The following is a 57,671-nucleotide window of genomic DNA, read 5'->3' as shown; positions in this document are numbered from 1 at the left end:
TTTGGTTGGAACCCACATAGATAGCTACGTGGTAGATTCCGCCCCGTCCTTGCCAGAACACCAAGTCGCCTGGCTGACGAGAAGCAAACCTAACTTTTTGCAATTTAGGATGGGCATAGAGCTGCTTAGAACTGCGGTAAGTCGGAGCCGCGTGAGCAATGACGTTGATAGGTTGCGGATCGATACCGGCAACATACAAAGCTTGCAGAGCGAGCCCGGAGCAATCATATCCATCACGATGGCCTCCGGCACCGCCCCAAGTGTAGGGCGTGCCGATTTGACGGCGAGCGAAAGAAATCATGGCATTAACCCGCTGAGTGCGGTTTGCACTCAGGCTGACTGGACGCATTTGAAAATTATCCATAGTCCAGGAACGCCGGGTCAGTTTTTGCCAAGTCCGGCGATCAGCAACACCGGTAGCTCTAACCCTAGCTCGACTCTGAAAACGCTTAACCGCATTTTCAGTGCGTCCGTCAAAAGTCATTCCGGAATTTAGAGGTACCCCCACGCCTAAGCGAGCACGAACTTCCCTAACCTTGGTGCCATTCCAACCACGACGCGGGACTACAGTATTTCCGGGCGCACGGACTTTGCTAACCGCTTGCAGATAGTGACCCGGCGCACGCCAACCACGTTTAGATGCGGGAGCGGGGAGTTTCACCGTGTAATAGAGAAGTGCTCCCTTGCTGTCCACTGCCATTATTCCCCCACCTAGTGACACATCGATAGGTAGAATTTGAGAGATTCCATTCCACCCGTGACCCACCTGAGCTGGCGTGAAGGCATTCCCGGCCGAGTTGGCACGATAAAGATACAAATAGCCTGACCTATCAGTTGCTAAGAAATCTGACTTCCCGTTACGGTCTGCATCGCCAATGCGCATTACTCTGGTGAATTTACTCCAGCCGTATCCTAGTTTCACCGAGCTAGCAAAATTTCCGCCGCGGTTGGCGAAGGGGTAAATATGCATACGTCCATTGGAATCCACTGCTAGAACCCCCGCTTTGTTCCCAATGGTACGAGGCATAAAGGTCAATGAACGCATACCGGTCCAGCCGTGACCGACTTTTACCCCTCGCTTAAAGTAGTACGATCTCTTGCGAGCTTCGTAATAAAATAAATCGCCGTTAGCTTTCCTGCCCAAAAGGTCAGTTTTCCCATCTCGGTTTATGTCTCCAGCCATCACTAAATCGAAGTCATTCCAGCCATGGCCGATGTCGCCCACAGTGTAGACTCTGCCACCTGGGGCTCCCCCGTAGAGACGAATAAAAACGTCATTTCCTCGTTTATCAAAAAATAGTAGGTCTGGGTATTTGCTCCCGAGATACTTGTTCAGCATTAATACCCCATCTGAACGCCACCCGTGACCAATCTGCTTTGAGTAAGCCACTCTAAATCCCGGGTATGAGGACTTAGTCAGGGGATCTCCACTAGTTGGGGGTAATGATCCCGGTGAAACCGTTGATCCGGTGTAGGGAACTTGAACAGATTCCCCCGCAGTTTGAGGAGTGGAGGTTTCTGGACCAGACTCTCGGATTTCCAAGGAATCATTAGCGCTACTCTCAGCCTCTTCATCTGAGCTGTCGGCGGCAGGTAAGGATGAATCCTGAGGTTCTTCACTAGCAGGAATAACATTTTCCGCTGTTGTGGGAGATTGTGGCGCATCCGGACTTGGAACTTCAGCTCCGTATGCCGGTACCGTGGCCAGCACTAAACTGGCAGCTGCCGTAAAACAGGTTACCGTCCTAATTACTTTCTTCTTGACAGCCATAACTAAACCCTCAAACCATTCATGGTGACACCGTAATCTTGCAAGGTTCAATATACATTAAACAGTTAACATTTAATGTTATCAGAAAACACTATTTCTACCCTCGGCTAACCATCCCAGCTGAGTCCAAACCGCAGAAAAATACGGCGCAGACCCGGGCGCCATTAACCAGAGATACAAAATAAACTCAGAATCCTAAATGCCGAGTAGACTGGAACCAGGATCTATTGAGTCTTTAGTAATATCAAAGGAGCTTTGATGCGCGTAGCAGTTGTGGCAATGGGAAAAATCGGCTTGCCCTTGGCGGTACAGTTTGCCTCCAGCGGACAGGATGTGATTGGGGTCGATGTTAACGAGAAGACCGTTGAGCTTATTAACCAAGGCAAAGAACCTTTCCCGGGGGAAGCTCACCTGCAAGAAAAACTTTCTGAGCTAGTACCTGCAGGAAAACTACGCGCCACCACCAACTACGCAGACGCTATTCCTAATGCAGATGCCATCGTGCTGGTAGTTCCGTTATTTGTTAATGACGAAACCTGGCAGCCAGATTTCGGGTGGATGGATCAAGCTACTCGTTCCCTTGCCGAACACCTGACCCCGGGAACTTTGATCTCCTACGAAACTACTTTGCCAGTGGGCACTACCCGGAACCGCTGGAAGCCGCTGATTGAGGAAATCTCGGGATTGAAAGAGGGCGAAGATTTTCATTTAGTATTCTCCCCCGAGCGGGTACTAACCGGGCGGGTATTCCAGGATTTGCGCCGCTATCCCAAGCTGGTAGGCGGGCTATCTGAGACGGGCACCCAGGCAGCAATCAAGTTCTATGAAAGCGTGCTGCAATTTGATGAGCGCCCCGACCTGCCTCGTGAAAACGGGGTTTGGGACATGGGTAACGCTGAGGCTGCCGAGATGGCCAAGCTGGCAGAAACCACCTACCGGGACGTTAATATCGGGCTCGCCAACCAGTTCGCCGTATACGCGGACAAAGTCGGTATTGACGTGCAAAAAGTAATCGATGCCTGTAACTCTCAACCCTATTCCCATATTCACCGCCCCGGGATTGCGGTTGGCGGACACTGTATTCCGGTATACCCGCGGCTGTACCTATCTACCGACCCCGATGCCTCCGTGGTTCGCACCGCGCGTACCTACAATGCCGGAATGCCCGAATATGTAGTTTCCCGCGTAGAGGAAGTGCTAGGCGATTTGAAAGACGTCAAGGTGGCGGTACTGGGAGCTTCCTACCGGGGGGCAGTTAAAGAAACCGCGTTCTCCGGCGTGTTCGCAACCGTTGACTCCTTACGCAAGCGAGGGGCAAAGGTGCTGGTTCATGACCCCATGTTTAGCGATGAGGAACTAGCAGGTTTCGGTTGGGACGCCTACCACCTAGGCGAGGAGGTAACCGCCGCCATCGTGCAGGCTGACCACGCCGAATACCAAACCATTAGCGCGAAGGATTTACCCGGCATCAAGCTGTTGTTTGATGGCCGCCGGGTAACCGATCCGCAGCTGTGGAAGGGTACCCCCCGCATGGTTATCGGGGATCAAGCTTCCCGCTAGGGAGTTGTCCAAGACATCCGCGGTACTTTAACAGGTGTGCCTGCCCAACTGATTTCACCGGAGTTAGTAGGGACGTATTTGTAGAATCGAATGACGGGTACTTCTTTTGAATGCCTGTCTTTCCCTCCGCTCCTGAATAGTGGTTGCGGAAGTTTAATACGTATATGTTCTTAGTAGCCAGGAAAGAACACACCTGTTTTCTTTGCTCAGCTTGGTATAGTTGGTTAGCTAAGAACGCCCTATCCGGCATAGGGTCGCTAGCAGCTTGTAAGGTTGGGAAAATCGCACGACGTTGACCCAATGACCAAGCAAAGGCAGCTCCTTCCCAGGGGTTTCCTAAAACTACACTGTCGGGGGGCGTGAGACGAGGAAGTTCCAGCAGTAATTCGAGCTCATCCTCGTCCACTAAACCGAGGGTTTTATCTGCGGGGGTGCGAATAGAAAAAACATCGCCAATCCATTCCCACGACTTCTTCAAATGAGTCGGGTCGGCAGCTACTCCCACCGGTGCTACCAGACAGACAGTTAAAATAATAGTTTTAGTTTTCCGAGTTACCTTTGGAGAAATCCACTTATTAAATTGGCAAATCAACCATCCCAAACCCCCGGCGGCAATAGGAATAGAAAACATTACGACTGACACAAACAGTCGTGGCGAATCTGCATACCAGACCCCTACCAAATACTGACGTAGCTGCAAATCTTGCATCGAGTGCCCCACGAGAGCAAGACCGGAAAAAACTAGCCAGCATAGAAGCAACCAGGTTTTTTTGCGTCTAAAGATCAGCACCACCAAACCGATGATTAATAAAACAGATAGCGGCAACATATTTAACCGCTGATAAACCATAAAACCAGCGTCTGGTCTCCCCCCAGTCAAAGCAAGAATCTCCTTGATTCCTGACCAGTAAGATCCCTGCGGCAACCAGTCGGGGGTTTTCGTACGGAATCCTCTGATCAGCGAAATTTGGTAAGTTCCCCATTCCCACAGGCAGTAGACGGCTAGACATAGCGCAGTCCAACCCGCCACTACTACACTTGTTATCCCTTTGCGACCTCGATATCTTCCGGAATACCGGATCATCCGGGTTACCCCAAACCACCAGATGACAATCATGGCGACAATGACGAAGGTAAATACATTATTAGGTTGGCTGGCTCCCACACTGACCAGCCCCCAAGCTGTGGCAAATAATCCTGGGATGAGAGCACGGCAATTGCCCGAAAGCCACTTAACAAACAGGGCGATAACCACCGGTAACAGCGATGAACTTAACAAATTCGGGTAGAGAGGCCCCCAGCTGAAGAGAGCGAATGGGAATTGAGGCAACGCTAAGGAGAACGCTAGGGAGATCACCTGAATCACACGTGAATTAAAAATTGCGGAAGCTAAACAGAAGATTCCCAGAGGCCAAACAATGAAAGCGACTACCAGTGCCACAGCGTTGGTAGCAGTAGTTACAGCTCCTGAACAGGTACTGGCTACCAGGGAAACTACCTGGTGCCAGGCCGCCGGATAGAACCCGGCTCTTCCCGGATTCCAGAGATCAACCTTGAAAGGTGATGCCTCTCCGCTCTGGAGAAACATCATAACTAGATTAGAGTGAAAAAGATTGTCCCAGATTTGAGCAAATGCTCCGGGGCGTTTCACCGCTGTAGCGAACCGAACTGTCTCATATGAAAACATGACGATCAGCAGTATCGGTGGTAAATATGCCCACTTCTTATCGCCCCTACTTAGCTTTGGAACATCACTATTTGCCGTATCGATAGTTTTTGACTTATAGAAATGGATATGGAGAAAAGAAATCAGCCAGCAAATAAAAGTTGCGCCGATACAGAAGATTAGTAAAACTGGAAATCCCCAGGTAATCCCTAACTTGGAAGCTATTACCGCCGCTAGAAACACTATCCCCACTGAACCGGCAGGCGCCCATCCCCAAAGCCAGCGGCCGCGTAAACCCAAGGCATATCCAGATGCCAGACCAGGTAGGAACAGCACCGCTAAAGAAACAGCCAAAGGAACCGAGAATAGCAGCCAGGAGTTAAAGAAATCGGCGTTTGAGGCTACTCCCACGACATCCATTTAACTCTCCTATTTGAGCGCTGGAACTCTGATTCATATCTACTTAGTAACGCAAACATCCTCAAGACTACCCGCAGCTGGCACATTCATAACTGCAAATTATAGCCCTGAGCAAACTGCACCATAGGTATCCAAATCGGTTACTGCCTGAACAATGACCACTCGGCAATTAGACGATTATAGGACTGCGCATCTTCCACCGCGGCGGCTGTAGTGTAGCCTACCCCTGCAATCCACCAATATTGCATTAAACTGCTAGCCGGAAAAATTCGTCTATAAATGGCTGAAAGTATTCGCAGCGGGGTTAGTTTTCCGAGTTTTTCCAGAGCCATCTGGGAACTAAGTACGGGATCTTGCATACCTTCGAGTACCATCACCACAAGGTTACGGGGGTACCTGAGAGGATTTTCAGGATGCTCCAAATTGCGCAATGCTAAAGCGGTGGCAGTGTCAAGATCACCGTCATGAGGATTCCCAAAATAATTGAATATCAATTTTCGTACGCTGTGAAGTGCCTCTTCAGAGCTATCTGTATGGAAAGCATCGTAAGAAATAAAATCAAGAAACCAATACAGCAGCCCCGCCCTATACTGTTCAAATAAGCCTGCCGCTTTCCAACGTGAAAATACTCGGTCAGCCAAGTTTAAGTGCTGTTTTACCCGCTTGTCATCATCTTTATGCTGACTAGACATTGCGGATCCGAGACGATTGGCTCGATAGAAATAAAGGGGTTTAGGAGAAGTTACTATTAGATTTGCCCTAACATAGGCTTCTAAGTAAAACAGTTGATCTTCGCCAACTGCGAGCCCCTCTTCAAAGCGCACAGCGTTGGTTTCCAGGAAAACACGAGAAAAAGCCGATAACCAGATATAGGGTCTTTCTTTCGCTTTTTTAAAGAGGTCCCCACCTAGACCTCGAATAACCTCTTTCTTGGGAGAAAGAGCATTTAGTAACCAGGGTGACGGCTTCCCATAGGAAATAGCCTTGCCTCCGAAGGTAAAAATATCTGGTTTATCTTTTGCGAAAGCTTCTGCTACTGTCTTGCATGCTCCCGGAGCTAAGAAGTCGTCACCGTCGACAAACATTATTATTTCTCCGGAAGCAACGCCCAGACCCCGGTTGCGTGCGGCAGAAACCCCGCGGTTATCTTGGTTGATCACTAGAATGCGCGGATCAAGTTCAGAGGCAATGGTTAGCAATCTGGGGGAAGTATCAGTAGAACCATCATTAATGCAGATGATTTCTAGATCTGAAAAATCTTGTTTGCGAATCGATTCCAGGCAATGAGCTAAATATTTCTCAACATTGTAAACGGGTACGATTACAGATATCGTCGGCACGATTTAACCAGACCTTTCCCTTTATTTACCGCCTTTACGGCACCGGCGCGAGCAAACCCACTAAAGCCACGCTCTTGGATTACTCTACCAACGCGCTGGTTTAATGACTCTCCTTGACTTCGATCGTGATGATATTTTTCCGGTGAGAGCATGATTGTCCTCATGTCCAAGAGTTTCCAAGGCTCGAATAACCGGATGTCCACGTTCCCCCGAGCAAAATCATCCAGGAACATTGCGCGTCCCTTACGCAACACCTCCACCTTGTGCTCCGCGGCGACTCTTTCGTAGTTCCAGATCAACGCATCGTAAAGCATTTTTACTTTTACGGGTGAAAACGTCTTTTGCTTTTCGGGATTGGCTGCCAACCAACGGCTAATCTCTCGGTACTCATTAAACAAAGCATCTACTTTTCCAGGAGAGTTTACCGAAGAATTTTCGTTATCTTGCCGGTAATGCACAAATGCATCATGCAAATAATAGACCTTATGGGTGGAAGCCCAAACCTTAAAAGTGAAGCTGGTGTCTTGGAAAGAAGCACCTGGAGTTTCCAAAAAAGAAATTTTTTCTTTATCGAGGAAAGACTTTCGATAGATCGCAGACCAAATCGAAGGCTTGGCATAAAAGATGAATGGATCGCTGGCGGGATCAGCTATTTTTTCGCTTTTTCTCCCCGGTATTGCCTCAAAAAAGTCGTTACGCTTTGTGGGAATAGACCAGTACATCCAGAAGTTAGCTTTAACCACATCTGCTCCGGTGCTGCTAATGGCATGGTGTAGTTTGCTAAGCGTATCTGCTTCCATGAAATCGTCTGATTCTAAAATCGCTACATAATCGCCCTGCGCTGCTTCCAGACCCCGGTTCATGGAGGCTCCGTATCCAGAGTTTTCCTTGTCAATGAGCTTAAAACGTGAATCTTTCTTCAAGAAATACTCGATTATGTCACGCGAGCCATCTGTTGATCCATCATTAATACAGATAAACTCAGCCTGTTTGAAGTCCTGCGCCGCCAAACTTCTCAAACATTCCTGCAAATATTTCTCTACGTTGTAGATAGGAATCAATACTGATACCAGCGGATTCATTGATAGCTCTCTCCTATGTTTCTCATCTGGCTTCCACTCGGCTGACCGTTACATCAACAATTATTCCATTATCGTCGCCATTTTATTTAGACTAAAATAATCGCCCTTGCGTTAACCTGCGCAATCTCACTATTAACAGGCTATACATTTTCAAGAAGTTTTGGAGGCAGACTAGCGCAGAAAGCGATTTTCTTGGATAGCTTTCAGAGGTAGAAGAGCCGACTAATAAGCTATGCATATCGTCCTCCCGCCCCACCTTTAGGAATCTAGTATCATGTCAATTGACAGTACAATTACTTTTGGAGGAGATAATGTACCAGGTTAAGGGAACTGAACTTTCCGTTTTCGAACTGGCTTTAGGTGCAAATACTTTCGGCTGGACCAGTAATCAGGATGATTCCTTTGCGGTAATTGATGCTTACCGGGAAGCAGGCGGGAACTTCATTGATACTGCCGATGTTTATTCTGCCTGGGGCGAAGGGTTAAAAGGCGGAGAATCTGAGACCGTAATTGGCGCATGGCTGCGCGAGCGCAAAGCACGTGACCAGGTAGTTATCGCTACTAAAGTCAGCCAACACCCCGATTTTCCCGGACTGTCCCCCGCAAATATTCAAGCTGCCTGCGAGGCTTCCCTCAAGCGGTTACAAACCGACTATATCGATCTGTATTACGCGCATTTCGATGACAATAAGACCCCTATTGCCGAGATGGCAAGAGCCTTCGATGCGCTAGTAAAAGCGGGCAAGATCCGTTACGTGGCCATGTCAAACTTTTCCCCTCCCCGGATGCGCGAATGGTTCCAGGTTGCTAAAGAGGAGAATCTGTCAGCACCGGTCGCGATCCAAAATCAATACAACCTGCTCTACCGTAAAGAGTTTGAAGAAAACTACCAGCCTATTTGCAGCGAGTTCGGGGTTGCCGAGTTCAGCTACTTCTCGCTGGCTTCCGGGTTCCTAACTGGAAAATACCGTAAAGCAGAAGACCTGGCCGGTAAAGACCGCAGCGATTTCTTATCGGAATACAATCGTCCCGAATCTTTTGCACTGGTAGATGCCCTGGTGAAGGTGGCTGCAGAACTCGGTTCTACCCCCACTGCAGTATCTCTCGCCTGGCTACGCGCCAAGGGCGTGGCCGCCCCGATTGCCTCCGCACGTAATCCCCAACAGCTACAGGATCTGGTGGCTTCCACCAGCCTGAGCCTACCGGCAGAAGCGATTGCGACCCTAGACGAAAAATCACAGCCTTTCGCCTAAATATTATAAAAATAAATAAACTACCGGCTTGGGTGAGGATGCGCCTCACCCAAGCCGTTTTATGTGACAGTAGATTGCATATATTTATCGTGCTGCCATAGCATCCTTAGGAAGCTAACTCTACCGAAAGAACACCGCAATGAGCTCCCCAACAGTCCCCACTACCTCAAAAAAGCGGCGCTTCCGCCCCGAAATTCAAGGATTGCGCGCCCTCTGCGCCTTGCAAATAATAGTGTTCCACGCCTGGCAGGTAGGCTCCCCCATCGGGGTGGATGTATTCATTATGGTCTCTGCTTTCCTTTTAGCAGATTCCTTTATCCGCGGATCCGATGCTGGCAAGAGCTACTCTATAATCAAACGCTGGATTCAAACTTTCCGCCGCCTGCTTCCTCCCTTGGTGGTCACCATCCTCTTAGCGATTGCGTTAACCATCAAATATCTGCCAAAGACTAGATGGACCGAGATTATCAACCAGTCCTGGCCATCCTTGTTTTACTACCAAAACTGGTATTTACAGTCAGAGTTAGTCGACTATTTTGCTGCCGACCATTCCCTGTCTTCTCCGCTAATGCATATGTGGTGCATAGCAGTCCAAGGACAAATTTTCTTAATCTTCCCGGTAGTTTTCGCGGTAACTGCACTGCTTTGTCGCAAATTAAAACTCTCCGTCCGCAAAGGGATTTTCACTGTTTTTTCCCTCGCCGCCCTGATCTCATTTGCCTGGTTACTAGTAAAGTTTTTCGACGGCACCGCTTCGCAATACTATTTCGACACTCGCATCCGATTTTGGGAGTTCGCGATCGGAGTTTTAGCGGCTCTTGCTATGAACAGGGTTAAAGCGGGATCCAAATGGCACGATGCCCTGGGATGGATTTCCATAGCAATCATCGTGGTTTTCGGTCTGCTCTCCGTGGGCACCTATCCTGGCCCCATCTGTGTCCTGCCCATTGTGGCAGCATGCCTAGTAATGCTATTTGTGCGCAGTGATTCGAAGTCCACTTCGGCACGGCTATTGTCTTGCCGTCCTTTGGTATATATCGGGGATAATTCCTATGCGCTTTACCTGGTGCACTGGCCAATCTTCGCGGTTTATATGGGAACACGTCAGCAGGCTAACCTTTCGCTTTTCGAGGGCGGATTCCTCTTCTTAGTTTCCTTAGGGCTAGCTGTTCTACTTACCGAACTGGTTGATAACCCGGTACGTTCGCTCAAACTATTCAACAAAAATTGGGGGCGCAAAGCGGCCGTGATTATCTTGGCGTTAGCAGTAGGATCTAACGGAATCGCTACCGCCTCTTGGCAGATAAACAAGCGAATCTCTCCCGCCAAGCACGTCACCGCGTCTAGTCACCCCGGAGCACGAATCCTCCTACAGAAAAATCCTCCTAGCAGTTTCAAGGAAGATCCCTTGCCCGCTCCTGGAGAACTAGATAAACAGTGGGCAAGCCTGCCGTACCAATGTGACGGCGCATTTGCCGGCGCGCCAGATTTTGGAGAGGCAGCTGGTCATAACAACTCTTGCCGCCAGCTGCACCAGCAAGCAACTGGTGGCTCCAACGTGTTGGTATTCGGTGATTCCCATGCCGAACAGTATCTGCCCGCCATCCAGAAAACGGCGCAGCAACGCAACTGGAATTTAGCCGCACTACTAATGGGAGGCTGCAAGATCTCCCGTGACTTTAACGGCCATGACGATACCTGCAAAAAATGGGTACAGGCAGGATTGGATTGGGCGTTAAATAAGGCAAAACCAGATGCGGTGATTATGGTCTCCACGCTTACGCAACCCGGCAGTCCCGATCAAGTATTGCCTGGTCACCCCGATGTAGTCTCCGATTTCCTGGCGAAGGGGATAAAGGTAATCGCGATGCGCGACACTCCCAATTTTTCTCAAAATATCTATGAGTGCGCTGTGTCATCCCCTAATCCCCAGTCCTGTGGCGTCCCCTATGGACAGGTATATTCAAAGACCCTTAACGGCCTGCCTGTAGAAAACCCTGGTTTCAATTTCGTGGATTTATCGCCGCAGATATGTCCCAATGATGCGTGCAGTCCCCTGGTAGGAAATCTTTACGTCTATATGGATCACGACCACCTGACCAAGTATTACTCCCAGACCTTAGATGACTTCTTCGCTAAGCAAACCAAAGGAATCCTGGAACCCTAGCGCTGCGAAAGGTACATCTTTAGGCAGACTGAGCTTGATAAATAGATACCAGCCCCGATAGAGGCTAAAAACCCTCCCCATAAAAACACTCCCGGGGCGGGGAGTTTTTGAGGGTTATCCCCAAAGGCTCCCCGCCCCGGAACTTTTTCGGGCGTTAGCCCGACTCATTCACTATTAGATTTGCCAGAGACTATTGGCTACTGTTTCCAGTAGTGACGCTGCTCCACCAGTGCTTCCTCGTATTCTTTACGAGCCTGCTGCGTGGATTCGATGCGAGAAACTTCCGGCACCGCCACGTCCCAGTAGGAACAGTTCGGCGGGTTCGGACCAAACAGGTTAGTCTCGATATGAATCATCACTGCCTGCTCAGATTTCTCCGCCTGGCGATAGGCATCCCGGAACTCTTCGATAGTGTGCACCTTCAGCACCTTAATTCCCCAAGATTCCGCGTTCTTGGCGATATCTACCGGCAGCAGCTCCCCGTCCTCGTTATGGGGATTGCCATCACCCATCCGGTAGCGAGTACCGAAACGCTGGGAGCCATGAGACTCTGAAAGCGCGCCAATCGAAGAGAACCCGTAGTTTTGCAACAAAACATAGATAACCTTGATGTTTTCTTGCACCACGGTGGCCAGTTCCATCGGCAACATCTGGTAGGTGCCGTCACCGACAATCGCCACCACTTCCGAATCCGGCAACGCCATCTTGACACCCATAGCCGCCGGGATTTCATATCCCATACAGCTAAAGGCATACTCTACGTGGTATTGCACCGGAGTCTTCGCTTGCCACAGGCACTGCAAATCACCCGGCATCGACCCGGCGGCGTTAATCACCACATCGTTGTCGCCCATCATGTCGTTAAGCGCCCCGAACACCTCGGTTTGCGCCGGTAGCTCTTGGTCATGGGCACCGTAGCATTCGGCGGTCTTTTCGAACCAGTCTGCGCGCTCATCTGCAATCTCGCGGCTGTAATCTTCAGAGACCCGGTAATCCCCGAGTGCCTCTTTCAAAGCAGCCAGCGCCAACTTGGCGTCAGCCACCACCATTTCACCCGCGTGTTTCGCCGCATCGAAGGCTTTCACGTTGATGTTTACGAACCGCACATCCGGGTTCTTGAATTGGGTGTGGGAAGCAGTAGTGAAGTCCGAGTAGCGAGTGCCCACCCCGATCACCACATCGGCTTTATCTGCCAAATGGTTCGCGCTATTGGCACCGGTAGAGCCGACGCCCCCCACGGCACATTCATGATCAAAGTTAATGGCGCCCTTACCTGCCTGGGTATCAGAAACCGGAATCCCGGTAGCACTCGCCAAATCGCGTAGCTCCTGGGAGGCTTCCGCGTAGATCGTGCCGCCACCGGAAACAATCAAGGGACGCTTCGCCGACTTAATAATCGCTGCCGCCCGCGCCATCTCAGTTTCAGATACTGCCGGACGGCGCACGTGCCAAACCCGCTTTTCAAACATTTCTACCGGCCAATCGAAGGCCTCGGCCTGTACGTCTTGTGGCATTGCCAGTACTACCGCTCCGGTTTCTGCCGGGTCGGTGAGCACGCGCATGGCGTTCATTAAAGAGGGCATTAGCTGTTCGGGACGATTAATCCGGTCAAAGAAACGCGAGACGCAGCGGAAAGCATCATTAACGGTTACGTCCAAAGAACGCGGATCCTCTAACTGTTGGAGCACCGGATCCGGGTAGCGGGTAGCGAATTGGTCAGAAGGCAACAGCAATACCGGCACCCGGTTAGTGGTGGCCAGCGCGGCGCCAGTCACCATATTTAAGGCACCCGGACCAATCGAAGTGGTAACCGCGAGAGTCTGCAAGCGGTTCTTGGCTTTAGCGAAAGCCGCGGCCGCATGGACTGCGCCCTGCTCGTTACGCGGCATGTAGTATTCCATTACTCCCCCATCGGGGGTGGAATCGAGTTCGTTTTGAAGCAGCGCCTGACCGATGCCACACACGTTTCCGTGTCCGAAAATCCCGAACGTGCCTGGGATCAGACGGTATTCTTTGCCGTCACGCTCGGAATACTGGTTGATTAAGAAGCGAATTGTCGCCTGCGCGGTAGTTAGGCGAACGGTCTCAAATTTTGCCATTCTTAGTCCTCCTTGATGGTGGCGTTGGTCATGGGCAGACGGGGATCAGCTTCGCCGCCACCCCAATCTTCGGTGAGCCAGACATAGTCGGGATCAATAGTTACCAGCCAGGTGGCGTCCTCAGCCGGGCCGGCCATTACATTCAAATAGTACAGGTGGTATCCGGGCGCGGCCACGGACGGGCCGTGCCAACCGTGCGGCATTACCACTACGTCCCCGCTGTGTACCTCGGCGCACACATCAATAGTGTGCCCCTTAGAGGGGTAGATCCGCTGCAGCGCCATTCCGGTAGTGCCATTTGCAGCTGGTTTTACCTGGTAGTAGTAGATTTCTTCCAAAATCCGTTCAGTTTCGGAATGCTCATCATGCTTATGAGGAGGATACGAAGACCAGTTACCACCGGGGGTGATCACTTCGGTGACCAGCACGTGATCGACCTCTACCGGGTTGCCCATGGTGTAGTTGTGGACTTCCCGGGTGCAGTCGCCTTTACCGCGAATCATGGAGATGACTTCATCTTTGGGGCAGTAGCGCAGCGGTTTTTCGTTATTGGCCTTCGAGCTGGGCAGGGCAAACCGCCCACCTTTTTCACTGCTCACCGTAAAGGTGGTGTTAAGCGGTACGTACAGGTAATCGGTGATTTCGCTCCAGATATCCTTACGTCCCTTGATTTCGAAAGTTTCACCGCCAACTTTAACCGTGCAGCCGCCCTCGAGCGGTAATACCAGCAGTTCGGAGTTACCGGAGGTAACCTCCTGGCTGGCTCCGGCCGGCAGATTCAAGACTTTCAGTCCCGAGAACTCCCAACCGGCTTTTTCCGGGGTTAAATCCAATTCGAACTGGCCATTTTTTAACTGACCGTCGCGGAATAAATAATTTTCGTTGTCGCTCATAGCAAACCTACCGTCTCGTCTACGGCCTGCGCCACATCGCCGCTGGCCGGGAATAATAGTGAACGACCGATGACCAACCCTAAGACATTGGGCAGCCGCAAAGCTTTACCCCATGACTCCATGGCGGCATCGGGATCCTTAGATACTTCTCCCCCTAGGATCAAAGAGGGAAGTGTAGTAGCTTCCATGACGCGTTCCATCTCGGCAACGCACGGAAGTTTCAACCAGGTATAGGCACTGGTACGTCCCAGCCCGGCCGCTATCGCCATCGATTTAATGACTGCTTCCGGGGTGAGGACGTTGCTGACGTTTTCAGCCGGGCCTTCCGAAATAAACGGCTCCACCATCGCCATGAGTTTTCGCTCTGCCAGTTCATCGATGGCGCGGGCGGTCGCCTGCAAGGTGGAGACGGTGCCGGAATCTTGATAGTTGATCCGGGTCAGCATTTTCCCCCCGGCCAACCCGGCATCTTTCACGCCCTGGGCATCGTAGCAGTTGAAACGGTCATCCATTCCAAAAGTAGCCCCCGCTAGGCCGGCGCGGTTCATGGATCCGAAGACGACTTTATTATCGAGGGTGCCCAGCAGCGCCAAGTCCTCGATCATATCGGCGGTACCTAAGAACCCATTTACTCCGGGTCGCGAGAGCGCTTCCACGCAGCGCGCCAGCAATTCTTCCCGGTCGGCCATGGCGGAGGGATCATCTCCGGCTGCCAGTGCCCCGCGCGCCGGGTGATCGCAAGCAATGACCATCAGTTTTCCCGGTTTACCGTCTTTTCCTTGCAGCGCTTCTTTCAGGCTGGGACGAGGACGATTTTCCAGAGTTTTTGCTATCCGTTCCGGTTCAAAGGTACGGATTTCTGCCAGTTTTGCGATTAGCTGTCCCATGGCCTTACCTCTTAGTAACAATCGGAGCGGACTGGGGGTTCTTAGAAATCATGTCTAGGATTTCCGGTTCAGACGGCATCGCTGTGGAGCATTCCAGACGGGAACTGACAATTGCCCCGGCGGTGGAGGCCGCCGAAATAATCTCCGGTAAATCCCAGCCCGAGAGCAATCCATGACAAAGCGATCCTCCAAATGAATCGCCCGCACCCAGACCGTTGGTGACTTTCACCGGAGTTACGGGGACTTCAATCCGCTCTTCGCGGGTCTTGCATAAGGTTCCCAGGGGCCCCTGCTTTACGACTGCGATTTCTACTCCCCGCTCCAGGAGGGCGTCGGCGGCGCGATCCGGTTCGGTTTCTCCCACCGCAATGCGGCATTCCTCTTTATTGCCAACCGCTACCGAAACTTTCTCTAGCATTCGTTCCACTTCGCGGTGAGCGGTTTCTTCATCGCTCCAGAAAGTAGACCGGTAATCCAGGTCAGCGATTGTCCATTTATCTGTCTCTGACAAATCCCGCAGGTCTAGGGCGTGATGATGAGCGCTACGCGAGGGCTCCTCGGATAGGCCGGTAACGGAAATCCAAAATATTCTGGCGTCTTTCACGGCGTCCTCGGGAATATCTGCTTCCGTTAACTCCAGGTCAGGGGTGGAGGGTTCCCGGTAGAAGTAGAGGGGGAAATCGTCGGGCGGAAATATCTCGCAAAATGTTACCGGGGTGGCGAAGTTGGGGTTATCAACTACGTAGCTGTCATACACCCCTAGTGAGCGCATCTCCGAACGCACGAACTTACCGAAAGGGTCTTTACCTACTCCGGTAATAATCGCGGAAGAGTGGCGCAGCTTTGCGGCTGCTACCGCGACGTTCATGGGACTGCCACCCAAGAACTTTCCGAATTGTTCAACTTTTTCTAGCCCTACTCCGGTCTGTAACGGATAAATATCTATCCCTGAGCGCCCGATGGTGAGCACGTCTACGGCCGGCATCTTGAAACTGTTCATACCAGCTATCCCCTTTTTACATCGTTGTTGACTACCTTGTCAGCGCCGCTGGTGTGATAATCACAAACTGGCAACGCTTTGTAATGACATTCTAGCAAAGTTCTAAAGCGAGGGGAAGCCTGAAATTCAAATTTCGAGACTTAGAGCGACCGGACGGGTGACAAAAATCAATTACACACCGTTAACAAAGGGTGTCGCCAACGTTAATTTTAGGTGTATTCTACATTAATGTAATAGCCATATAACAATAAGCGCTATTGTAGCCTCAAAGCGCCCCTAGGAAGGAGTTCCCCCATGGCAACGCTCAAAACCTACGTAACCGATATTGAGCTCGACCATTCCTCTCCCGTTCCCCTGTACCACCAGATTTCTGAACCCATTAAGGAGTTAATCCTAGACGGCACTATTCCGCCGGGAGCAAAACTTGAAGATGAACTATCGATGGCCTCCCGCCTGGGAGTATCGCGCCCCACTGCCCGGCGCGCCCTGCAATCGCTAGTCGATTTACGTTTGGTGGTACGCAAACGCGCTGTAGGCACTATCGTTGCCCCTAAAGAAATACACCGTCAGGTAAAACTCTCTTCCCTCTACGACGACTTAAAAGACTCAGGACAAAAGCCCACCACTAAGGTGTTTTCCTACGAAGAGGTCGAGGCTAGTAAAGAGATAGCAGAGGATCTGCGCCTTGAAGAAGGACAAACAGTTATCAAAGTTGTACGCTTGCGCCTTGCCAATGGCGAGCCGCTAGCGATTATGACTAACTATCTTCCCTCGGAAGTAGCCCCCACTGAAAAGGAGCTACGTTCGGGCGGCCTTTATGACGCAATGCGTAGCCATGGGCACGAAGTGGTTAGCGCCTCGCAAACTATTTCCGCCCGTAAAGCCAGCAGCGAAGAGGCAGAAACCCTGCAAGAATCACGGGGAGCCGCAATTTTGAGTATGCGACGCGTCTCTTACAACCAATCCGGGGTTCCCATTGAAATCGGAGACCACGTTTATCGCGCATCTCGATATCGCTTCACCGTCAGCCTTTAGTGACGAAGCTCACTCTCCCTTTGCTCTATTGTCCTGTCAAAGTCTTGACGCTGTGGGTTTTTCCCCTTAACCTGGAAGGGAACCGGCACCGAAGGCGGTGTCCGTTGAAGAACGAAGGAGACTCAATGACCGAGATTAAGATGACCCCCGGTCCCCTGCTAGATGCAGCCAAGAATTCAAAGACCGCGCTGTGGAACGATTCTTCCGATCTGGAAGAACTCCGTCAGTCGATCTCTTGGGGCGGAGTAGGTGCGACCTGTAACCCGACCATTGCTTACACTACTATTTCCAAGCACCTAGACATCTGGGCTCCTCGCATCAAAAAGATTGCCGAGAGCATGCCCACCGCCACCGAATCCGAAATCGGTTGGCAGGCTGTTAAAGATATGTCCATTGAGGCCGCCAAGCTGCTAGAACCAGCCTTCGAAGCCTCCAATGGCCGTAACGGTCGCCTCTCGGTGCAAACCGATCCGGCGAACTACCGCAACGCCAAGGCACTAGCTGACCAGGCAGTAGAGTTCTCCGAAATGGCTCCCAACATTGTGGTAAAAGTACCTGCCACCAAGACTGGGATTGAAGCTATCGAAGATGCCACCTACCGTGGCGTATCCATGAACGTAACCGTATCCTTCTCCGTTCCCCAGGCAGTTGCTTCGGGTGAAGCTATTGAGCGCGGCCTGAAACGGCGCGAAGCTGAAGGCAAAGACATTTCCACGATGGGTCCGGTCGTAACCTTGATGGTTGGCCGCCTCGATGACTGGCTGAAGATTTGCGCAAACCGCGACAAACTGGTTCTAAACCCCGGACACCTCGAATGGGGCGGAATTGCTGCAGTCAAGAAGGCTGCTGCCGAGTTCGAAAAACGGGGCTTGCGTTCCCGCATGCTAGTTGCGGCCTTCCGTAACACCATGCAGTACACAGAGCTGGTCGGTGGCGACATCGTTATTTCTCCGCCTTTTGCTTGGTCCAAGCGGATCCAAGAGTCCGACTACCAGTACGAGCCACGCTTCGAAGAACCGGTAGCAGACGAAATCATGGAAACCTTGATGAAGGTGGAAGATTTCCGCCGCGCCTACGAAGTAGATGGCATGAGCATCGAAGAGTTCGACACCTTCGGCCCCACGGTGCGCACCCTACGCGGGTTCCTCAAGTCCAACACTGACCTGCAAGAACTAGTTCGCGACGTGATTTTGCCGGCGCCGAAAGAAAAGTAGTTCCGCGCGATGAAATAACAACTAAATAGCCTTAAAGGCCGGGGACGATTTTTCTCGTCCCCGGCCTTTTGTTTCTCCAGCATTTTCCCTCGCCGCGGCGGTGCCTCACGCAGCGGCGAGGGCAGACAAAAGGCGGGGTCGGATTTCTCCGATCCCGCCGATTGCTTTATGGCTTAATGGCGCGAAAACCGCGCAGCCACGTTAATGCTTAACGCTCAACCTTTGCCAAAATGTCACGCGCGGAAAGAATCAAGTATTCTTCGCCACCGTATTTAACTTCGGTGCCGCCGTACTTGGAGTAAATCACGCTGTCGCCCTCGGCAACATCCATCGGAACCCGGTTGCCCTGGTCATCAACGCGACCCGGTCCCACCGCGATTACTTTACCTTCCTGCGGCTTTTCTTTAGCAGCGTCGGGGATAACCAGACCCGAAGCGGTCTTTTGTTCCGCTTCTGCCTGCTGAATCACGACGCGATCTTCTAACGGCTTAATGGAGACTGACACTGCAGACCTCCCTTTCTTTTTCCAAAAACTTTTCGGTTTTAGTACCGGAACTTTGACGTCGCGGGTTGCCAGATTTCCGGTGCCAGTCTGGAGTCTTGTAACTCCAAATGCACTATTTAGCTTAAGGGTATTCTGGCACTCAATCAAGCTGAGTGCCAGGTTTAGCTTACGCCCTGGGCGAATCCGGTTTCTGTCCTTTTTAGCATTGAGAAACTACCAGGATACGAGCTCAGTTAGACTAAAAATGTTAGAGGGGAGAAAACTATGGTTACTGCCAACATGCCACTAAGTTACGTACAGCTACGGCAGCTAATCGGGCATTTTCCACCCAGTGAGGATCCGATGGTAGCGGCGCTTACCACCCAAACCGGCTGGCAGCTTTTACAGGAACACCCCGCCCCCGCCTCCTCCGAAACAGCAGCTATCGCTAAATACCTGCGTAAGCACCACCCGGCAAATTTAGTGTCTTCCCTGCAAACCCAATGGAAACTGCGGGAGAAAGCCCAAGAAAAAATGGGGAGCGCGGAGGCCAGGAACTGTCTCTTTACTCGCGATGGGCTGGAGCAGGCGACTCGAAAAATTGTGGCTAGGCAGCGAGCTAAACGTTTTGCAACCGCCGGCGTCACCAGCCTGATAGACCTGGGGTGCGGGATTGGCGCTGACTCGCGGGAACTGGCACGCATCTGCCCAGATTTTCGCGCAGTCGATCAGAGCCCGGCAGCTGCCACCTGTGCGGCGATTAACCTTTCTGACCAGTCAGGAACCCAAGTTCTATGCACAAGTGCCGAACAAGTTGTCACCCAGAAAACTCTGCCCGCCCTGTTTGTGGATCCGGCACGCCGCGCCGCTACCGGACGCGTCCTCTCCCCTGCCGCCTGGTCCCCGCCCTTAGAGACAGTGTTGGAATGGGGAAACCATACGCCCTATCTAGCAGTAAAAATAGCACCCGGCATTGATCTCACTAACCTGCCAGCTGGCTACCACGCCCAGTGGGTGAGCGTAGCGGGCGACCTGGTAGAATGCGCCCTCTATTCGCCCAGCCTTGCCCCCGAAGGCGCCGGACGTTCGGCACTAATCATTGAGGGCGATGAGGTAACACAATACCGCTGCGCCAGTGCCCGCAACCCGGGAGAAAGTCATGTACAGGTGCGACAGGCAGCTAACTTGGGGAACTACCTTTTCGATCCCGATCCCGCGATTATCCGCGCCGGAATCTTGCCTGACATTTGCGAACGTTTAGAGGCCGCACCAGTATCTAGCGCAATCGCTTACCTGACCGGAAACACTCTTCCCACCGGCGAAGACACCCCGGCTGTGCGCTGCTACCAAATAGTGGAAAACCTACCTTTGAAAACCAAGATGGTTAGCTCTTACTTGCGCTCCCGCCAGGCTACTCGCTTGGATATCCTAAAGCGGGGAGTCGCCCTCGATATTGCTAGCTGGCGCAAAAAAGTAATGCCTAAAAAGCAGCGAGACTGGACTCCGCGCACCGTAACCGTAGCGTTAACCCGGGTAGGCGGAGCACACCGGTGCCTAGTGCTAGAGGGCGCCGGGAAAACCTTAGGACGATAGCCCGGCGCTGCCTGCCGACTGCCCGGTCAGACGCCGATCAGGTTACCGGCGGGGCTCCACATCATCGGGCGGCTCTACCGTCACGGACGGTTCATCCGGATCTGACTTTTTCGCCTGCGAACGCTCATGTAGGCGCTGCTGTGCTTGCTTGGCGTATTCGCGTCCCTTTTCTACCGCCTGTTCGGCGTACTCGCGCCCTTTTTCCGCTGCCTGTTCCATATAGGGGCGCGCCTTCTCCATGGTTTCTTCCGCATACTCGCGGCTTTTCTCTGCCGCCTGCTCCATGTAGGGGCGAGACTTCTCTACCGCCTGCTCTACATAGGGACGTGCCTTCTCCATGGTTTCTTCCGCGTACTCGCGTCCCTGCTCTACCAGCGGTTTAATCCGGTCGGCCGCCTTTTCCAACCCGGGACGCATTTGGTCAAATGACTTCGCCATGTTTTCTTTCACCTTTCGATAGATACTCTCCGCATCTACCTGTTTTTCTTGGGGAATACTGGTTTTAGCAGCTGGTTTTTCCGTATCCTCGGAGCTAGGAGCCATGTAAATCTGGGTGAGCGCCATCTGAGAGTCCGGACCAAAATCTATTGACGAGGGCGGCATTCCCGCTTTCACTAGCGCCTCCCCTAAGGCAGCGATCTGCGCGCCATTGTCGGTACAAAAACGAATCGGAGGAATCCGCACGGTAATACCCGCCGATTCGGCGCGCTGGGTGAGCAGTTCACGAAGACGCGAGTTAGCGGAAAAACCGCCCCCCACCACGATTTCCCGGCAATCAAAATCTTGAGCCGCCTTTACCGCTTTCTTGGTCAGGGAATCATTTACCGCCTCAGAGAATCCGGCGCAAATGTTTTCCCGGTTAATAGTTTCCCCGGCAGCCTCTAGCCCCTCAATATAGCGGGCGACCGCAGTTTTTAGACCTGAGAAAGAGAAGTCATAGCGGTGACGCTCTTTATCTTTACCGGCCGCGAGTCCCCGCGGGAAACGGATAGCTTTCTTATCCCCCGCCTGCGCCAAGCGGTCTACATGCGGGCCTCCCGGATAGGGCGTATTAAGCAGACGTCCTACTTTATCGAAGGCTTCCCCAGCGGCATCATCCAAGGTACCGCCAAGTTCGGTAATATCGGTGGCCAGGTCGCGCACCAGCACCAGGTTTGAGTGTCCCCCCGAGCAAATCAACCCGATAAAGGGGGGATGAAACTCCCCCTCTACCAGGGCATCTACCGCCAGGTGTCCGATTACATGGTTCACGCCGTACAGCGGTTTATCTAAGGCGAGTGCCAAGGCTTTCGCCGCGGAAATGCCCACGGTCAGCGACCCCACTAGTCCCGGGCCTGCCGCACAGGCAATCGCGTCTACCTCGTTTAACGCTACCCCGGCTTCTTCACAGGCGGCTTGTAAGGTGGGCAGGAAGGATTCCAGGTGGGCGCGGGAGGCAATTTCGGGGATGATTCCCCCGTAGCGAGCATGCTCATCCATAGAAGTAGCAGTGCGGTCTGCCAATAGTTTCCCCCCGCGCACCAGCGCCACGCCGGTTTCGTCGCAGGTAGACTCGATTCCCAGGATTAGCGGTTCACTCATAGTCCCCATTTTACCCACACCCTGGATTTGCGACCTAACGATATCGCCTCTAGCTGTAATAACTCTGTTCGAATAGCATCCGGACATTAGTTTCACCGGCAATGGGACTTTACCTAAAAACAGAACACTGGGGCTGATTACCAGGACATTGGATTGGAAAATCAGGATATTGAATGGGCAGGACGGTACCACTCTCAGCTAAAATGACACTAGCGGCGGGAGGTGCAATGACAAATACAGCCGAGCTCGGGGAACCCAAAGAGGATCCATTTGCCCAGTATGTGCGCCAAGGATCCCCGTCTCAACGCGCTCTTACCGCTGCTTGGCAGGCAGGAATTGGTTTACAAGCTGTCGATGGCTTAGAGCCCTCACCATATCTAATAACTACCGCTAAGAGCTCCATTGAAGGCGAAATCACTTTAGATGAAGCTCAAAGCCTGGTTAATTCCTACTATCAACAAAACCCTCAGCGAGGCCTAAACCGAGTTGAGGAGGCAGATAAGGTAGCTACCCGGGTTGCGCAAGTATTATCTTAGGACGGATTCGTGTTCTCGGCTGCGCAGTATCTGGCAATACACCGCCGACTTTTTGCAGGAATCTACCCCCAGGCTGGAAAAGCTCGCACCTACAATATCTCCAAGAAAGAGTGGGTACTGGACGGAGATACCGTCATATATGGGAATGCTGCCGATTTAATGGCTACCCTGGAATACGATTTAGCTTTAGAACGCGCTTTTAGTTACCGGGCGCTGAGTACCGCCGAAAGTATTGAACACCTAGCTTCCTTTGTGGCTAGGCTGTGGCAGATTCACCTCTTTGATGAGGGAAATACTCGCACTACTGCCGTGTTCTTCATCAAGTACCTCTGCACCTTGGGTTTCACTGTCGATAACACTCTTTTTTCTAGCTATTCCTGGTATTTCCGAAATGCGATGGTACGCGCCAACTACGAAAACCTGCCTGCTGGGATTCACGAAACTAACGAATACCTAGTGAAGTTCTTACGAAACTTGCTGTTAGGAGAAGAAAATGAGTTGAAAAACCGGCACCTGCATATCAGCGGTTTGAAATATCCCGAGAGGCCTAAGGATATTAGATTTTAAGGTTCCGAATGTAGGTTTTTTCCATACAATTGCAACACTTGAGCGCAACTTTAAAAAATTATTTCCGAGGACGGGGATGGGGCTTCGCCCGGTATTACCGCTGGGATTTAGCCCGCACTGGAGGCTGGCAAAGAGAGGCTGGCAAGGGCAGAGCAGCAAGTATAAAGGTGGGGTCGGAGATTTATCTCCGACCCCACCTTGAAGTTTAAGCGAACCGCTAATTCTTTTCAGTACTCACAGCTGTTAGCTGCCATGAAAGCTCCGAAAAGAACTGTTTGGTATCGCTTTAACTCTGCCGGCGCCTGGCTGCCAAAGTACCCATACCGGCGATGGTTAATGCCAATGCCAGTAGGGACAATCCCAGGATGGGAGCACCGGTCTTTGGTAGACCCGAACCGGGCACCACATCTTGAGGCTCAACGGCAGCCGACTTGATAGTCACCATGGTTTCCACCTTGGTGCTACCGGGCTTCTTGTCTCCATCAGGCGCAGTGTAGTCAATCGAAATAGTTACCTTTTGACCAGTTACTCTCTCGGTAGGAGTACCACTAATCACGCAAGCGGAGCGTTTTGCGTCCCACTTAATGCTCAAGCCTTTAGGTAGTCCCTCGGCTTTGCAGCTAGTAATCGTGGCTTTACCGGGATTATCTACCGGGACAACCACCGGGTTTAGCGGTTTGTCTTTCTGCCCCTCGATGCTAGGAACTGCCGGGACGCTGGGCGCTAGAGCGCAACCGTTATTATCGACTTCGGCACCTTTCGGGGTGTTAGCACATTTATCCTGGTCGTCATCTATTCCGTCACCGTCAGCATCTTTTGCAGGATCGGTAATGGTAACAGTGGTTTCGCCACTTGCTTTCCCGCCGGGGTGCTCATCGGTCTTATCTTGGGGAGTGTAATCGACAGTAATCGTAACTTTCCCGTCGGTTACCTCTTCAGTGGGGGTACCACTGATTACGCAGGCTTGTTTGCCCTCGTTCCATTCGATAGTCAGACCAGCAGGTAATCCGGTGGCTTGGCAAGCGGTGACCTTGGTTTTACCTGGGTTGGTTACCGGCACATCAACCGGGTCGATGGCTTTACCTTTCTCTCCACTAATCTTAGGAGCGTCCGGCAAGCTAGGAGCCACTGAGCATCCATTCTCGTCTGGCTTGGCATCTTGCGGGGTTCCGGCGCACTTGTCTTTATCGTTGGGAACACCGTCACCGTCATCATCACCTGGTAGGGCAATCATGAACTTGGCAGTCACCTTATCGGTAGTGCCATCCTTATAGGTGACTTTCACCGGAATCTCGGTGTCTCCTTGAACTGGCTTATCCCAGGTAATAATCCCGGTCTTAGCATCAATAGAGACTCCCTCTGGTGCGTCCTCACCTAAGGCGAACTTGGTTCCCTCGGGAGCCGCAGCTTTCTCGTCCTTATCTTTGGTGGTTACCTCATCAAAGAGCGGAGCCGCAGAAACCGCCGGCTTACCTACCTGACCATTAACCTCCGTATAGGAAGGATCCCAACGGTCAGCCAGAGTACAACCGAACTCGTCTACCTTATCTTTATCGGCAGCCGGAGTCCCCGGACATAAATCATCCCCAGCCTGTGGGTTCTCCGGATCAACCGGATCCGGCTTACCGTCACCATCTTTATCGGTACGAACCTTAACGGTCACGGTAGCGTTATCTGCCGAGTTATCCGCATAGTTCACCTTCACCGGAACAGTAATCTCTTCACCGTTCTTAGCGGTATCAGGAATGTTCAACGTAACCTGACCGGTTGTAGCGTCAATGCTTGCCCCTTGGGGAGCATCATCGCCGAGGACGTACCGAGCGGTATCGGGAATGTTCTTGTCTCCCGTTTGCGTGGCTTTAACGCTGTCACCTGGTTTCCCAGTTACTGCCGGGTATGCCGGGTTGTAGCGATCAGCATCAGTCAGGTTGTCTTTGATAGTTACGCTGGTCTTGCCTTGAATATCACCACCGGGGTGGTCGGCAGATTTATCTACCGGTTCAAAGCTGACCGTGACGTTCACGTCCTTACCAGGATCAACTATCTCGGTGGGGGTACCGCTGATTACGCACGCTGTCCCCTCTTTGTTAAGGGCAATGGTTAGCCCCGCAGGCAGCCCCTCGGCTTTGCAAGCAGTAAGTTTGCTCTTTCCGGGGTTATCTACCGGGACAGTAACCGAGGTAATCGGGCTATCCTTTTCACCTACAATCGGGTCAATCTTGCCTACTGTAGGCGGTACCGAGCAGCCGTCCTCGTCTATCTCTGCGCCTTTAGGAGTTCTCGGACACTTGTCCTCGCCAGCAACCGGGTTAGCCGGATCCTTCGGATCAGCAACCCCGTCACCATCATCATCCTTAGCCACATAGACACTACCGCTCTTCTTGACCGTGCCAGCTTCTTTAGCCCCATCAGGATGCTTAAAGCCAACAGTCAAATCCACCTGCTTATCAATACTCTTCGTAGGAGTACCACTAATAACACAAGTAGAAGAGGCCGCATCGAACTTAACGGTCAAACCAATAGCCGTCAGCTCCTCAGCAGAACAAGACAACTCACTAGCCTTACCATCATTAGTAACCTTCACACTCACAGGAGAAATAGCCTTACCAACCATTCCCTTAACCGTGAAATCACCAACAACAGGAACTTTTGCACAACCATTAGCATCAGGCTTCGCGCCCGCAGGAGTACCAGCGCACTTATCAGAAGCGTCCGGGACCCCATCACCATCAGAGTCCTTACTAAGATCAGTAATAGTAGCAGTCGTCTTCACCGGGATACTACCAGCAGGATTACTAGTATCATCACCATCTTGCGGATCATAATTCACATTAATAGTAACCGCTTTGTCCTTAACTTCCTCACTAGGAGTACCACTAACAACACAAGCCTTCTTCTCCGGCGAGTACTTAACACTCAAACCAGCAGGCAAAGAATCAGAACTACAAGTAACAGCAGCCATACCCGGATTATCAACCGGAACCACCACTACCTCGGTAATCTCCTTACCCTTCTGCCCACTAATAGCAGCCGGAGTACCAGCCGTCGGCTTCTCCGAACAACCATTGTTGTCTACCGTTGCGCCCGCAGGAGTACCAGCACACTTATCCTTCGAATCAGGAACAGTATCACCGTCACCATCGGCTTCAGCGCTAATAGTTGCTGTAGCAGTGCCGGTAACATCTCCGCCCTTATGCTGGTCAGTCTTATCAACCGGCTCGAAACCGACTTTAACAGTTACCTCTTTATCCTTGGCCTCCTCACTAGGAGTACCAGTAATCACGCAACCATCTTTTTGCTCATTCAAAGCAATAGCCAAACCAGCCGGCAAACCCTCAGCACTACAAGCAGTCAACTTAGCTTTACCAGGATTATCAACCGGAACATTCACCGGAGAAATTTCCTTACCAACCTGACCAGTAATACCCGGAACCTTACCCACAGAAGGCGCAGCAGAACAACCATCGTTGCCAACCTTCGCACCAGCAGGAGTACCAGCACACTTATCAGAAGCATCCGGAACCCCATCACCATCATCATCGGCAGGTTTGGTAACCGTCACCTTGGACGTATCCAAGGTCTTGTCCCCATCCTTAACAGTAACCGTAATCTCAGTACCAGGCGTAGCACCGGCAGGAATAGAAACCTTGACACTACCATCCTTCTCAACAGAACAGGTCGCACCATTATCAGCAGAACACTTCACCGAATCCGGCAACTCACCATTCTTCTGATCCTTACTCAAGGTCACATCCGTACCGGGATCACCACTACCATCACCCCAAGCCGGGCAACCATTATTAGCAGACGGACCGGCAACATCAGGACACTTATCAGAAGCATCCGGAACCCCATCACCGTCACCATCGGTATCGACTTTCTGAGTAACTTCCAGCTCAACAGTGTCGGTCACGGTGCGGATAACGGCTTTACCGTCAACTTGCTCTTCAACCTGGTATTGCACTTCCAGAGTATGTTTACCGATTGCCGCCTGTTTGGTGACAGTTACCGTCCCGTCTTGTGCGAGAGTTATCCCGTCTACCGCTTTCTGAAGCGTAAAGTCTTTGGCTTTAGCTCCATCTGGCATTCCGGCGACGTTCAAAGTGGTAGTTTGGTCAGCGCTGTTGGCATCCACCGCGAATGTATCTTTTTCAAGCGACAAATCCAGGATCGACAAAGTGTCCTCGAAAGGAATTGTCAATGGCTGGAACTGTTGATCCTTAGCCTCACTGTTATCGGCCTTAATCGTGCCGGTGGCAGTAGCTAAAATGCGTACATCATAGTTACCGGCCTTGGTGGGAGTGCCCACCAGTTTCCAGCCGTCAACCACTCCATCTTTATTGGTGGTGGTTTCAACCTTCAGGCCTTCCGGTAGCGGTTTGCCCTCAGCAGTGGTGAAATTCCACTGGACATCAACTTTCTTCGAGTCAAAAATCGGCAGAGAACCGGTTGCTTTTTCGCCCTCGATTGTGGTCACGTCAGTACCATCCGGATACGGCTTTCCAACCTGTCCCCACGGGAAAGTCGGCTGGTCGGTAACGTAGGCAGTAAACCCGTCAATGCCAATTGGTTGCGAAACCGCGACCCCATCGGGATTAACTTTAGTCATTACCGCAATATAGGTAGTGGTTCCCTTTAAATCACTAGGCACAGTGAAAGGACAATCTGGAATTTGCCCTTTAACATCGGCTGCGGAAAGTTCACATTCTTTTAGAACCTCTCCGACCTGGTTCGTACCGGCGTTGTAATCCGTAGTCCACACAATCTTGTATTTACCGGAAGTAGCTAAAGCCCCTTCGTAAGGCAGTCCCCCGGTATTGGTATGCGCGGTATCCCCTGGTTTCGCCCAGTTAGAGGTGGCGTCATAGGGGGTAACGTCGAAAGTAATCATGTTCGCGCTGATACCAAAATTGGTATTCGTCTGGTTGCTGTAAAGCGTAGTGCCATGGGTATCCCAGCCACCGGAGCTGTTGGGAACCCAGCCACCACCTTGGTTAGCCATATCAACCTGACCCCAACCGGTGAAGTTGTTGTACATATAGGGACCGACCGCTATCGCGCCCTCTGGTACATCCTGTACGGATACGTACAGCCAGTCGCGGTTAATATGCTTCGGGTTTTTCTTGTCCCCAATATGAACAACATGGGTATTAACCCAGGAGCCTTTTTCATAGGTGGGAGCCAGGGTATGCCAACCATATTCGCTGGCTTTATCGTGGTTTACTTCTCCTTCACCCTGAAAACAGGTGTTGTCAGGAGTTACTTTCGAATCGTATCCGCATTTGTCCCAGGATTCACCCCAGGTCCCCCGGAACTGAATCGCATATTCCCCATCGCTATTGGTTTTAGCCCAAGCAGTCTCGGCATACCATTTTTCTGCGCCCTCAGCTTGTATTTGCTCTTTAATCCATTCTTGTAAAGCCGCTTCTTTCTGCCAGTCCCAGCCAGCTCCGCGGACTTTTCCGCTACCATCGGCTTTCATTCCAGCGTTCTTCATTTTTTCGCTCTTCGGAGCATCGCTGTGAATCTTGGCAACCGCGTAATCGGATAGATAGGTGGCTTTCACCACCATATTGGGAGCCGGATTATCACCCTTCTTTGGATCATATCCCAGCCACGCCCCAACGCCCGGAGCTTCCCAGTTAGTACCGGTATCCCGGAAGTTATTCCAGATTACCCGGCCATCTACAGTTCCGCTGGGAGTAGGAGACGTTATTTTTACCCCCTCAGAAGAGCTGTAGCCCTCCTGTCCCTCTTTGAGGTGCATGAAATCGTTTTTAGGCTTTTCTTGATACCAGATTTTAGCGGTTTCGACTACGTTAGGACCGATCCCGATATTAGTTCCCGCTTGGATTTCATAGGTGACCGACTGCGGGTAAATTGAAGCGTTCCCGTAAGTATAGGCGACCGCTAAATCTGGGTAACAAGCGGTGTCCCGACCGTCTCCGAAGAAATCAGTTTTCTGGGGACAGTTATCGGACCAAACCCGCCATTTTTCACCCTCGGGAAGATTGGGGTCAGCATCAAACTTGGCTACTTTACCGTCGGGCATGAGGAACGGCTGCATGGATATGCCCCACTTGCCGTCATCACCAGAGGTAGTGGTATACACCGGGGAGGCAACGTAGGTTTTGCCGTTCTTTTCGTACCATTGCGCATAGACCCGGATACCTTTTAGTGGCTTATATTTACTGATACCGACGATGTTATCCCCATAGGGAACGCCGGTGAGACCCACTATGGAGTCACCTTTCTTGGCCGAACCTGGAGATTCAATTGCCTCGCGGGTGGCAATACCGCCTGGAGCTTTAGCGCCCCCCCCTGCCGGACTATTAGCATCTTCTGCCCAAGCACTTACCCCGTACGACAACCCGGTGATAGCAACCGCGAATCCTGCCAAAGTTGCTAAAACAGAGCGCAGCCACTGGGGAATCCTCTTAAAATGCGTTTTCATATATCCCTCATCAAAACTTTGCTAGTACTGCCCTTCCCCTACGCAAGTTTTCGGGCGAAAACCTGCCGGCAAGAAGAAAAAAAGAGGCAGCCATTTTTCTAACACTTTTATAATACAGCTATGCATTTATCATTTAAAGGCCGTTTTTAGAAAACACTGCTAACTGCCCTGGGGGAACACCCCTAATAGCTGGAGTTTAATTGATTGTTGCAACCTGATCTTTAAGAATCACCACAACCAGTTCATGGCAAAACCGAGGGCACCATAAGCCCTTCACTGCAGGCATCAAGATCAATATCAGCCCAGACAGTGTTGGGGGTTGGCTTCGCGCGCCTGCGCAAAGCCAACCCCCAAACAAGATGCTTTTACCCATTATTTTAGGCATTCGCCCTTATTTCAGGTAGCTGTCGATAACTCCCTCACTGTTGCTAATCGCCAGGAAGGGTTTCGTTTCCTTTTTATCTTTGTAGTACTTAGCGACAAAAGATCCTTCGGGTAGTTTCATTTCCCAAAGCTTGCTGCCATCCTCCCTAAGGTGCGTTAACTGCGTATCGTGATGAACTATAAAACCTGGGGTGGTTAGGAAAGTGTTTAGTCCCCCAGTAGTTTCTTTGGTGTTGATTTCAGCTAAGAGCGCCGGAGCGGGCTTTCCAGTTTTTATATCGTAGACTAGCAGTTTGCTAGCTAGATTTTTCTCTTCGCCTTCCGAATCGGTTCGTTCATTATTAACCCAAACATATCGGTTATTTATAGCTTGTATATAAAGCTTATTAAAACCCTTCAGAGCAGCAATCTGGGTGACTTCTTTCCAAGTCGCCGTGTCGACCACACTCGCTAGCCCCGCATCAACGTTCAGCACAACGGCATACTTTTTATCCGCAGTGAATTGATTAAACCAATAACCGGGCTTTGCTTGATATAACACTTTTCCATCTTTATTAATAAAAACGATGTTCTGACGACCTTGGGCATCCGTGTAAGCAACCATAGTGGCTTTCAAAGCTTCATACTTTGTCCATCCGGTTATGCGTCCTCCTTCGGGAGGGCGGTAACCATTGACATTTGCATAGCCTTTTTCTACCTCGGAACCATCGGATAACTTATATTCGCCTTGAATCTCGCTCAGAGTGAATCCCCAGCCCGCATAAAAGGCTCCCTGTTCATCCTCTTTATAAACACGAACTGTGTCTTTTCCAAACCCCAATGAAAGGTTTCCGTCATAATAGCAACCTTTGTCTATTGTCCAGACCGGATTATCCATCTGCCCTTTCCCCTGGTAAGCAACCAAATCTAGATACTCCGTGCAGGCTACAACCTGACCTTTATCATCAAGATTAACGATGACTGCAGTATCGTTTTGGGCAGTAATGTTTCCATTTTCAGTGGAAAGAACCAAAGATTGATTAGGACTAATTAAAGAATTATTATCATACGTAGTCTCGCCCTCGTTGCGAACCTGAGCTGCAATTAAGACATGCCCTTCGGAACTGAAAATGATCCAAACCTTATCTTTGCCTAGTCCTGAAATTGCGGGAAGCGGATTGTCAATGCGCCAGCGTTCTTTCTGGGTGTTACTGTCCCATAGCCAAATATTCTGGTCATTGATATAAATGATTTCTCCGTTATGTTCCTTGGAAACTACCGCGTCTTTGGCGCCGGCAATGGGAACTATCTTTGGCTGATTTTCCATGCCGGTTAGAACAGAGTCTCCCTGGTTCACAGTGGTATCCCGGAATCCAAACCAGTAGATTCCCCCTCCCACCAGGCATGCCACCAGTAGGATTACTAAAGCAATAATCCCCGGTTTCCGCGATTTTTTATTTTTCGCCGGCTCCGGTGATTCCTGTGCCTCTGGCGACTCGGGTGACTCGGGTGCTCCCGGATCTCCTTCCATAGCCACACCAGCTTTCCCGGTATCAGAGCCTGCCGCGCCCAGCTGCGGCCAGGCGCCCTCTTCCTGCCCGCCTGGCTCTTCTATATTCTCTTCGCTCATTTGATTATTTACCTTTCTTGCTCAAGACAAAGAACACTCAAACATCCTTCCCAGCCATCAGCACTAAACCCAGTTGCCAACGCTGAAGAAAAACTAAAAATAAAAGACTTCCTATTTGTTATTCATTTACCCGCAGGGGCCTCTATATTTTTGGGAGTGCGGTGGGGGTTTGCCCCAGATGAGGCAAACCCCCACGACGCATCATTCTTCAGAATCCTTTACTGCAGATACCTATCTATAACACTCTGGTCATTTGAGATTACTAAGTAAGGCTTCTTCTGGTTTTTGTCCCAATAGGACATGTCAACGCCGCCTCCTTTAGTAATGTCTAGCTGCCACAGTTCTTTACCGTTTTTATCCAAGTGGGTTAGCTTATCTGCGTGACGAAGAATTACCCCTTCGCTGGTTCTAAACATTGTCACTTGCCATTCGGTTTCTTGAGCATTTTCAGCAGACAGCACCTTATCGTTTACCTTGCCAGTCTCAACATCGAAGACAAAAGCTTTACTGACATACCGCTCGACACCTTCCTCAGTTTCTTTGGTACCACTGGCAACACCCCAAGCATATTTATCATCTATCGAGGTAATATCCACATACTCAAAACCTTCTGGGGTTTTAATTTTTGAAACCTCTTCCTTAGTGGAAGGATTAAAAACTATATCAGCTTCCGAATCCCCCCGAAGAGGAGAAAGTAACTGATATTTACCACTATCGCTGGTCAGATAAATAAAATAACCTTCTTTTACCTGACGATCTTGTTCCAACTGCTTTTCTTTTTCTTTAGCCAGTTTGCCTGACCCTTGCTCCGATCCATCACCGAAATCATTCTTTAGTTTCTTTCCATCTGAAAGCCGGTACTCCGCCCTATCTTGGGGTGAACTTCCCTCATCCCCCAAGTCAGATCTATTGTCATTGTCAACTGTGACGGTGGTTTCACTATAACCAAGAGTTGCCCCCTCCGGACAAGCGCCACTCTTAGTCCAGGCGGGAGTGTCCATTTTACCTACTCCCTTAAATACGACTAGGTCACCCTTATTTAAGCATCCAAAGACTTGACCTTTGAAATTCATCAAAAGATGAGTCGATGCTTGCGGTAAATCATTTTTTTGCCCGGTGACTTTCCCGTCCTTCGTCGATAACGCTAAATAACTGCTAACGTCAGATTCATCGCCATAGATAGAAGCCGTAATTAATGCATACCCGCTTTCATTAGTTTCAGCAAAAACATCTGGATGTGAATCTGCAAAATATTCTTTTGGCAAGGGATTATCTACCCGCCAACGTTCATTTTGAGCATTCAAGTCCCATAGCCAAATTTCTTTAGCATTAAAATAGAGTACTTCACCTTGATGCTCGCTGGAGGCTAAAGCACCTTCAGCGGCCGCTATGGGAACAATTTTTGGTTTGTTTTTCATTCCCGTTAAAACAGTATTTGGTCCCTCATCTTTACTGTCAACAGCGGCAGGCGATTCCCGGAATCCAAACCAGTAGATTCCCCCTCCCACCAGGCACACTACAAGTAGTGCCACTAGGGCAATAATCCATGGTTTTCGCGATTTTTTATTTTCTGGAATTCCAGCTGAAGCCTCATTGCTATCTGCTGGCTGCGCTTGCTTACCCGCCTCCGGCGGGAGGCTATTTACGGAGGGGGGGGGACGGATTCCCGATTTTCCTCACTCATTGCTTGTTTTCCTTTCCTGTTACTACCAGAAACAATCCCGATATTTATGCTCATCAGATGCAGTCACCAGACTAGAAGCACCAGTTATCTGGATTGTTATAAAAAGAGTTTATCCTGAATTTATTATGAATTTATCTTGAATGGACTTAATCGAGACAGTGCCACCCTGCCACCTAGTTTCGGACACTAACTGCCTTCAAAAATTCTGGCCGCTTCCTTGTCAACCTCGTTGTTACCCCCAGCTGGCAGCGCACATAGGGAAAGCGGGCTCGGAGATTTTTCTCCGAGCCCGCCTTGGCCATGCAAAAGAACGGCTATTTAACTGTTAACTGCAGATTTAAACTCCAGATAGAACAGCCTTGCCAAGCTGCCGGTTTAGCACTGCGATAAAGTCCAGTGGAATCTGCTTGGGGCACACCGCCGAGCATTCACCAAAGTTGGTGCATCCACCGAATCCTTCAGCACCCATCCGGTTAAGCATCTGCGTAACTCGCCGCAGATTCTCCGGTTTACCTTGCGGCAAAAGACCCAGGTGAGTCACTTTCGCAGCGGTAAATAGCATTGCCGAACCGTTCGGGCAGGCAGCCACGCATGCTCCACAACCGATACAGGCCGCAGCCTCGAAAGCTCGATCCGCATCTTTCTTGGGAACCGGAGTGGAATGTGCATCCGGAGCGGCACCGGTATTAACCGAAATGTATCCGCCCGCCTGAATAATCCGATCCAGGGCATTCCGGTTAACCACCAGATCCTTAATGATCGGGAAGGCCTTTGAGCGCCAAGGCTCAATGGTAATAGTGTCCCCATCCTTGAAGGAACGCATATGCAGCTGGCAGGTAGTGGCGTTATCCTTCGGATCCGGGGAATGGTTTCCATGCGGAACCCCGTTAATCACCAGACCACACATACCGCAAATTCCCTCGCGGCAGTCCGAGTCAAAGGCAACCGGCTCTTCCCCGCGAGCAAATAGATCCTCGTTGAGGATATCCAGCATTTCCAGGAAAGAGGAATCCTCGCTAACTCCGTGGAGCTGATATTCGTGGATAGCTCCCTCGGCATCTGGGCCAGCCTGACGCCAGATTCGCAAAGTGATGTTCACTTGTAGCTCCTTGTCTTGACCTCGATATTGTTGTAAATCAGATCCTCCTTGTGCAGGACAGGGGGCTGATCCTCACCTTTCCATTCCCAAGCGGCTACATACATGAAGTTTTCATCGTCACGCATAGCCTCTCCTTCCGGAGTTTGATGTTCTTCCCGGAAGTGACCGCCGCAGGATTCTTCACGATGCAACGCATCGATACACATCAGCTCGCCCAGCTCTAGGAAGTCAGCCAAGCGACCGGCGCGTTCTAGCGACTGGTTCATCTCGCCGCTCTTCTTGCCCGGGATCCGTACATTGGTCCAGAACTCTTTACGCAGTTCGCGAATCATGCCGATAGCTTTCTGCAGCCCCTCGCGGGTACGGGACATGCCGCAGTACTCCCACATAATGTGGCCGAGTTCCTTGTGGATAGAGTCCACCGAGCGAGTGCCCTCAATCGCCATCAAGCGGTCAATACGCTCTTGCGCCTGGGCTTTGGCAGCCACCACATCCGGATGATCGTGCGGAAGATCTTCCCAATCCAAGGTATGAGCCAGGTAGTCATTTACCGTGTTCGGCAACACGAAATAACCATCAGATAGTCCCTGCATCAAAGCAGAGGCACCCAAGCGGTTAGCGCCGTGATCAGAGAAGTTAGCTTCCCCGCCCACGTACAGACCCGGGATAGTGGTCTCTAAGTCATAGTCAACCCAAACCCCGCCCATGGTGTAGTGCACTGCCGGGTAAATCCGCATCGGAACCTCATAAGGATCGTCATCGGTAATCCGCTTATACATATCGAACAAGTTGCCGTACTTGGCAGATACGGCTTCCTTGCCCATACGTTCAATCGCATCCGCGAAATCCAAGTAAACGCCGCGAGCGACACCGTCAATCTCCGGTCCTACCCCGCGACCCTCATCGCACATATTCTTGGCTTGTCGTGAAGCAATATCACGGGGAACCAAGTTACCGAAAGAGGGATAGATACGCTCTAAGTAGTAGTCGCGATCTTCTTCCGGGATCTCCCGCGGGTCTTTCTTGCAATCCTCTTTCTTCTTGGGAACCCAAATACGTCCATCGTTACGCAAAGATTCACTCATCAAAGTGAGTTTAGATTGCTGATCACCATGCTGCGGAATACAAGTCGGGTGAATCTGGGTGTAGCAAGGGTTAGCAAAATAAGCACCCTTACGGTGAGCACGCCAAGCAGCAGTACCATTACACCCCATAGCGTTGGTGGACAAGAAGAAAACATTCCCATAGCCACCGGTCGCCAAAATAACAATCGAGGCAGTGAAAGTTTCCAGTTCACCAGTTTCCATATCGCGAGCCACAATCCCGCGCGCCCGACCGTCCGAAACGATAAGTTCCACCATTTCATGACGGGAGTGAGAAACCACGGTTCCCGCGTTGACCTGACGCTGCAGCGCCTGATAGGCGCCGATCAGCAGCTGCTGACCCGTCTGACCCCGCGCATAGAAAGTACGAGAAACCTGCACCCCACCGAAAGAACGGTTATCTAGCAGGCCGCCGTATTCGCGGGCAAAAGGCACGCCCTGCGCTACACACTGGTCAATAATATTGGCAGACACCTCCGCGAGCCGGTAAACGTTAGTTTCCCGAGCGCGGTAGTCCCCACCCTTAACCGTGTCATAGAACAGGCGGTAGTCAGAGTCGTTGTCATTGCGATAATTCTTCGCCGCGTTAATCCCGCCTTGAGCCGCAATCGAGTGTGCCCGACGAGCAGAGTCTTGGTAGAAGAAGGCATCGACGTGGTAGCCCATTTCGCCTAGCGAAGCCGCAGCGGCGCCCCCTGCCAGGCCGGTGCCCACCACGATCACTTTGATTTTACGACGGTTAGCCGGGTTAACCAGCGCCGCATTAAACTGGCGCTGCTTCCAGCATTTTTCAATCGGCACCTCGAGCGGTGCCTTCTGGTCAGCAATCGGTTCACCGACAGTGTAGAGACCGTCGACTAGGTTTTGTTGTTCAGTCATCTTACGCATCCTTCCCTAACTAACACGCCACCGGAGCGGGGTTGGTGATTACCAGATACAGCGGTGGGATGGCGAACATGGCGAACAGCAATAGCCCCACGATCCCGGAAATATAAACGGTCGCTTTATGCGTGTTTTCCCGGATCCAACCCATAGTTTGCAGGGCGGACCATACGCCGTGCCCCACGTGCAGAGCCACAATCGCAACCGCACCCAGGTAAATTATCAGCGTCCACCAGTTAGCTGGCGAGAACGTGGTCACCATCATGTTCCATGGTGCTACCGGGATCATCTCTCCCTCTACACTGCAGGTAGCAGAGCTATAGGCTTCCCCTGCACCAATCTGTACCCACTTCGTGGTGAAGTGGAAGATATGGAAGAAGATGAACAGCGCTAGCAACACGGATCCGACACGTACGGTTCGGGTAGCGTAGTTGTTAACCACGTTCTGTTTGACTACGTACTTCTGAGAGCCTCGTCCCTTGCTGGCGCGATACCAGAGGTAGAAGGCGCAGATCATATGGATAACGACGCAAGCAAGTAGCAGTACGCGCAGAATCCAAAGCAAGCCTTCATAAGGCAGGATAGGGGCACCGAAGACCCGTAGGTGGTGGGCATAGCCGTTATAGGCATCAGGTCCCGCCAGAATCTTCAAGTTGCCGTAGGAATGCATTAACACAAACAGCACAAAAAATACGCCGGTAACGGCCATGCACTGTTTCGCGAAGACCAGGGTGTTCCAGCTTCGCCTCTTTTGAATTTCTTTTGTATTGGCCACGATTCACAGGCTAACCCACCGGTTTTCTAAGACTTAGGAATTTGGGGCTAGATAGAGAAAAACCTGCGGAAAAACCAAATTACCACTAGCACTCTATTCCGGGTTTACCTGCAAAGATCATAGATTAATCGGCGGGGCAAGGAAGGAAAAAGCAGGTGGGTATTTCCGATAAGAAAATAATAGAAGCAGGGAATTTTCAAACAATTGAGAAAGCTTGAAGTTGTTAAATACATTTCCCTGGCTCTCAAGGGGAGGTTATTTCTACGCCGATAGGGCCGGGAGACGGGCTCGCTAAGCGCTTACGCATTACCAACGCATCCTCACGGGGATGGGAATAATATCCGCGGCGCACACTCAAGGATGCAAAACCGGCGCGTTCATAAAGTGCGATCGCAGCCTGGTTAGAGCGGCGCACTTCCAAAAACATTTCAGCGGCTCCTCGTTTGCGAGCTGCGCTCAGGGCAGTTTTTAAGAGGGCGGCTCCTAGCCCTTGGCGACGCTTTCCAGGCAGCACCGCCAGGGAATGTAGCTCAGATTCGGGAACCAGCACCTCCAGCAATGCTGCCCCTACTAAGGTCTGCTCCTCCCAGAGCCCAATGGCTAGCCCATAACGGGCAGATAGCATTTGCCGCAGTTGTGTGTCGCTAAAAGCCTCTCCCCCAAAGCAGGATTGCTCCAGGGCAAGCAGCCCGGGCACGTCCTCGAGACTTAAAGAAACGCAACTACTCACAAAGCCTATTTTCCCTGTTTAGGAGGCTGCACATCCGGGCGACGCAGATACAGGGGAGATAATGTATCTAGGAGCTCATCAGCTGACTTCCCGGCCAATCGTACCTGCGCGATCCTACCTAGTACCGCCGCTTCTACCTCGGTAGGGAGCCCGGGATTTAACGCCAGGTCTTGGGGATAAAGCTCCGCGCCTGCTCCCGCCACAATCAGCCCGGGAGTAGCCGCTCGATTAGCGAAAGCTGCGGGTCTGCCCACTTCCGGTCCCCAAAGGCAGCAAACATCATCGGGGCCGTCCGCGCGATACCGAGCACAATAAACCTCTTTACGGCGCGCATCGGTAGCCACAAATACTTCCTGGGTGGGCGGAACCAGGTCTAATACTGCGCGTGCCAGGGCATCGAGGGAACTAATTCCGATCACCGGCACTCCCAGTACAAAACCAATCGTGCGGGCAGTTACCAACCCGGAACGCAATCCGGTAAAAGGAGCCGGGCCGCGTCCTACCGCCACCGCCTCAATACCGGCTTTCGCGAGGACGCACTCGCAAGCTTCCTCAACTACCTCACTAACCAGCTTCGAAAGGTGTTCCGCGTGAGATCGAGAGTCCTGGCTAGACCGGCTAGCTAACACCTGGTTCTTCGCTTCGCTATCCCACAGGGCAACCGAAGCTCCCAGCGAAGTATCAATGCATAGAATCCGCATATTATTACCTACTTTTCTTGTCCGTCCTCAAACGCGGAAAAAATCTGCTCCCAGTCATTGCCTTCCCAGCGCTTCCCCAGCGGGCGAATAGTGATTGTCCGTTTACCATCATCCATTTCCGCCAGATCCACTACCCCGTCACTGCTGGTAGCGACCCCTCCGTGTTCCCGGTGAATCTCGATCTCCAGGCGATCAGCCGAAAGCTGTTCTGTTTTTCCTTCTCCCCATTCGATGACGGTGATTGCTTCCTCTAAGGTGGAGTCCAAATCGAGAGTTTCTAGATCGGTTAAATCTTTAATCCGATAGGCGTCGGCATGAATCAGATCCGGCCCTCCCGCCAGGGACGGATGTACCCGGGCAACGATAAAAGTGGGGGAAGATACCCGCCCTTTCACCTGCAGTCCAGAACCGATCCCCTGGGTAAAAGTGGTTTTCCCCGCCCCCAGACCTCCCGAAAGCATCACTAAATCACCGCGCCGAAGCTGCTTGGCTAATAGTTCTCCGGCGGCGCGCGTCTGATCGGAAGAGTTAACGGTAATAGTAAAGGACATGTTTCCTCCTAGATATAGACTCGCGGCACCCGAGGATTAAGGCCAGTAACAATCGTATAGTTTATGGTTTCGGCGGCCTTCGCCCAATCGTCGGCGGTAGGTTCCCCCTGGGAGCCATCTCCCCACACCCGCACCGTCGCCCCGGGCGCCAGTGGCGCTTTCCCCTCGTCGCCACTACCTAAATCCACCATGAACTGATCCATGCAAATCCGTCCTACCTGCGGATATTTGTGCCCATTGGCGGCGACCCAGATTTTTCCGGAGGCATGGCGGTCAATTCCATCCGCATATCCCAGCGGCACGATCCCGATATAGGTATCGCGGGGCGCCACCCAGGTACCACCATAGGAAACCGGGTGACCTGCGGGAAGTTTCTTGACACTGATCAAATCGGCTTCGACGCGCATAATCGGGGTCAGCTGCAGACTGGCAGTAGTGGCGCGCGCCGGATTCGGGGTGAGGCCGTACATGGCGATCCCATAGCGCGCCAGGTCAAAATGTGCCTGCGGATGCCACAGCAGTCCCGAAGAAGCCGAGAGGTGCCGAACCACCTGCGTAAAACCGCGTTGGCGGGCAAGTTCGCACGCCTGCTGGAAGTCTGCAAGCTGGCGTGTAGTCGCTGCGTCTCCTGCTCCTGCTTCGTCTCCGCGGGCTAAATGCGACCAGATTCCGCTAACTGTCACGGCGCCCTCTTCACTGGCGAGCTCTGCCGCCGAAAGCAAAGGCGCCAGCTTTTCAGGCAGTGCCCCCTCGCGTCCCATCCCGGTATCCACCGCCAAGTGAATGCGGGCTTTTTTACCTGCCGCTCGGGCGGCACTGGCAATAGCCAATAATGTTTGGGGATTAGATACCGCAATATCCAAATCGGCTTTAATCGCGGCTCCCAGATCCGCATCGGGACTGAAAATCCAAGTAAAAATCCGGGCTTGCGGAAAATCTTTCAGTGTCTGTCGCAGCTGCATTGCTTCTGCCAGCTGCGCCACCCCAAACCATTTGATCCCGAACTCGAGGGCGGCAAGAGCAATCTCCCCGCCTCCATGCCCGTAGGCATTGGCTTTTACAATCGCCATTGCCTGCACATTCGGGTCACATTTGCGCAGCTGTTGCAGGTTTTTTTCCAGTGCCGACAGGTCAATAATCGCGCGCGCCGGAAAATCAGTATCCATGACCATGACTATACCGCTCTAGGCTTGGCTCAAAGCATAGGCGATAGCTCGGGGAACCTGGTGGGCAATATCGGTAGCCACTATCGGTGCCCCCAAAGACACCGCGCCGGACGGATCGTCACCGGTAACCGGAAGTCCCGCCGCTTTCCGGGCTGCCATGGCGTGTACCCAGGCAGCTGAGGCAACCGCGGCTGACATTTGGGAAGGAGTCAGGCGGCGCCCTGATTGCTCTGCGCGGGCTTGATGTTGGGCTAACACCGATGCGGTGATGCCCGCAAGTACATCGCCTGAACCGGCAGTACCCGTCCAGAAAGGCGCCCCAGCCTGGCTAAACATAGTTTCTTCTGGACTGGCAATCACAGTTACTGCTCCTTTAAGCAGCACCGTTGCCCCAGTTTTATCCGCTATGAACTGCGCCCAGGCAGCCGGAGAGGCTTCCACCTCGGCGCGAGTAACCCCGCCACGTCCTCCTCCTGCTCCTAGGGTAGAAAGTAGACGCGCGGCCTCCCCCGCGTGAGGAGTAAGTACTGCCCGGTGGTTGAGGCTTCCGCCCGGAATCTGGGAGATGATTTGGGGATAGAGGTCGATGGCACCCGCGTCCAGCACCAGGGGAATTCCACTGGTAGCAGCCTGTACCGCTTGGTTAATCGCCTCGCGTACCCGGGAAGTATCTTTAGGGTCGATACCGGGACCTACCAGCAGGCATTGATGTTTCCCGGCGCCGGCGACTGCCTGCGGGAAACGAGACAATATTGCGAAGGCCGCGTCCTCGGGCCCCACATAGCGCACCATCCCGGCACCGGCTCTGCCTGCGCCCTCTACACACATCACCCCGGTTAGAGGGAAGGCTGAAGAACCGGCAACTACCTGTACTACCCCGCGAGTATATTTATGGTCTTCGGCGCCAGGCACCGGCCACAAAGATCCCACATCACTTGCCTCCAAGCGGGCGAGCCGCGGCTTTTTCATCTGCAGACCCAGGTCTACTAACCGTACCTGCCCGAATTGATAGGCGGCGGGGGGTAGCAAGGAGGAGGATTTGCGTCCTCCCATAGTTACGGTCACGTCAGCTGCCAGGAAAGGACCGGGTAGGCGTCCGTCATCGGTGAAAACCCCGGAGGGGATATCGATTGCCACCCGCAGCACCATTAAATGCCGAGATTCATATAAGCGATTTAATTCCGTTACTACCTGCGCTAATGGTTCGCGTAGTTTCCCGTTTACCCCGGTTCCTACCAGGCCATCAATCCACACCTGGGCGACTCGGGCGCGGCGGGCACATAGGCGTGCAATCTGGCGGCTACTGCCTGCTAAATCTACCTGCTCGATAGTCACCTGCGCTTTTTCTGCCGCCGCCAGTGCTCTGCGGTGGGGCTTTTCAGAAAGTATCAGCGCTAGGCAGGAATAACCTAGTTTCGCCAAATAAGCTAGGGCGTATAGGCAGTCGCCACCGTTATCGCCGCCACCAACTAAACCCAGAATCCGGGTTTCTTCGACTTTGGCGCCCCGGGCAAGCAGAAATTCGACAGTAGTGTCGCTGACTTCGCCAGCCGCCTTCTTCATCAGTGACCCCTGCGGATGGGCAGCCACCACTTGGGCTTCGGCCTCCCTTACTGTCTGTTTCTCGAATGCCTCAATCATGCCGCCAGATTTCCCTCCTGCTGACTATTCCACTGTCACCGATTTGGCCAGGTTGCGCGGTTGATCTACGTCGTATCCCTTGCTCTTGGCTACTTCACAGGCAAATACTTGCAACGGAATCACCGTTAGCAAAGGCAGATAGAGGGTGGGAGTGCTGGGGACCCGGAAAATATGGTCGGCATATTTATCGACTTTATCGTCGCCCTCTTCCGCTACTACCAAGGTGATTGCACCGCGAGCGCGTACTTCCTGCAGGTTCGAAATCACTTTTTGGTGCAGCTCGGGGCGGCGCGGGGTGGGCACTACCACAAATACGAACTGTCCCGGCTCGATTAGGGCGATAGGCCCGTGTTTGAGCTCTCCGGCGGCGAAACCTTCCGCATGTACATAGGCGATTTCTTTAAGTTTTAGCGCTCCCTCCATGGCCACCGGATATCCCACGTGACGTCCTAAGAAAATCGTGGATTTTAGATCTTCCCCGTAGCGTTTAGCGACCTCTACTACCGGCTCTATTTCATTGAGCAGAGTTTGCATCTTGTGGGGCACTTCTGCCAGTTTTTCCAGATAATCCGCGATTTCATCAATAAATTTGTTTCCGCGCACCTGCGCTAAATATAGCCCCAGCAGGTAGCAAGCAGTGATTTGGGCGGTGAATGCTTTCGTGGAAGCCACCGCAATTTCGGGGCCGGCATGGGTTAGCAGCACTGCATCGGATTCGCGAGGAATTGTCGAGCCGGGCGTATTCACAATCGCCAGCACTTTCGCCCCCTGTTCGCGCGCGTGCCGCACCGCCATAATAGTGTCCATGGTTTCCCCGGACTGGCTGATTGCCACCACTAGGGTGCGCTGGTCAACTACCGGGTCACGGTAACGGAATTCGCTGGCCAGCTCTACTTCTACCGGGATCCGACACCAATGCTCAATCGCATAGCGGGCAACCTGTCCAGCATAGGCGGAAGTGCCGCAAGCGATAATCACCATTTTGTTGACTTGTCGCAACACGTCTTGACTAATGCGCAGTTCATCTAATGTCAGGTAGCCTTGTGAATCGGTTCGATCCTGCAAAGTGGCAGTAACTGCCTGGGGTTGTTCATGGATTTCTTTTTCCATGAAAGTACCCCACCCGTCTTTCGAAGTGCGGTCTACTGAAAAATCCACGGTGAATTGCTGAGGAGTGACCTCTTTACCGGCACTGTCAGCTACCCGCACCTGCTTGGCTGTCACCATTACCAGTTCATCTTGCCCGATTTCCAGGCATTCTTTGGTGTGATCAGCAAAAGCTAAAACATCCGAACCTAGATAGTTACATTCTTTGTCTACCCCGATAACCAGTGGGGAGGAACGCCGCGCGGCAACCACCATGCCGGGGGCATCTCGGTGAATCGCCAAAATCGTGAAAGTCCCTTTAAGCTTGGCCATCGTAGCCAAAAGCGCCCTGGAAAGACGCGCTGCCGCCCGGTGAGCTCCCTCAGCCACCTCGGCACAAACCTGCGCATTATCGAGGACGGGAGCAGGTACCTCAGCTGCGCCCTCCCCGAGAGACGTACCCGCGTCCTCATCAGCTAAATAGGACGCTGCCAGTAGGTTCGCGATTACTTCTGTATCGGTTTCAGAAGCGAAGCTGAACCCCTGTTTTTCGAGGATGCGGCGCAAATTATCGGCGTTTTCGATAATGCCGTTATGTACTACCGCGAGTTGCCCATCGGAAGAAACATGCGGATGGGCGTTAATATCTGTTGGGCCGCCGTGAGTAGCCCAGCGGGTGTGCCCAATACCCGCGAAAGCTTGAGGCAAGGGATTTTCCTGCAAATCCGCCCGCAGATTAGCGAGCTTTCCACTCTTTTTACGAATCTCAATGCCACCGGGAGTAGCTAGTCCGATTCCTGCGGAGTCATATCCACGATACTCCAGGCGGGACAGACCCCCCATAATCACTTCTTCTGCATCTTTAGTGGGTTCCAGCCCAACCATTCCTAAGATTCCACACATGAGATAGATTTTTTCACGAGTTCTTCCTCATTGCTATCTCGCGCGCCTAAACAGTGTAAATGCGAATTATCGCCGACAGCAGGTTGCTAGACAAAACCAATCCGGCTTGGTGGGGTAGGCTGAGAAAGTCAGATTCTGCTAGTTGAAAGACAGGTAAAATGGGCAGACTTTTTGGGACCGACGGAGTGCGCGGCCTAGCTAATAGAGATTTAACCCCAGAATTGGCTTTGGAACTGGGACGAGCCGCTGCTAAACAGGTACGCAAAGATGCGCCAAAGGGCAAAAAATTGCGAGCAATCGTTGCCCGGGACACTCGCATGTCCGGCGATTTTCTTGACCACGCGATATCGGCGGGACTAGCTTCCGAGGGCGTGGACGTTAACCGCATCGGAGTAGTAACCACCCCTTGCGTCGCCTACCTGACCGCGAAAGCTGACGTTGACTTGGGAGTAATGATTTCTGCCTCTCACAACCCGATGCCAGACAACGGGATCAAATTCTTTGCCCGGGGCGGCTATAAACTCCCTGATGCGATCGAGGATCAAATCGAACAGCTGCTGGGTGAGGAAACTGACCGTCCCACCGGCGACCAGGTCGGGGAGATTGAAGCAGAGCGAGAAAGCGCCGAAAAGCTTTATGTTAAGCACCTAGTGCGAGCAGTGGGAGATCTTTCTGGCCTGCGCGTAGCCGTGGATTGCGCCAATGGTGCGGCTTCCCATCTAGGTCCGGAGGCATTGCAAGAGGCCGGAATCGACACCGTAGTAATCAACGCCTCCCCTGATGGACGCAATATTAACGACAATTGCGGTTCTACCCACCCCGAACAGTTACAGAGTCAAGTGGTAGCAGCCGGATGTGACTTCGGGGTAGCTTTCGATGGTGACGCCGACCGCTGCCTAGCAGTTGACTCCCAAGGCAACCTGGTAGATGGCGACAAAATCATGGGAATGTTAGCTGCCTATTTCAAGGAAAAGGGCGAGCTAACCGGAAACACCTTAGTGATCACGATTATGTCGAATCTGGGTTTGATTTTGGCGATGAAGGAAAAAGGAATCAACACCGTACAAACCGCTGTCGGTGACCGCTACGTCCTCGAAAAAATGCGTGAGCAAGGATTCGTCCTGGGCGGGGAGCAATCCGGTCACGTGATTAACGGTAACCACGCCACTACCGGAGACGGGATTCTGACCGCGCTATGCATTGCCCGGGCAGTTAAAGATGCTGGTCAACCCTTAGAGAAGATTTGCGAGTTTGTAAAACGCTTACCGCAAACCCTGATTAACGTACCGAACGTGGACAAGACCCGCACCGACGATGCCGGGTTGCGGGCAGAAATTGCGAAAGCCGAGGACGAGCTAGGCGATACCGGGCGGGTAGTGCTGCGCGCCTCGGGAACCGAACCCCTGGTGCGGGTAATGGTGGAGGCCGCTACCCAAGAACAAGCCGATGCGGTTTGTGAACACCTAGCTGGGGTTGTAAAAGAGCGCCTATCTTTGTAGTTTTTTCGCCCTGCCTCCAGCGCGGTCATCCTAGGCGCTGGCGGCAGGGCGAAAAAGGATATCGACGCACTAGTTTTGAGCGGAGCCAACATAGCGGAGCGTAAAAGATATGCCGGCAAAATCCATTTATGAACAATTTGATCGGGACGCTTGGCGCGCCCTAGCCGCGAAAACACCGATGCCACTGACCGAGGCAGATTTGCGTTCCCTGGCAGCGTTGGGTGACCCGATTGATTTAGAGGAGGCAGACGCGGTTTACCGTCCCCTCTCCGCGTTGCTGCGTTACCGGGTTTTACATTCTCGCGCCCTCGCCCAAGACCAACAAGATTTTTTTGGCCGCCCCCATAAACGCCGTATTCCCTTCATTATTGGGGTTGCCGGTTCCGTGGCAGTCGGGAAATCCACTACTTCCCGCATTCTGCAAAACCTGCTTAGTCGCTGGCCGGAAACCTCGCGGGTCGCTTTAGTCACTACCGATGGGTTTTTGTATCCGAATGCAGAGTTAGAGCGGCGCGGGCTGGTTGCGCGGAAAGGATTCCCCGAGTCCTATAACCGCCGCGCCCTGCTTAACTTTGTTACCCAGGTAAAAGCCGGGGAACCCGAAGTGAAAGCTCCGGTATATTCGCATGTCACCTATGACGTGGTGCCCGATGAATATATCACTGTTTCCAGCCCAGATATTTTGATCCTAGAAGGCATCAACGTACTGCAACCCGCTTGGTTCTACCGGGGTCACCAAGATCTGCCTAACTTGGAGAAAAAGCTGGATCAAGATGATGGCCGCAGCGGGTTATATGATCACAAATCCCTGGCAGTCAGCGATTTCTTTGATTTTTCTATTTATGTTGATGCCCGCACCCGGGATATTGAACGGTGGTTCGTGGAGCGTTTCTTATCATTAAAGGAATCTGCTTTCTCTGACCCCAGTTCCTATTTCCAGGTTTATGCCGGGATTTCTGATTCGGTGGCGCGCCAGATCGCCCTCGATATTTGGACCTCTATAAACCTGCCCAACCTGGAGCAACAAATTCGTCCTACCCGAGGACGGGCGACGTTAATCCTGCGTAAAGACGCCCATCACCGCCTAGAAAACGTCTACCTCCGCAAAATCTAATTAGCTGCCGTACTCTCGGTTCAAAATCTCATCTACTTGGTCTACCGAATATAGTTTTGCCCGGTAAGGACGGAATAAACCGCCTTTACCGGGCAAAATATATAAGCGTGAAAGCTTAGCGCTTAGAGTATTGCGAAGCCTTACGCGCCTTCTTGAGGCCGGGCTTCTTACGCTCAACAGCGCGCGAATCGCGGGTTAGGAATCCTGCCTTCTTCAAGGCCGGACGGTTAGCTTCCCGATCGATTTCGTTCAGGGCGCGGGCAACGCCCAGGCGCACCGCTCCGGCTTGTCCGGAGGTACCGCCACCAGAGACTCGAGCAACAACGTCGAAACGTCCCTCAAGGTCTAGCAGGGTAAACGGGGATCGTACTAGCTGCTGGTGCAGCTTGTTCGGGAAATAGTCTTCCAAAGTTCTGCCGTTAATCTTCCATTCGCCGCTGCCCGGAATCAACCGGACCCGCGCAACTGCGCGTTTACGGCGTCCCAGCCCAATGCCGGGAGCAGTCACGGACTGTCCAGAGCCGGTCGGCTCCGACTGGGTTTCCGTGGTGTAAGAGCTGGGGGCGTTCTCCTCCAACAGCTCCTCGTTTTCGGTGGTATCAGCCACAATTCTCCTCAGGGTCTTGGCTCAGGGCTACTGGGCGATTTTCTTAATTTCGTAAGGTTCGGGCTGCTGTGCCGCGTGGTTATGTTCGGGACCCGCGAATACATGCAGCTTCTTCATCTGGGCACGTCCCAACCGAGTGTGGGGAACCATGCCACGCACAGCCTTTTCTACTGCAACTTCCGGTTTCTTGGCTAGCAAGTCACCGTAGGTTACAGATTTCAAGCCACCGGGATACCCGGAGTGGCGGTAGGCGCGTTTCTGCTGACGTTTGTTGCCGGTAAGTCCGACCTTGGCGGCGTTCACGATAATGACGTGATCGCCCATATCCTCGTTAGGGGTGTAGGTCGGCTTATGCTTGCCACGCAGCAGCTTGGCGGCAACTGCCGCCAGTCGTCCGAGAACGACGTCTTCAGCGTCGATGACATACCATTTCTTGTTTTGGGTGTCACCGGCTTTCGGATTATAAGTTCGCACGGGCTTAAGCCTTCGTTTCTTCTTTGGGGGTGAGAACTGCGAGGGCGCGGCAACAGAATGGCAGGAACTGCCTAAAAATGTTGCGGACGCCGCCGTAGTGCCTTCACCCGACTTCGTATTTCTTTCCGTCTAGCGTCCTGTTTTTGCCAAAGTCCCAGGTCAAATACCTGCGCTTGGATTGTTCCAGGACACACAACATTTAGTATTTTACGGAACCGTGGCTACCTGGTCAAAGTAATAGCCTGTTGAACTGCACACATAGGCTCAATGCGCGCTGGAGACCTTCCGGTTTTTTCGCTCAGGTTAGGAGGGCGAGTTTTCAGGCAGGGTACGCACTACTTTAGCTTTCTGAGCTTGGGTGGCGTACTGGTCGGCAGGCGGATAGGCTACCTCCCAAAGAGTCAAACCCCGTCCATCGGCAAGCGGAACCCGCTGGTCACGCACTCCGGTAGCCAGCAGCTCCCCTATCCAATCGCTCTGGTATTTACCCCGCCCAATCTCCATTAACGCCCCCATCATGAAACGAACTTGCGAATGACAAAACGCGTCCGCCCGGATCATAGCCTGCACGATTCCCGGTTGGGGTCGGGAAACAGTAAAGGAATGGAGGGTACGGATGGTGGTCGCGCCCTCCCGCGGCCTCGCGAAAGGCAGAAAATCATGCTCGCCACATAATGCCTGCGCTGCCACCTGCATCTTCTCCTCCTCCAGGGGCGAGGACGTGCGGGCGATATCCAGGCGGCAAGGATCCTGAAAACGGGGATCGTCGCAAATGAGGTAACGATAGGTGCGGGAAAGCGCAGAAAATCGAGCATCAAAATCTCCTGCAACTACACTGATCTGTTTGAGCGCTAAAGCTCCGTTCAAACCGCGTCCCGCTAATCCTTCTAGGCGAGCCCTTAATCGTTCCCCTCGCATCTGGTCGCTTTCCTCGCGCCCTCTGGATAGGGAAAGCCAAAACTCTTTCGACACATCCAGGTGGGCTACCTGTCCGCGGGCATGCACCCCCGCATCGGTACGCCCGGCGACGGTAAGGAGTATCGGCTGGCGGGTAATCAGACTCAGCGCTTCTTCCAAGCGCCCTTGGACGGTTAGGAGATCCGGTTGCCGCGCCCACCCGTGAAAAGGCACGCCGCGATAGGCCAGGTCTAGACGTAAACGAATCGAGCTGTCCATTAGGTAGTCAGCCCCCATGCCCGCACCCCGCCGCGAATACCAGCATCATTAGGTACAATCACCACTTCTTCGCCCAAAGTTTTACGCACCGATTCCACAATATGGGAAGAGTTTCCCCCGCCCAGGTAAAGCCGATCCCACATAATTGCATCGCGTAGCACCCCGACAACACGGCGAACCCGCCGTGACCAGTGAGCATCCCCCATGCGCAGGCGTTCCGGCTCCCCTACATAGTCGTCAAAAAGGAGACCCCAACGGGCAACCATATGGGAAAGTTCCATATGGGGAGCCAACCGTCCCCCATCCCAAATCGAATTTCCCAGCCCAGTTCCCAAGGTAATAATCATCTCCATACCGGTACCAGAAATTACCCCGGCTCCTGCCACTTCCGCATCGTTTAAAACCAGCGAAGGCAGCGAAGTTTCTTCTTCTAACGCACCTGCCAGGTCAAAGTTCTCCCACGCCTGTACCATCTCCGGTAATACCCGGGTGCGCGGGCCAGACCGGCATACATAATGAGGGGTGGAGATCACTACTCCATGGCGAATCATGCCCGGCATCCCCACGGTGATCCGATCGGTTACTGCTTTAAATTCCGCGCGGAAAACCTCTACAATCTGGATTAGTTTTTCCGGAGGCAACGGGTAAGGGGTGGGAACTCGCAAAGAAGGCGCCACCATGGTGCCGCGTTTATCTAACACCGAGGCTTTGATCCCGCCTCCGCCACAATCAACAGACAAGGTCAGCGGGGTTCTCATCTCTTTTCCCATGTTCTTAGCTTACCCGCAGATTCTGCCTGGCCGATCTGGCTGACCGTTAAGAACAAATACCTGCTGTAAAATTCTGGTACTAAAAAGCGGGCAGTTGGCATAGGTAATGCCAACTGCCCGCTCAAGTTATTGCAACTTACCGCGTCAGCTTTTGACGGATAAGCCCTAAGAACTATTCTTCAGAATCTGCCGCTTCGTCTGCGTCTTCAGCTTTTTCAGCTTCCGCGTTCTCTTCGCTGGCGTCCGAAGTTGCGACTGCCTCTTCCGAAGAAGATTCTTCGGCCTTTTCAGCCTCTTTGGATTCCTCCGGCTGTTCAGGCTTAGCTGCTTCGTCCTTGGTCGGCTGCACTTTGGCTTTCGACTCTACCTTTTCGGTGACCAAAGAAATCTCGGCCATAGGCGCATTGTCACCGCGGCGAGCAGGCAGTTTTACGATCCGGGTGTACCCGCCCTGACGGTTGGGATCCAGATCCGGAACTACTTCATCAAACAGGGTGTAAACCGCATCAAAACCGCGGGTGTATTTATCTACCTGGGTGCTCAGTTTGCGGGCAACCATACGGCGATTGTGGATATCACCCTTCTTCGCCTTGGTGATCAGCTTTTCAATGTAGGGCTGCAGGCGGCGAGCCTTCGCTTCAGTAGTGCGGATCGAACGGTGCTCGATCAGCGATTTCGCCAGATTCGCCAAGATTTTACGCTCATGTGCCGGGCCGGCTCCTAGCCGCGGACCTTTAGATGGCTTAGGCATGTTTCTTCCTTTACTTTCCTAAAAAACTTTATTGTTTCAGCGCCGAGAAAACCCGACTTAGTCGTCAGAGAACTGCAACGAGCTGGGGTTGGTCAGATCATCTAGATTGACCGAGGTGGGCAGCGGAGAATCCTTTAGCGCCATCCCCATTTCCGCCAGCTTCGCTTTGATCTCTTCGATTGACTTAGCGCCGAAATTCCGGATATCCAAAAGATCGGCCTCGGAGCGAGCAACCAGTTGCCCCACCGTGTTGATTCCTTCCCGCGTTAAAGCGTTGTAGGAACGAGACTGTAGATTCAGGTCATCAATAGACAGTGCCAGGTCTTGAGCCAGCGCCTGATCCGTTTGCGGAGCGCCAATCTCAATCCCCTCGGCCTCAATATTGAGTTCCTGACACAAACCGAACAGCTCTACCAAGGTTTTGCCCGCCGAAGCCAGCGCATCCCGCGGAGCTAATCCCGGCTTGGTTTCCACATCCACAATCAAACGGTCAAAGTCCGTGCGCTGCTCTACACGAGTAGCCTCTACCTTGTACCGGACTTTAACTACCGGAGAATAGATGGAGTCGATGGGAATCCGAGAAATCTCGTGCCCATCAGACTTATTTTGATCAGCAGAAACGTAGCCACGACCGCGTTCTACCGTCAGTTCAATTTCTAGCTTTCCGGAATCGTTCAAAGTGGCCAGGTACAAATCCGGGTTGTGGATCTCTACGCCTGCCGGAGGGGTAATATCCCCGGCGGTGACCTGCCCAGCACCTGCTTTACGCAGATACATAACTACCGGTTCGTCATTCTCCGAAGAAAGCACAATCTGTTTAATGTTCAGAATGATCTCGGAGACGTCCTCCATTACTCCCGGAATAGTGCGGAACTCATGCGGCACCCCCTCGATACGGATCGAGGTGACTGCGGCTCCCGGAATGGAGGAAAGTAGGGTACGCCGCAAACTGTTTCCTAGAGTGTGTCCGAATCCGGGTTCTAGGGGTTCAAGAGTGAAGCGGGAACGTTGATCGTTAACCGCTTGTTCTGATAGCACGGGTCGCTGTGAAATAAGCAACGTGTTGTCCTTTCTGTCGCCCAGCCCGCCATATGACTGGAACGGACGTCCTGACCAAAGGTCAGCTTTATAGACAAGACTGCGAAATCTCCCAAATGACGGCCTGGAGACTCACAGAAGTGTTTTACTATCTTCTTTTTTCTACTTCAGTTAGGACGCGCGTTATACGCGACGGCGCTTGGGAGGACGGCAGCCATTGTGGGCATGCGGGGTAACGTCCTGAATGGAACCGACCTCGAGGCCGGTAGCTTGCAGGGAACGAATAGCGGTCTCGCGACCCGACCCCGGTCCTTTCACGAACACGTCAACTTTTTTCATACCGTGTTCTTGAGCCCGCCGAGCAGCAGCTTCAGCAGCCATCTGCGCAGCGAAGGGAGTGGATTTACGTGATCCTTTAAAGCCCATCTGGCCAGCAGACGACCAGGAAATAACGGCTCCGGACGGATCGGTAATCGAAACGATAGTGTTATTGAATGTGGACTTAATGAACGCTTTTCCCTGAATAACGTTCTTACGCGCAGCCCGACGCGGCTTACGGCTCTTAATAGAACTAGCAGCCATATCTTCCTTCTTTTCTCAGATCCAGCAGGTGGTGCCTGCGCTTACTTATACAGCCTTCTTCTTACCGGCAACAGTGCGCTTTGGCCCCTTGCGGGTACGCGCATTGGTTTTGGTCCGCTGACCGTGCACCGGCAAATGGAAACGGTGACGCAGACCCTGGTAGGAACCAATCTCAATCTTGCGGCGAATATCGGCTTGGACCTCACGACGAAGGTCGCCTTCTACTTTGTAGTTCGATTCAATGAAGTCGCGAACTTTAATCAGATCTTCTTCAGAAATATCTTTTACGCGTACATCCGGGCTAACCCCGGTTTCTTGCAGCGTTTTTTGAGCGCGGGTGCGCCCTACGCCGTAAATGTAAGTAAGTGCCACTTCCAGCCGCTTCTCGCGGGGAAGATCAACACCGGCAATACGTGCTGCCATTAATTTTCTCTCCACATTGTTTCCGGAGGCCGTCGCGCCACCTTCCGTTTTCCCGGCCCAGGCCTCCGGACCTGGGGTCACCTTTCAAACCTGAAAGGTGCTGGTAGCACGCTTATTGTTTTCCTCGGCTAGCCTTGACGCTGTTTATGCCGAGGGTTTTCGCAAATCACCATGACAACGCCGTGGCGACGAATCACCTTGCATTTTTCACAGATCTTCTTAACGCTGGGTTGAACCTTCATAACTTCCCTCTAGCTGCGACGAATTTACTTCTCTGTCCGCTGCTTTACTTGTATCGATAAACGATCCGGCCGCGCGATAAATCGTAGGGACTGAGCTCTACTACCACACGATCCTCTGGCAAGATCCGGATATAATGCTGGCGCATTTTGCCCGAGATGTGCGCTAACACCTTATGACCGTTTTCCAGTTCCACCCGAAAATATGCATTCGGGAGTGCCTCTGCTACGGTACCTTCGACCTCTACAACGCCTTCTTTTTTAGCCATCTATCCTTCACTAACCTTGTCAACATAGGATGACTAGCGGGTATAATATTCCCCTCTAGTCACAAACCCAATAGTCAACTTTACGTTAGTTGCGGGACTAACCTAAAGCTGATACAGGGTTAGATCGGTCACGCCTTCACTATTTCTACCGTTATGCGCGTGTCGCAGGTTGCAAAACCTGTTCTTAATAACTAAGTTCTGCTGCCTATCTGAACGCCGCTTGTCTGCTACCTATTATTTCAGTCTTTGCTGTTTGCGGATAGCCGCGGCTACCTGGTTAAAGCGTTCGCGATCTAGGCGGGCTCCCTCCCGGCGTACTTCTCGGCGAGGAATCAGCAGCAAACGATCCAAGCGGGCTTCAGATTCGCGCCCTTTAGAATCCCAGGCACCAGTGCCGATATCCATCCAGTAACGTCCCCAACGTGCTTCTTGCTCGGCATCTTTATCATGATCTTTACTGGTCAACTGGGCCCCAATAACTGCATCTGCTAACGCCGCCATGACCAGCACGGGACGATCTTTACCGCGCCCATCCTGTTCCTCATAGGGAACCCAGCACCAAATCACTTCTCCGGGGTCGGCCGCTCCATTCCCAGTATCAGGGTCATAGACGAAGGGAGGAACCTTATCGCCTTTGGTTAGGTAACGTGCCCGGCCAGCCGGACGCACATATTTTTGTTGCTGGCGCCGACGATTTGGGTGGGAAGTAGCTTGTTCTAGCTGACTGCCCCCTAGCAGCGATATCACCCGGGTTAGTTTGCGGAAGGGAATACGCATGGGCTCGCCTCCTTTTCAGAACTGACTCTACCAGGCGGCAAGGTTCAAGCGCTCAGTAAAAGGTATCCCCAAAACTGCTAGCGGATCTTTGAGAATGAGCGCGACGGAGATATCTCAGGTAACGATTTATAGTTTGACCGGTTTTATTCCGAAGGGCGCCAAAGCCGCCTCGCCAAAATCCGGCTGGTTGAGGACGCAGATGCCGTCCGGTAACACTGCCACTTGCGCCTCCCAATGACAGGCGAGGGAGTGATCTACGGTTTTCACCGTCCAGTCATCGGCCAAGGTGGTAACCCGATTAGATCCGCGCGTCAAAATCGGCTCCACGCACAGCACCATTCCCGGTTTAATCGCCGCTGACCTGCCGGCCGCTCGGAAGTTGAAAACATCTGGCACCTGGTGCATGGCAGTGCCGATTCCATGCCCGGTGAACTCTTCTACGATTCCCGCTGTCCAACCAAAGCGTTCCCCGAAAGTGTCCACCGCGTCCTCGATCGCGGCGCCAATATCATTCACGCGGGCTCGCTTGCCAGCTATAGCGGCCACGCCTGCCCAGGTACTGTAGCGAGTTATCTCTAAGAGTTGTTCTTTTTCCGAGGACGTGGGGTAAGTATGCGCGGAAATAGAAGGATCTGGCTTGGGGGCGGGTTCATCCCCAATAATCACCGAAAACGCGGAGTCGCCATGCCATTGCTTGCCGTCACGTTCCAGATAGCAGCCACAATCGAAACTAACTAAGTCACCGGTATTAAAGGGAACGTCACCGGGGATCCCATGCACCACAGTGTCGTTGACCGAGATGCAGATGGTGGCGGGGTAATCAAAATATCCCAAGAAGTTGGAATGTGCTCCTCCGTCCGCGATCACTTGCGCGGAAATCTCATCTATTTGCCGGGGAGTAACCCCGGCTCGCGCATTCTCCCAGACGGCCTCATGAATCTGATTAACGATCTGGGCAGCTTGGAGCATATAACCCAATTGGTTGCGGTTCTTTAGTTCGATGCCTCGCCCAAATAGCATAGGTATCTATCTTCTTCCCAGTTCGGCTAACTTATTACTTCAGCTCAGCCGCAATATTTTCCCAAACCTGATCGATAGAGCCGTTGCCATCAATATTGATCAGCAGGTCGGCCTCCCGATAGTAGCGTACTAGCGGCTCGGTTTGTTCATGGTAAACCTGCAGGCGGCGGCGGATGACCGGTTCGGTATCGTCAGAGCGGTGTTCAATCTCGGCACGCTTTAGCAGCCGTGCCACCACATCCTCTAAATCAACATCTAGGTTGATAACCGCATCCAGCTGGGTCCCCATATCTTTGAGCACCTGATCCAGGAAGTGCGCCTGCTCCAGGTTGCGGGGGTAGCCGTCAGCTAAGAAGCCGCCACGGTAACGATCAGTTTTTAGCTCTGCCTCTACCAAAGTACTAATCACCGAATCAGGAACTAGCTCCCCCCGGTTGATTAGTTCTTTCGCTTTATTACCTAGCTCGGTTCCTGCTTGCATTTGCGCGCGCAGCATCGCGCCGGTCGAAAACGTAGGAATATCCAGTAGTTCGCAGATCTGGTGCGCCTGGGTGCCCTTTCCAGCACCAGGTGCGCCCAGAATCACCAGGCGTTTTTTCATTTCAGGAATCCTTCATAATGGTGTTGTTGAAGCTGAGCATCGATCTGCTGTACGGTTTGCAGACCCACACCCACCATAATCAACAGGGTGGTTCCCCCGAAGGGCATCTGAGTTACCTTCAAAGGAATCAGTGCCACGATCGGCACCATGGCTACCACTACCAGGTAGATCGCGCCAGCAGTGGTAATCCGACTGATTACGTAGTGCAGATAGTCCGCGGTGGGAGCTCCAGCCCGAATACCGGGGATAAATCCGCCGTACTTCTTCATATTGTCGGCGATTTCCTCCGGGTTAAAGGTGATTTGGGTGTAAAAGAAAGCGAAGCCTAACACTAGCAGCGCGTAGCAAATCAAATACAGCAGGGAGTCATGTTGGAAGTTATCGTTTATCCATTTGACCCAACCGGCGGTAGGTTTACCGAAGCGGGAAATCATTTGCGGCATGGCTAGTAGCGAGGCCGCGAAAATTACCGGGATAACCCCGGACATATTGATTTTCATGGGGATATAGGTGGTAGAACCGCCCACCATCCGCCGGCCCACCATCCGCTTGGCATACTGAACCGGGATGCGTCGTTGGGCTTGTTCCACGAATACGATCGCCAGGGTAATCAATGCAACCAAAGCAATGATTACCAGTACTTTCCAGACTCCGCCGGAAGCCCCAATCGATTGCAGGTGGGCGGGCATATTAGCCACAATACCGGTGAAGATCAGCAGGGACATGCCGTTACCGATACCGTTTTCGGTGATTAGCTCCGCTAGCCACATGATTAGGCCGGTGCCGGCGGTCATGGTGACCATCATGATCAAGTAGTTGAGCGCCGACTGGTCGGGGATAATCGGTTTACTGGGGGCGCAACCTTGCAGTAGTTGCCCCGAACGCGCCATATAAATAATGGTCACTGACTGCAATACCCCTAGCCCAATGGTCAGGTAACGGGTGTATTGGGTCATTTTAGCTTTTCCGGCTTGCCCTTCCCGGTGCAGATCTTCGAAACGAGGAATCACTACCCGCATCAGCTGGATAATAATTGAGGCCGTAATGTAGGGCATAATCCCCATGGCGAACACCGACAGGGACAGCAAAGCTCCCCCGGAGAACAGGTTCACCAAATCGAGGAGTCCGTTTTGCTCGTTGTTCTTTAAACACGCCTGCAAGTTCGGATAGTTAACCCCCGGTGAGGGGATATGGGATCCGACCCGATATAGCGCCATAATCGCCAAGGTGAACAGGAGCTTTTTCCTGAGATCGGGCGTCTTAAACGCCTGTACGAATACGCTTAGCAAGCTGCCTCCAGCAATCTGTGTTCTTCACGGCAAAAAAGATAATTCTTTAACCCTTAAAAGCCTACACAATTTAGCCTCGCAATAGCACATGCAGATACTTTTTGGGGTAATGTTCACGCGGGTTCGGTAATTTCTATACTGCTATCCCTATTTCCGAGGGCGTGCCGCGGGTCGAAAAGCTGAAGCTCGCCTTCCGCGTCTAAGAAAAGACGCGTTTAATCCTTCGGGCGTTTATGGGTAAATGCGCTTCGGGGTTCGCGCCGGGCTTTGCCTACAGGCAGCGCCCGGATCCAGTGTTAAAGCTGAGATGTACGTGATCGAAGTGGTTGGCGGTAATCGAACCGCGATTTTCCATAGCTTTCCAGGCGCGCCCGGGCATCCAGATTTTTTGTTTCCAGATCACGTATTTTATGTTGAGATCCCCGCTGTTAGCGATTGCCCAATTGGCAATGGAATCTCCTAGTCCACTGGATACCGGCACCATTACGTCCAGAGCCAGGCCTTTACCATGATCACGCGGGTCTCCGGGGCGCAAGCCACCAATATTGGTTACCCCAAAACGTTGAGTAATCATAGTGCGTACCTGCCGCGGCCAGGGTTGAACCCCGCTATCTCCACTGGGAGGAGCGCAATTAGGAGTTTCGGCAGCCGGAAGAGGGGAAGCATCATCGGTCTTCGCCGAAGTGGAGGTAGAGGCGGGGAAAGCACCTGCAGAAAAAGCGCTTACCTTAGTGGTAGCCACTTTTACCTGCTCATCAACTGATACTGCCTGGTTGTAAAGATTTTCCTGCAGCATATTATTAGCTAACTGGGAAACGTTAACCGTAGGTGCATTTGCTGCTACTGAGGGATGTACAGAATCTGCAGCTACTAAACCAAATGCTGCCATAACCACGATTGGTGCCATCAACCAGGTTTTTCTCACGATATCTCCTGCGCTTTGGGGGATGGATGTCACCATAAAGACACCCGCATATAACGTTTTTGTAACAAATCTATTATGAGTATAGTGGTTTTCCGACATTTATTGTCAAACCTGGTGACCTAATACACTTATCAAACCCGAGTTGCCGGAATTATCTGGTCGCTATAAATGTAAAAGTCTCGGGCGGGGAGATCTTCTCCC

The 57,671-nt window shown here is 52.3% G+C and carries 46 protein-coding genes and 1 pseudogene (1 of these 47 running past the window's edge); 10 read left to right on the top strand and 37 right to left on the bottom strand.

The features are described 5' to 3' along the window. Positions 1–1,771, bottom strand: the 5' portion of a protein-coding gene (locus tag E6072_RS05340; protein ID WP_316694256.1) for an NlpC/P60 family protein. 92 nt of this gene lie to the left of the window's left edge; only the first 1,771 of its 1,863 coding nucleotides appear in the window; its start codon is at positions 1,769–1,771; its stop codon lies beyond the left edge, outside the window. 258 nt (positions 1,772–2,029) lie between these two features. Here E6072_RS05340 and E6072_RS05335 point away from each other — a divergent pair, with 258 nt between their 5' ends. Beyond that, entirely contained in the window at positions 2,030–3,331 is a 1,302-nt protein-coding gene (locus E6072_RS05335; RefSeq protein WP_316694255.1) for a nucleotide sugar dehydrogenase, read from the top strand. Here the strand turns inward: E6072_RS05335 and E6072_RS05330 are convergent. The 3 genes from E6072_RS05330 to E6072_RS05320 all read right to left on the bottom strand — a co-directional run bounded on the left by E6072_RS05330 (position 3,306) and on the right by E6072_RS05320 (position 7,839). Beyond that, positions 3,306–5,417, bottom strand: a complete 2,112-nt coding sequence (locus E6072_RS05330) for a DUF6541 family protein (protein ID WP_316694254.1) — start codon at positions 5,415–5,417, stop codon at positions 3,306–3,308. The two genes, E6072_RS05335 and E6072_RS05330, sit on opposite strands and share 26 nt — an antisense overlap. A 140-nt stretch (positions 5,418–5,557) precedes the next feature. After that, positions 5,558–6,757 (bottom strand): glycosyltransferase family A protein, encoded by a 1,200-nt coding sequence (locus E6072_RS05325; RefSeq protein ID WP_316694251.1) that lies wholly within the window; start codon positions 6,755–6,757, stop codon positions 5,558–5,560. Continuing rightward, positions 6,739–7,839 carry a glycosyltransferase gene (locus tag E6072_RS05320; RefSeq protein ID WP_316694250.1) on the bottom strand — a complete coding sequence of 367 codons (1,101 nt, stop codon included), beginning with the start codon at positions 7,837–7,839 and terminating at the stop codon, positions 6,739–6,741. The genes E6072_RS05325 and E6072_RS05320 overlap by 19 nt, the downstream gene beginning before the upstream one ends. Before the next feature lie 311 nt (positions 7,840–8,150). On the opposite strand from E6072_RS05320, the gene E6072_RS05315 reads away from it, so the two are divergent. Both E6072_RS05315 and E6072_RS05310 read left to right on the top strand, forming a co-directional pair. Next, complete coding sequence (locus tag E6072_RS05315) at positions 8,151–9,092, top strand: aldo/keto reductase (RefSeq protein WP_316694248.1); 942 nt, start codon at positions 8,151–8,153, stop codon at positions 9,090–9,092. Positions 9,093–9,231: 139 nt separating this feature from the next. Continuing rightward, entirely contained in the window at positions 9,232–11,259 is a 2,028-nt protein-coding gene (locus E6072_RS05310; RefSeq protein WP_316694246.1) for an acyltransferase family protein, read from the top strand. A 197-nt stretch (positions 11,260–11,456) separates the two neighbouring features. Here E6072_RS05310 and iolD read toward each other — a convergent pair whose 3' ends face one another. Genes iolD through iolC form a run of 4 tightly spaced genes read right to left on the bottom strand, consistent with a single transcriptional unit; the run spans position 11,457 to position 16,138 of the window. After that, positions 11,457–13,358 (bottom strand): 3D-(3,5/4)-trihydroxycyclohexane-1,2-dione acylhydrolase (decyclizing), encoded by a 1,902-nt coding sequence (gene iolD / locus E6072_RS05305; RefSeq protein ID WP_316694245.1) that lies wholly within the window; start codon positions 13,356–13,358, stop codon positions 11,457–11,459. Between the two features lie 2 nt (positions 13,359–13,360). Next, on the bottom strand, positions 13,361–14,251 hold the full coding sequence (iolB, locus tag E6072_RS05300) for a 5-deoxy-glucuronate isomerase (protein ID WP_316690585.1): 891 nt from the start codon (positions 14,249–14,251) through the stop codon (positions 13,361–13,363). Then, the gene (locus tag E6072_RS05295) at positions 14,248–15,138 is read right to left on the bottom strand and encodes a deoxyribose-phosphate aldolase (protein ID WP_316690584.1); all 891 of its coding nucleotides are present in this window, start codon (positions 15,136–15,138) and stop codon (positions 14,248–14,250) included. Before E6072_RS05295 ends, iolB begins: the two co-directional genes overlap by 4 nt. Before the next feature lie 4 nt (positions 15,139–15,142). Beyond that, a complete protein-coding gene (gene iolC / locus E6072_RS05290; RefSeq protein ID WP_316690583.1) occupies positions 15,143–16,138 on the bottom strand; it encodes a 5-dehydro-2-deoxygluconokinase in 996 nt (331 codons plus the stop codon). Positions 16,139–16,432: 294 nt separating this feature from the next. Between iolC and E6072_RS05285 the strand changes: the two genes are divergently transcribed. Then, positions 16,433–17,173 carry a GntR family transcriptional regulator gene (locus tag E6072_RS05285; protein WP_316690581.1) on the top strand — a complete coding sequence of 247 codons (741 nt, stop codon included), beginning with the start codon at positions 16,433–16,435 and terminating at the stop codon, positions 17,171–17,173. Between the two features lie 125 nt (positions 17,174–17,298). Then, positions 17,299–18,387, top strand: a complete 1,089-nt coding sequence (locus E6072_RS05280; RefSeq protein WP_316690580.1) for a transaldolase family protein — start codon at positions 17,299–17,301, stop codon at positions 18,385–18,387. Between the two features lie 208 nt (positions 18,388–18,595). On the opposite strand, the gene groES is transcribed toward E6072_RS05280, so the two are convergent. Further along, positions 18,596–18,892: a co-chaperone GroES gene (groES, locus tag E6072_RS05275; RefSeq protein WP_022864743.1), complete on the bottom strand. Its 297-nt coding sequence runs from the start codon at positions 18,890–18,892 to the stop codon at positions 18,596–18,598. Positions 18,893–19,156: 264 nt separating this feature from the next. Between groES and E6072_RS05270 the strand changes: the two genes are divergently transcribed. Next, the gene (locus E6072_RS05270) at positions 19,157–20,464 is read left to right on the top strand and encodes a class I SAM-dependent methyltransferase (RefSeq protein ID WP_316690578.1); all 1,308 of its coding nucleotides are present in this window, start codon (positions 19,157–19,159) and stop codon (positions 20,462–20,464) included. Between the two features lie 534 nt (positions 20,465–20,998). Here the strand turns inward: E6072_RS05270 and tsaD are convergent. After that, positions 20,999–22,045: pseudogene (gene tsaD, locus E6072_RS05265) on the bottom strand (tRNA (adenosine(37)-N6)-threonylcarbamoyltransferase complex transferase subunit TsaD); the annotation flags it as partial. A gap of 227 nt (positions 22,046–22,272) precedes the next feature. Here tsaD and E6072_RS05260 point away from each other — a divergent pair. Then, positions 22,273–22,581, top strand: coding sequence for an antitoxin VbhA family protein (locus tag E6072_RS05260; protein WP_316690577.1), 309 nt, complete (start codon positions 22,273–22,275; stop codon positions 22,579–22,581). 9 nt (positions 22,582–22,590) lie between these two features. Then, on the top strand, positions 22,591–23,148 hold the full coding sequence (locus E6072_RS05255; RefSeq protein ID WP_316690575.1) for a Fic family protein: 558 nt from the start codon (positions 22,591–22,593) through the stop codon (positions 23,146–23,148). Positions 23,149–23,434: 286 nt separating this feature from the next. Here E6072_RS05255 and E6072_RS05250 read toward each other — a convergent pair whose 3' ends face one another. From E6072_RS05250 to glmS, 12 genes are all read right to left on the bottom strand, one after another. Beyond that, positions 23,435–29,602, bottom strand: coding sequence for a Rib/alpha-like domain-containing protein (locus E6072_RS05250; RefSeq protein WP_316694243.1), 6,168 nt, complete (start codon positions 29,600–29,602; stop codon positions 23,435–23,437). A gap of 391 nt (positions 29,603–29,993) precedes the next feature. Beyond that, a complete protein-coding gene (locus E6072_RS05245) occupies positions 29,994–31,595 on the bottom strand; it encodes a hypothetical protein (protein WP_316694241.1) in 1,602 nt (533 codons plus the stop codon). A gap of 218 nt (positions 31,596–31,813) precedes the next feature. Then, positions 31,814–33,127 carry a hypothetical protein gene (locus tag E6072_RS05240; RefSeq protein WP_316690566.1) on the bottom strand — a complete coding sequence of 438 codons (1,314 nt, stop codon included), beginning with the start codon at positions 33,125–33,127 and terminating at the stop codon, positions 31,814–31,816. Positions 33,128–33,616: 489 nt separating this feature from the next. Beyond that, positions 33,617–34,378 carry a succinate dehydrogenase/fumarate reductase iron-sulfur subunit gene (locus E6072_RS05235; RefSeq protein WP_316690565.1) on the bottom strand — a complete coding sequence of 254 codons (762 nt, stop codon included), beginning with the start codon at positions 34,376–34,378 and terminating at the stop codon, positions 33,617–33,619. After that, on the bottom strand, positions 34,375–36,360 hold the full coding sequence (locus tag E6072_RS05230) for a fumarate reductase/succinate dehydrogenase flavoprotein subunit (RefSeq protein ID WP_316690564.1): 1,986 nt from the start codon (positions 36,358–36,360) through the stop codon (positions 34,375–34,377). Before E6072_RS05230 ends, E6072_RS05235 begins: the two co-directional genes overlap by 4 nt. A 19-nt stretch (positions 36,361–36,379) precedes the next feature. Continuing rightward, on the bottom strand, positions 36,380–37,138 hold the full coding sequence (locus E6072_RS05225; RefSeq protein WP_316690563.1) for a succinate dehydrogenase: 759 nt from the start codon (positions 37,136–37,138) through the stop codon (positions 36,380–36,382). A gap of 244 nt (positions 37,139–37,382) precedes the next feature. Then, complete coding sequence (gene rimI, locus E6072_RS05220) at positions 37,383–37,868, bottom strand: ribosomal protein S18-alanine N-acetyltransferase (RefSeq protein ID WP_316690561.1); 486 nt, start codon at positions 37,866–37,868, stop codon at positions 37,383–37,385. Between the two features lie 5 nt (positions 37,869–37,873). Then, entirely contained in the window at positions 37,874–38,569 is a 696-nt protein-coding gene (tsaB, locus tag E6072_RS05215; protein WP_316690559.1) for a tRNA (adenosine(37)-N6)-threonylcarbamoyltransferase complex dimerization subunit type 1 TsaB, read from the bottom strand. Between the two features lie 8 nt (positions 38,570–38,577). Continuing rightward, on the bottom strand, positions 38,578–39,120 hold the full coding sequence (tsaE, locus tag E6072_RS05210) for a tRNA (adenosine(37)-N6)-threonylcarbamoyltransferase complex ATPase subunit type 1 TsaE (protein WP_316690557.1): 543 nt from the start codon (positions 39,118–39,120) through the stop codon (positions 38,578–38,580). An 8-nt stretch (positions 39,121–39,128) separates the two neighbouring features. Then, positions 39,129–40,286: an alanine racemase gene (alr, locus tag E6072_RS05205; protein WP_316690555.1), complete on the bottom strand. Its 1,158-nt coding sequence runs from the start codon at positions 40,284–40,286 to the stop codon at positions 39,129–39,131. 18 nt (positions 40,287–40,304) lie between these two features. Next, positions 40,305–41,927 (bottom strand): bifunctional ADP-dependent NAD(P)H-hydrate dehydratase/NAD(P)H-hydrate epimerase, encoded by a 1,623-nt coding sequence (locus tag E6072_RS05200; RefSeq protein WP_316694239.1) that lies wholly within the window; start codon positions 41,925–41,927, stop codon positions 40,305–40,307. A 24-nt stretch (positions 41,928–41,951) separates the two neighbouring features. After that, the gene (glmS, locus tag E6072_RS05195; protein WP_316694237.1) at positions 41,952–43,916 is read right to left on the bottom strand and encodes a glutamine--fructose-6-phosphate transaminase (isomerizing); all 1,965 of its coding nucleotides are present in this window, start codon (positions 43,914–43,916) and stop codon (positions 41,952–41,954) included. A gap of 158 nt (positions 43,917–44,074) precedes the next feature. On the opposite strand from glmS, the gene glmM reads away from it, so the two are divergent. Beyond that, positions 44,075–45,415 carry a phosphoglucosamine mutase gene (gene glmM, locus E6072_RS05190; protein ID WP_316690550.1) on the top strand — a complete coding sequence of 447 codons (1,341 nt, stop codon included), beginning with the start codon at positions 44,075–44,077 and terminating at the stop codon, positions 45,413–45,415. A gap of 109 nt (positions 45,416–45,524) precedes the next feature. Continuing rightward, a complete protein-coding gene (gene coaA, locus E6072_RS05185; RefSeq protein WP_316690548.1) occupies positions 45,525–46,529 on the top strand; it encodes a type I pantothenate kinase in 1,005 nt (334 codons plus the stop codon). Between the two features lie 115 nt (positions 46,530–46,644). On the opposite strand, the gene rpsI is transcribed toward coaA, so the two are convergent. The 15 genes from rpsI to E6072_RS05110 all read right to left on the bottom strand — a co-directional run bounded on the left by rpsI (position 46,645) and on the right by E6072_RS05110 (position 57,470). Then, positions 46,645–47,136 (bottom strand): 30S ribosomal protein S9, encoded by a 492-nt coding sequence (gene rpsI, locus E6072_RS05180; RefSeq protein ID WP_316694235.1) that lies wholly within the window; start codon positions 47,134–47,136, stop codon positions 46,645–46,647. Positions 47,137–47,163: 27 nt separating this feature from the next. After that, on the bottom strand, positions 47,164–47,610 hold the full coding sequence (rplM, locus tag E6072_RS05175; protein ID WP_316694233.1) for a 50S ribosomal protein L13: 447 nt from the start codon (positions 47,608–47,610) through the stop codon (positions 47,164–47,166). A gap of 303 nt (positions 47,611–47,913) precedes the next feature. Further along, positions 47,914–48,804, bottom strand: coding sequence for a tRNA pseudouridine(38-40) synthase TruA (truA, locus tag E6072_RS05170; RefSeq protein WP_316694231.1), 891 nt, complete (start codon positions 48,802–48,804; stop codon positions 47,914–47,916). Further along, on the bottom strand, positions 48,786–49,544 hold the full coding sequence (locus E6072_RS05165) for an ROK family protein (protein ID WP_316694369.1): 759 nt from the start codon (positions 49,542–49,544) through the stop codon (positions 48,786–48,788). The genes truA and E6072_RS05165 overlap by 19 nt, the downstream gene beginning before the upstream one ends. 184 nt (positions 49,545–49,728) lie before the next feature. Beyond that, complete coding sequence (gene rplQ / locus E6072_RS05160) at positions 49,729–50,307, bottom strand: 50S ribosomal protein L17 (protein ID WP_316694229.1); 579 nt, start codon at positions 50,305–50,307, stop codon at positions 49,729–49,731. Positions 50,308–50,364: 57 nt separating this feature from the next. Further along, entirely contained in the window at positions 50,365–51,366 is a 1,002-nt protein-coding gene (locus E6072_RS05155; protein ID WP_307738120.1) for a DNA-directed RNA polymerase subunit alpha, read from the bottom strand. A 162-nt stretch (positions 51,367–51,528) separates the two neighbouring features. Beyond that, positions 51,529–51,927 carry a 30S ribosomal protein S11 gene (rpsK, locus tag E6072_RS05150; protein ID WP_022864718.1) on the bottom strand — a complete coding sequence of 133 codons (399 nt, stop codon included), beginning with the start codon at positions 51,925–51,927 and terminating at the stop codon, positions 51,529–51,531. 45 nt (positions 51,928–51,972) lie between these two features. Further along, complete coding sequence (rpsM, locus tag E6072_RS05145) at positions 51,973–52,350, bottom strand: 30S ribosomal protein S13 (RefSeq protein ID WP_024059743.1); 378 nt, start codon at positions 52,348–52,350, stop codon at positions 51,973–51,975. Positions 52,351–52,478: 128 nt separating this feature from the next. Then, entirely contained in the window at positions 52,479–52,592 is a 114-nt protein-coding gene (gene rpmJ / locus E6072_RS05140) for a 50S ribosomal protein L36 (protein WP_024059744.1), read from the bottom strand. 44 nt (positions 52,593–52,636) lie between these two features. After that, the gene (gene infA / locus E6072_RS05135) at positions 52,637–52,858 is read right to left on the bottom strand and encodes a translation initiation factor IF-1 (protein WP_022864716.1); all 222 of its coding nucleotides are present in this window, start codon (positions 52,856–52,858) and stop codon (positions 52,637–52,639) included. A gap of 234 nt (positions 52,859–53,092) precedes the next feature. Then, positions 53,093–53,635, bottom strand: a complete 543-nt coding sequence (locus tag E6072_RS05130) for a type II toxin-antitoxin system PemK/MazF family toxin (protein ID WP_316694226.1) — start codon at positions 53,633–53,635, stop codon at positions 53,093–53,095. 126 nt (positions 53,636–53,761) lie between these two features. Continuing rightward, on the bottom strand, positions 53,762–54,655 hold the full coding sequence (gene map, locus E6072_RS05125; protein WP_316694225.1) for a type I methionyl aminopeptidase: 894 nt from the start codon (positions 54,653–54,655) through the stop codon (positions 53,762–53,764). Positions 54,656–54,689: 34 nt separating this feature from the next. Then, the gene (locus E6072_RS05120; RefSeq protein ID WP_316694224.1) at positions 54,690–55,256 is read right to left on the bottom strand and encodes an adenylate kinase; all 567 of its coding nucleotides are present in this window, start codon (positions 55,254–55,256) and stop codon (positions 54,690–54,692) included. Further along, the gene (gene secY / locus E6072_RS05115) at positions 55,253–56,545 is read right to left on the bottom strand and encodes a preprotein translocase subunit SecY (RefSeq protein WP_024059748.1); all 1,293 of its coding nucleotides are present in this window, start codon (positions 56,543–56,545) and stop codon (positions 55,253–55,255) included. Before secY ends, E6072_RS05120 begins: the two co-directional genes overlap by 4 nt. Before the next feature lie 271 nt (positions 56,546–56,816). After that, the gene (locus tag E6072_RS05110) at positions 56,817–57,470 is read right to left on the bottom strand and encodes a hypothetical protein (protein ID WP_316694223.1); all 654 of its coding nucleotides are present in this window, start codon (positions 57,468–57,470) and stop codon (positions 56,817–56,819) included. Positions 57,471–57,671 lie beyond the last annotated feature (201 nt).

The organism is Varibaculum cambriense, from assembly GCF_032557235.1.
Taxonomy (GTDB): Bacteria; Actinomycetota; Actinomycetes; order Actinomycetales; family Actinomycetaceae; genus Varibaculum; species Varibaculum cambriense_C.
This window is presented reverse-complemented; position numbering and strand designations above follow the sequence as displayed.

Coding starts and splice junctions, on each gene's coding strand:
- iolD (WP_316694245.1), bottom strand. CDS start 13,358: ATGGCAAAATTTGAGACCGTTCGCCTAACTACCGCGCAGGCGACAATT.
- glmM (WP_316690550.1), top strand. CDS start 44,075: ATGGGCAGACTTTTTGGGACCGACGGAGTGCGCGGCCTAGCTAATAGA.
- E6072_RS05250 (WP_316694243.1), bottom strand. CDS start 29,602: ATGAAAACGCATTTTAAGAGGATTCCCCAGTGGCTGCGCTCTGTTTTA.
- E6072_RS05330 (WP_316694254.1), bottom strand. CDS start 5,417: ATGGATGTCGTGGGAGTAGCCTCAAACGCCGATTTCTTTAACTCCTGG.
- map (WP_316694225.1), bottom strand. CDS start 54,655: ATGCTATTTGGGCGAGGCATCGAACTAAAGAACCGCAACCAATTGGGT.
- E6072_RS05120 (WP_316694224.1), bottom strand. CDS start 55,256: ATGAAAAAACGCCTGGTGATTCTGGGCGCACCTGGTGCTGGAAAGGGC.
- E6072_RS05230 (WP_316690564.1), bottom strand. CDS start 36,360: ATGACTGAACAACAAAACCTAGTCGACGGTCTCTACACTGTCGGTGAA.
- E6072_RS05335 (WP_316694255.1), top strand. CDS start 2,030: ATGCGCGTAGCAGTTGTGGCAATGGGAAAAATCGGCTTGCCCTTGGCG.
- E6072_RS05245 (WP_316694241.1), bottom strand. CDS start 31,595: ATGAGCGAAGAGAATATAGAAGAGCCAGGCGGGCAGGAAGAGGGCGCC.
- iolB (WP_316690585.1), bottom strand. CDS start 14,251: ATGAGCGACAACGAAAATTATTTATTCCGCGACGGTCAGTTAAAAAAT.
- E6072_RS05315 (WP_316694248.1), top strand. CDS start 8,151: ATGTACCAGGTTAAGGGAACTGAACTTTCCGTTTTCGAACTGGCTTTA.
- glmS (WP_316694237.1), bottom strand. CDS start 43,916: ATGTGTGGAATCTTAGGAATGGTTGGGCTGGAACCCACTAAAGATGCA.
- E6072_RS05280 (WP_316690580.1), top strand. CDS start 17,299: ATGACCGAGATTAAGATGACCCCCGGTCCCCTGCTAGATGCAGCCAAG.
- E6072_RS05165 (WP_316694369.1), bottom strand. CDS start 49,544: ATGAGAACCCCGCTGACCTTGTCTGTTGATTGTGGCGGAGGCGGGATC.
- E6072_RS05130 (WP_316694226.1), bottom strand. CDS start 53,635: ATGCGTATTCCCTTCCGCAAACTAACCCGGGTGATATCGCTGCTAGGG.
- infA (WP_022864716.1), bottom strand. CDS start 52,858: ATGGCTAAAAAAGAAGGCGTTGTAGAGGTCGAAGGTACCGTAGCAGAG.
- rpmJ (WP_024059744.1), bottom strand. CDS start 52,592: ATGAAGGTTCAACCCAGCGTTAAGAAGATCTGTGAAAAATGCAAGGTG.
- E6072_RS05295 (WP_316690584.1), bottom strand. CDS start 15,138: ATGGGACAGCTAATCGCAAAACTGGCAGAAATCCGTACCTTTGAACCG.
- coaA (WP_316690548.1), top strand. CDS start 45,525: ATGCCGGCAAAATCCATTTATGAACAATTTGATCGGGACGCTTGGCGC.
- iolC (WP_316690583.1), bottom strand. CDS start 16,138: ATGAACAGTTTCAAGATGCCGGCCGTAGACGTGCTCACCATCGGGCGC.
- truA (WP_316694231.1), bottom strand. CDS start 48,804: ATGGGGGCTGACTACCTAATGGACAGCTCGATTCGTTTACGTCTAGAC.
- E6072_RS05200 (WP_316694239.1), bottom strand. CDS start 41,927: ATGATTGAGGCATTCGAGAAACAGACAGTAAGGGAGGCCGAAGCCCAA.
- rplQ (WP_316694229.1), bottom strand. CDS start 50,307: ATGCCTAAGCCATCTAAAGGTCCGCGGCTAGGAGCCGGCCCGGCACAT.
- tsaE (WP_316690557.1), bottom strand. CDS start 39,120: ATGTCCTTTACTATTACCGTTAACTCTTCCGATCAGACGCGCGCCGCC.
- E6072_RS05310 (WP_316694246.1), top strand. CDS start 9,232: ATGAGCTCCCCAACAGTCCCCACTACCTCAAAAAAGCGGCGCTTCCGC.
- rpsK (WP_022864718.1), bottom strand. CDS start 51,927: ATGGCTGCTAGTTCTATTAAGAGCCGTAAGCCGCGTCGGGCTGCGCGT.
- rpsM (WP_024059743.1), bottom strand. CDS start 52,350: ATGGCAGCACGTATTGCCGGTGTTGATCTTCCCCGCGAGAAGCGGCTG.
- E6072_RS05270 (WP_316690578.1), top strand. CDS start 19,157: ATGGTTACTGCCAACATGCCACTAAGTTACGTACAGCTACGGCAGCTA.
- E6072_RS05320 (WP_316694250.1), bottom strand. CDS start 7,839: ATGAATCCGCTGGTATCAGTATTGATTCCTATCTACAACGTAGAGAAA.
- tsaB (WP_316690559.1), bottom strand. CDS start 38,569: ATGCGGATTCTATGCATTGATACTTCGCTGGGAGCTTCGGTTGCCCTG.
- E6072_RS05285 (WP_316690581.1), top strand. CDS start 16,433: ATGGCAACGCTCAAAACCTACGTAACCGATATTGAGCTCGACCATTCC.
- alr (WP_316690555.1), bottom strand. CDS start 40,286: ATGGATACTGATTTTCCGGCGCGCGCGATTATTGACCTGTCGGCACTG.
- E6072_RS05260 (WP_316690577.1), top strand. CDS start 22,273: ATGACAAATACAGCCGAGCTCGGGGAACCCAAAGAGGATCCATTTGCC.